Here is a 55,842-nt window from a genome sequence, read left to right as displayed (position 1 = left end):
CCACCGCCTCGGGGAGGTAGCTGGTCGCGGTCGCGACGACGGTGTGGCCCTGCCGGCTCATCCCGCCGAGGCGGTCGAGACGGGGCACCATCTCGCGGACCGTCTCGTCGATCCGCTGGATGCGCGCCGCGACGATGCCGGGAACCCGGCCCTCCGTCCGCGTGCCGACCCTGTCGAGCGCCGCGAGGATGTCGTCGCTCGTCGGGACGCTCGGCAGAGCGGGCGCGGTCTCCTCCGGCGCCGCGGGGGCACCCGTGAACAGTCGGGAGAACCAGCCCATCGGCTAGCGGCCGAGATCGAGCGAGGACGTCGCGTCGATGTCCGAGTTGCTGCGGCGGGCCCGCTCGACGTACTCGCCGGCCTTCGCCGTCTCGGTCTGCAGGACTCCGACGGTCTGGGCCATGCTGTCGAGCGCCTTGATCTTGAAGTCCGAGATCGAGTCCATCGTCTGGTAGATGTTCGCGAACGCGGCCTGCAGCTGCGGCAGCCCGACCGTGGCCGAGGCGGCCTGCGACTGGATCGAGGCCGACTGGTCGGCGAGCATGCGCGAGGTGGCCTCGATCATGTTGGACGTCGTGGTGTTCAGCGCCGTGATCTGATCGAGCACGAGGCGCTGGTTGGCGAGCGCCTGCGCCACGATGACCGCCGTGCGCAGCGCCGAGACGGTCGTGGTCGTCGCGCGGTCGACGCCCTTGATCAGCTCGACGTTGTTCTTGATGACGACGTCGATCGCTAGGTAGCCCTGGATCGACACGGCCAGCTGGGTCAGCAGGTCCTGGTGCTTCTGGCGCGCGTAGAAGAGGACGTCCTCGCGCAGCGCCTTCGCCCGCTCCGGATCGGTCGCGTCGAGCTCGGCGATCTTCGCCGAGAGCTTCACGTCGAGCCGCTCGGCGACGTAGATGTACTCGTTGAGACGGGTCATCGTCTCCCAGAGGTTCTGCTTCTCGAGGTTCAGGGCCGCGTTGTCCTTCCGCAGCTCGTCCTGCCCGTCGTACAGGGCCTGGATGATCGCGTTCAGGTGCGACTGGGCGCTCTCGTAGCGGCGGAAGTAGTCGGTGATCTTGTTGCCGAACGGGATGAAGCCCAGGATCTTCTTCTGCAGGTTGTCCTCGGACGGGTCCAGATCCTCCACCGTGCGGCGCAGCTCGAGCAGTGTCTTGCCGATGGTCGACCCCTCGGAGAGCCCGCCCTCCTGGAGGGCGCGCACCGGCGTGCTCAGCAGCCGGTTCGACGAGTCGGCGGCCGAGCGGATGTCGGCGTCGCCCATCGTGCGGATGTCGTTGGCCCGCGTCGCGAACTCGGGGCTGCGGGACTCCGTCGCCAGGAGCGTGTCGAGGTAGCCGTCGACCTTCGCCTCGAGGCCGGGCAGGGCGGCTTCCGGCACCTTCGGCGCGATCGACGGCGCCGAGGTGGTCGGCACCGCTGCCACCGGCTCCGGAGGCGTGAGCGAGAGGGCGTTCTGGACGGGCGGCTGCAGGGCCTCGGTCATCGGGATCCTCACCGTTCCTGGCGCTCGGCGCCGACTGGGATGAACGTCCGCCCAGCATATCCCGGGCCCTCCCGCGGGTTCTCCGCGAGCCGCCTCGTCCGAGGACTCGACGCGATCGGGCGGCTGTGGAGGAGCATCCGCCGCCGGTCAGACCGCCTTCGGGCGCCTCCGCAGCGTCGCCACCGCGACTCCAGCCAGGGCGAGCGCGCCTCCGAGCAGCGCGGCGAGCGGCGGGGTCTCGCCCAGGACGAGCCAGGACAGCAGCACGACCACCGCGGGCACCGCGTAGGTGGACGCCGCGGTACGACCCGCGCTGGAGCGCGCGAGGACGTACCCCCACGTCGTGAAGGCGACGGCCGTCGGGAAGATCCCGAGGTAGACCACGGCCAGGATCGAGGAGAGCGGAGCGGCGGCGAGCGCCTCGACGAGCTCCGGTGCGAAGGGCAGGCACGCGACCGTGCCGGCGAGGCAGCCGAGCCAGGTCATCGTCGGCGCGTCGATCCCGCCCAGCAGGCGCTTCTGCAGGGTCGCCGCGCTGCCGTAGACGACGGCGGCCACCAGGCCGAGGGCGACGCCGATCACGTCGAACTGCCCGGTGGAGGTGGAGAACGCGATCACCGCGACGCCGGTCAGCGCCACGAGCATCCCGGCGAGGAGACGGCGGGGGAACCCCTCCCCCAGCAGCAGCCCGGCGAGCACGGCGGTGATCATCGGCGCGATGTTCACCAGCAGCGCCGCCGTCCCCGCGTCGACGTGCCGCTCCGCAGCGTTCAACGCCAGGTTGTAGACCCCGAACCAGGCGACCCCCCAGCCCAGCACGAGCAGGAGGAGGCGCCCGCGCGGGACCGCCGTGCGAGGATCCGGAGCCGCCTCCGACTGTCGCCTCCGGGCGGTGAGGACGACGCGGACGACCGTGAGCGCGAGCGATCCGACCACGATGCGGCCGAGGGTCAACGCGCCCGGGCCGAAGTCCTCCGTCGTGGCGCGGATGCCGACGAAGGCCGACGCCCAGAGCAGGACGGTGACCGCGATCGCGCCCCACAGCAGGAGGGCGTCCCTCGTGGAGGGCGGGGCGGAGGAGGAGACGTCGGTCATGAGGCCATCGTGGCGCTGCCGGGGATTCAGCACCAGTTCCGTTCACTGTCGGATCGTTCAGCCGGACTGTACGGTCGTCTCATGCTCGACGTGCACCGGCTCCGCATCCTCCGCTCCGTCGTCGCCTCCGGCTCGATCGCGGGAGCCGCCTCCGGCCTCGGCTACACGTCCTCCGCCGTCAGCCAGCACCTCTCCGCTCTGCAGCGCGAGACCGGACTGACCCTGCTGGAGCGGGTGGGCCGCGGCGTCCGCCCGACCCCAGCCGGACGCGCCCTCGCCGCCCAGGCGGACCGCGTCCTCGAGCGCCTCGCCGAAGCGGAGGCCGTGGTGGAGGAGCTGCGCGAGGGCCGCTCCGGCCGCCTCTCCGTGACGTACTTCGCCTCCGTCGGCAGCGCCTGGATGCCGGAGGTCGCCCGTCGGCTGACCGCCGCGTTCCCCGGCCTCGCCCTCGATCTGCGCCTGGGAGAGGAGCTCGACGACGACCTCGGAGCGCGCCCCGACGTGCAGCTCCTCGTCGCCTCCTCCGAGCCGACCGCCCCCGGATTCACGGCGCACCACCTCCTCGACGACCCCTACCTCGTCGTCCTGCCCGACGATCATCCGCTCGCCTCCCGGAGCGAGATCGACCTCGCCGAGCTCGCGAACGAGCGCTGGGTCGACAACGACCTGCCCACCGGCTGGTGCCGCCGGAACGTCGTGGAGGCCTGCGCCGCCGCCGGGTTCGCGCCGCCCTTCCACGTCCAGGCGAACGACCACATCACCGCCGCCGCGTTCGTCGCCGCGGGCATGGGCGTGACGGTCCTGCCGGAACTCGCGGCCCACCGCCTGCCGGACGGCGTCCGCGCCGTGCCCGTCGTCCGTCCCCGGCCCGTCCGCTCCCTCGAGGCCGTCGTGCGCAACTCCGCCGCCTCCTCCGCACCGGTGGCCCTGGTGCTGGAGACACTGAAGGCACTCGTCGCACGCCGTTGAGCGCGCCTGCACGGGCGAGCTCGCAGCACATCGGAGCACGATGGGCGCGTGAGATCCGTCGAACCCGTCACCCGTTCCGCGCCCGCGCTCGGCGGACCGCGCATCCTGAAGCAGCGCTGGACCGAGGCGACGTTCCTGCACTGGCGGGTCGACCCCGCCCTGGTGGCGCCCCACCTCCCGGCCGGGACGAGGCCCGACGAGCACGACGGTTCTTCCTGGGTGGGCCTGATCCCGTTCCGGCTCTCGCGGACGGCCTTCCTCGGCGGCCCGCGGGTGCCCTGGCTCGGCACCTTCCCCGAGGTGAACGTCCGGCTCTACTCCGTCGACGAGCAGGGACGACGCGGAGTCGTGTTCGTCTCGCTCGACGCCTCCCACCTCCTTCCCGTGCTCACCGCGCAGGCGGTGTTCGGGCTCCCCTACCGCTGGGCCCGGATGAGCATCGAGCACCGCCACGGCGCGGTGATCTACGACACGATCCGGCACTCGGACTCGGCCGCCCGCTCCCGGATCGTCGTCCGCCCGGGCGAGCCGGTCGACGAGGACCCGCTCGCCTCGTTCCTCACCGCACGCTGGGCCTACCACGAGCGCCACCTGGGCTCCACCTGGTACGGCCGCAACCTGCACCGGCCGTGGCCGCTGCGACGCGCGGAGCTGCTCGCGCTCGACGACGGGCTGCTCGACGCCGCGGGCTTCCCCGGGCTGGCGACGCGCGCGCCGGACTCGGTGCTGTACTCGGCGGGAGTGGAGACCGTGTTCACGGTGCCGCGGAAGGTGTGAGGGGGGCGACGCTCCTCCACAGACGGTTCTTCGCGATGCTGTCCGATGAAACGGCGCTCCCGAGGCCCACGGCGAGACTTCGTCCGGTGAGATCAGGGCATGAAGGAATCGGCGACAGTAGACGACGCGCTCACGGAGGCGCTCGCGCTCGCCGGCTCACGGCACGCTGAGCGGTCCGCCGTCGAGGCATCCCGGTACCGGGCAGTCGAGGATGCACGCCGCCTCGCGATGGCGGCACCCGCGGCACTCGTCGGCGAGCACGTCCAGGTGCAGGTGGATCGGGCGGAGGCGGCGCACCGGGCGCTGATCGCGGAGCTCGCGACGGGACTCCGGGTCTCGGAGGCGCACGCCTCTGCACTGGTCGACGAGGCACGCCTGCTGGTGAACGACCTCCCGGCGACGTTGCGCGCACTCGCGGACGGAGCGCTCTCCCCCGAGCACGCGCGACTCGTGGTGCGAGGAGCGCTCGACGTCCCCGCCGAGGTCCGTGGGCGCTTCGACGAGGAGGCCGCGACGATCGCGGTCGCCTGCACGCCGCCCCAGCTGCGACGCGCCCTCCGGTCGCTCCGGGGACGGCTGCACCCGCAGACGCTCGGCGATCGTCATCGAGACTGCGCCCGTCGTCGCGCGCTCTGGGTGGAGGGCCTCGACGACGGGATGGCGATCCTGCACCTCTACACCGCAGCTCCCGATGTGCTCGGCGCGATGGACAGGATCGACCGGGCCGCCCGCTCCCTCGCGGATCTGCCGGACGAGGAGCGGACGCTGGGCCAGCTCCGCGCAGACATCGCCGCTGCGCTGCTGGTCGACGGGGAGACATCGGCCGACGGAGACGGCACGTCGATGCCGGCGGGAGTGCGCGCCGAAGTCGCGGTGACCGTGCCTGCACTGACCCTCCTCGGGCGCTCCGACCAGCCCGCCGTCCTCGACGGATACGGACCCGTCGATCCGGAGACCGCGCGGCGTCTCGCAGCAGGTGCTCCCTCGTTCACGCGGCTGCTCACCCATCCGGAGAGCGGAGCGGTCCTCTCCGTCGGACGCGACTCCTACCGAGTGCCGGCGGACCTGCGTCGCCACCTCCAGCACCGCGACGGGACCTGCCGGTTCCCGGGATGCACCCGCAGCACCCGCCACGCGGACGTCGACCACACGAACGACTGGCAGCACGGAGGCACCACGTCGGCCGACAACCTCGCGCACCTCTGCCGACACCACCACCGGATCCGCCACACCACGGGGTGGACCCACCGGCAGGAGCCGGACGGCACGCTGCGCTGGACGAGCCCGACGGGACGGCAGCATGTCACCCGGCCCGGGGAGCCGGGGAACGGGACGGAGGGCGGACACGATCCGACCGGGACCGGCGGGCCGTGACAAGGGGCAGGTCGGGTGGCGTGGACGGGCAGGTCAAGGGGCGGGCCCGCTTCGGCGCGCCCGCGTAGCGTGGACGGCACGGGCCGATAGGCGCGGAAGCGACAAGAGGGGCAGCGACATGGCAGGAACGAAGGACAGGAAAGACGCGACGACGGGGACCTCCGCGGTGCTCTTCGACATCGACGGGACCCTCGCCGACACCAACTTCCTCCACGTCGAGGCGTGGTCGCGCGCCTTCTGGCAGGCCGACCTCGTCGTGCCCGCCTGGCGCATCCAACGAGCGATCGGCGCAGACTCGTCGGAGCTGCTCGACATGCTCCTCGAGGACGACGTGAAGGAGGAGCAGCGCGCACTGGTGAAGTCGCTGCACACCAAGAACTACACCGAGACGACAGCACGCATCATTCCACTTCCGGGAGCTCGCGAGCTCGTCGCGACGCTCGTCGGTCGAGGCGTCCACGTCGTCCTCGCCACCTCGGCACCGCAGAACGAGCTGGACGTGCTTCTCGACGTCCTCGACTTCGGCGGGTCCGTCCACGCTGTCACCAGCGGCGCCGACGTCTCCACCGCCAAGCCAGCACCCGACCTGATCTCTATCGCGCTCGACCGCGCGGGTGTCTCCGTCGACCGCGCCGTCATGGTCGGCGACGCGACCTGGGACGTCCTGGCCGCCGAGCGCGCGGGCCTGGCAACGGTCGGAGTCCTCTCCGGCGGAACCTCGGAGCACGAACTCCGCGAGGCCGGAGCCGTCGCCGTCTGCGAGGACGCGGCGGCCGTCCTCACCGGTCTCGGTGAAGGGCCCCTCGCGAGCCTCCTGAACTGACCGACCGCCACCCCAGGAGGCTCACGAGCCTCAGTCGCGGGGTCGCCGTCGCAGCACGAGGAGCGTCACTCCGATGGCGGCGGCGACCGCGGCGAGAGCGCCGCCGATCCACAGGACGTCCCCGAGGAGTGCCGGGTCCGATCCGGACGTCGCCTGCGCTTCGTCGGCTGACTCGGCCTGTCCTCCTGAGACCGCGACGGTGCCGTTGCAGTCCGGGACCGAGTCCGACCCGTCGGCGAGCGCGGTCCCGTCGGCCGGCGCCCAGTCGAACGCGTACTGGCCCGACACAGGGTGCCCGTCGGTCGACACGACCTGCCAGGTCACCTCGTACTCCCCCGCCGCGCCGAGCTCGAGCGGCATCGACGCTTCCGGCCCGACGACGCTGACGCAGCCGTCGCCGTAGTAGAGCCCGTCCGGCCCGACGACGCGCAGAGCCGCCGCCGTTCCGTCCGTCCCGAGGACGAGCAGGTCGTCGTTCGTCGTCAGCACCAGCGTTCCCGGCTGCTCCGTCACGGTCGAGTCCGCAGCGGGAGTCGTCGAGACGAGGTAGTTGTGCGCGCTGGCGGGCGCCGCCACCGCGATCGAACCGAGCAGCCCGATCGCGGTAGCGGCGACGAGGGCCTTCCGACGGGTCACGCCGACGCCCGGGGTCCGCGGCGGCGGGAGGCGAGCCCGACGGCCACGCCGACCGCGCCGACGACGAGCCCGCCGACTCCGAGGATGCGGGCGAGCACGTCGTCGCCGCTCGTGGCCGTCGTCGCCGAGGCGGTGGTCGCGACCGCGTCGTCACCGTCGCCGTCGTCGTCGTGTCCGCCCCCGTGGCCGGACCCTGCTTCCGCCGCGGTCACCGCGACGGTGGGAGCGGGCAGCTCGGGCTCGTCCTGGCCGTCGACGGTCGGCTGGTCCCAGGCGGTGCTGCCGGTCTCGCACGTCTGCAGCACGGGGAACTCCAGCGTGGAGCCGGCTGCGTCCTCGGGGAGCTGAAGCTGGAGGGCGACGGTGTCGCGGTAGCCGTCGGCGAGGGGCGTCTTCGCCGTGTAGACCACGTCCGAGACCCGCTTGGTCGCGGTGTTCCCGTGGGAGTCGGTGACCGGGTCGGCGATCGCGACCTCGTTCTTCACGACGTCCCAGTTCGGGTTGATCGTCGGGCTGACCGAGTTGATGCCGTCGGGCATCGTGATCGTGAGTCCCGTCGTCGGCGAGCCCTCGCAGCCGTGGGCCAGCGAGAACGTCACCACCGTGTACGAGCCGGCGGCGGTGCTGCTCGCCGCCGCGGTCACGTGGGCGCTGGCCGCCGTGGGCGCGGCGACAGCGAGCGCGATCGATCCGACGGCGACGAGTGCGCCGCTGCCGACGAGGCGGAGCCGCGAGAAGGAAGAAGAAGAAGAAGAAGAAGAAGAACGGGTCATGACGGTCGTGTCCTCGGGGGAGATCCGGCGCGGGGCCGGGAGTTCTGGACGCAGCGCGGGTTCGCGGTGCGTGCGGGGCGCCGACCGGAGCCGCTCCCGCACGGGAGGGGCGTCAGGCGGCGCGGAGGACCCGCAGCGGCGGCCCGCGGTGCCGGAGGATCGAGAGGACCGCGTCGAGGGATCGAGTCGCCCGCGGCTCGTGGGTACCCGTCATCGAGACGCCGGGGGCCGACGGGAGTGCGACCGCGGACGCGCGGGCGACGATCCGTACGACGACGCGCTGGAGGCCTGCTCCCAGCGTCCAGAAGAGGCGCTCGCCGTACCGGAACGCCGCGATCGTGAAGGCAGCCGCAGCGAGGTGGGCGACGAGCATCAGCGGAGCGTGAGTCGCGTGTCCGCCTCCGCCGGCGATCAGCTCGATGGTCGACCCGTCGTGGAAGTGCGCGCCGGTGCCCGTCGTCCCGACCACGCTCACCTCCCCACCGCTGCCCGTGATGAGGAAGAGGCCGTGGTACGCGATCTGGCTGAGGAGCACGGAGAGCGTCAGCCGGGGAAGGGACAGACGGCGCCCCGAGAGGAGGACGCAGACGACGACGGCGAACGCCGCGGCGAGGGCGAGCACGGCAGGAGTGGGGGTCTCGGCGCCCGCGACCGTGTGGGAGGCGGCGGCCGTGGCGGTCGCGGCGAGAGCGGCGGCGACGCCGCGAGCCACTCGTGCACCTCGGGTCTGCACTCGCCCGTCCTCTCGTCGTCGCGTCGACGCGTGCGCGCGACGTCTCCAGGGTAATCGACGCGGCGGAGCAGCCCCCCGCGTTCCGGATCCTTGCCGTTACGAAGCCGTTACCTAGATCACCGAAAGAAATCCAAACCCCCGCAGGGAGGGCTCCGAACACATGTCAACGGCCGCGAAACGGTCCACACAGAACAGGTCCTCCGCATCACGTGGGGGCCGTCTCACGAAGGAGTAATCCCATGCGATCCACCAAGCGTTCCGCCCTCGCCGCATTCGCCCTGCTGGGCACCGCCGCCCTCGGCCTCACCGCCTGCTCGAGCGGAAGCGGCTCGACCACCGCCGCCAGCGACGCGGCGACCGAGATGTCGACCCCGATGGCCACCTCGTCGGCTTCCGCCTCCTCGACCCCCATGGCGACCATGGACCCGGCCGCTAACCTCGTCGGTCCCGGCTGTGCCGCGTACGCCGAGCAGGTCCCGGACGGCGCCGGCTCGGTCGAGGGCATGTCGCTCGACCCCGTCGCGACCGCCGCGTCGAACAACCCGCTGCTCACCACCCTGACCGCTGCGGTCTCCGGTGGCCTCAACCCCGACGTCAACCTCGTCGACACGCTGAACAGCGGCGAGTTCACCGTCTTCGCCCCGGTCGACGACGCGTTCGCCAAGCTCGACGCCGCGACCGTCGACTCCCTCAAGACCCCCGAGGGCGCCGCGACGCTGTCCTCGATCCTGACCTACCACGTCGTCCCCGGCCAGATCGCCCCTGACGCGATCGCCGGCGACCACGCCACCGTCCAGGGTGGCAACCTCACCGTCACCGGTTCCGGCGACGACCTGAAGGTCAACGACGCGTCCGTCATCTGCGGTGGCGTCCAGACCGCCAACGCGACCGTCTACCTCATCGACACCGTGCTGACCCCCCCGGCCAGCTGATTCCCCTCACCGGCTCCGGCCGGTGAACACGCCGAAGGGCGGGCACCTCGCGGTGTCCGCCCTTCGGCGTTCGTGCGTGCAGAAGCCCTCCGCGAAGCCGGGCACTGCAGAGTCGTCCAGCACAGAGTCGTCCAGCACAGAGTCGCGCAACGCAGCGCCGCCCCACGGGAAGCCGTACAGCGAGGAGCCCTGCGCAGCGCGGAGTCGGAGGGTCACCACGACCCGGCACTCGCCGTCACTCCGCACCACAGCACTCACCACGAACGACACGAGGCGCGGACCCCGATGCAGGGGGTCCGCGCCTCGTGTCGTGCGGTCGGCGGCTACTCGGCCGGGGCGCTGATCTCGCGCAGGACGCGGTCGCCGGGGCGGGCCTCGATCATCTCGGCCTCGATCTCGGCCCGGTCGAGCAGCTCCTCCATGCGGCGGCGGCGGTTGCGCGTGATGAGCGTCACGACCGTGCCCGTCTTGCCCGCGCGGCCGGTGCGGCCGGAGCGGTGGAGGTACGTCTTGTACTCGTCGGGAGCGTCGGCCTGGATCACCAGGTCGATGTCGTCGACGTGGATGCCGCGCGCGGCCACGTCGGTCGCGACCAGCACGTCCACGCGTCCGCTGGTGAGCAGTGCGAGGTTGCGGGTGCGGCGCGACTGGTTGAGGTCGCCGTGGAGGCTCGTCGCGGGGATGTCCGCGTGGTCGAGCTGCTCCGCGAGCTGCTCCGCGAACGCGCGGGTCCGGGCGAAGATCAGCGTCTTGCCCTGGCGGGCGGCGAGCTGCTCGATGATCTCGGCCTTGTCGCGGTGCTCGATCAGGAGCACGCGGTGGTCGATGGTCGAGGACGCCTGGTCCTCGCCGGCGACCTCGTGGACGCTCGGCTCGACCAGGAACTCGTCCACGAGCGTCGCGACGCCCTTGTCGAGCGTGGCCGAGAACAGCAGCCGCTGGCCGCCGTCGGCGGTCTGGCGGAGGATGCGCTGCACGGGCTCGAGGAAGCCGAGGTCGCACATGTGGTCGGCCTCGTCGAGCACCGTGATGGTGATGTTGGAGAGGTCGAGGCGGCCCTGCTCGACGAGGTCCTCGAGGCGGCCCGGCGTCGCGATGACGATGTCGACTCCGCGCTGGAGGGCTCCGACCTGCTTGTACTGGGGGACGCCGCCGTAGATGGTCGTCGTGAACAGGCCGACGGAGCGGGCGATCGGCTGGATCGTCCGGTCGATCTGCATGGCGAGCTCGCGGGTCGGCGCGAGGATGAGCGCCCGCGGAGCGCGGCCCGGCTTGCGGCCCTTCGCTCCGTTGTTCTCCATCAGCCGCTCGACGACGGGGGCGCCGAAGGCGATGGTCTTGCCGGAGCCGGTCTTGCCGCGTCCGAGGACGTCCTTGCCGGCGAGCACCTCGGGGATGGTCGCGGCCTGGATCGGGAACGGCGCGGCCGCTCCGAGCTCGGTCAGCATCCGGACGATGTTCCCGCCCAGGCCGAGGTCGCCGAAGGTGACGCCCTCGACGTCGACGGCGAGAGTGGCCGTCGCCTCGAGGCGCTCGAGCACGACGTCGTCGGCCTGGTGCGGCGCACGGGCGTCGCGGCTGGGGTAGAAGTCCGAGCCGGAGTCGAGGCGCGAGGGCCGGGAGTCGCGGTCGAACGAGCGGGTCGGGCGGTCGCCGCGGTCGTGGCCGCGCGAGGGACGCGCATCCCGGTCGAAGGAGCGGGCCGGGCGGTCGCTGCGGTCGAACGAGCGGGCGGGACGCTCGGTGCGGTCGTAGCCGCGCGAGGGGCGCTCGTCGCGGTCGCCGGTGCGGGCCGGACGCTCGTCGCGCCCGTAGGAGCGGGCCGGACGGTCGTCGCGATCGTTCGAGCGCGCCGGACGCGCGTCACGGTCGAAGGAATGGGCCGGACGGTCGCTCCGGTCGAAGGAACGCGCCGGACGCTCGTCGCGTCCGTAGGAGCGGGCCGGACGATCGTCGCGATCGTTCGAGCGGGCCGGACGCGCGTCACGGTCGAAGGAACGGGCCGGGCGGTCGCTCCGGTCGAAGGAGCGCGCAGGACGCTCATCGCGCCCGTAGGAACGCGCCGGACGATCGTCGCGATCGTTCGAGCGCGCCGGACGCGCATCGCGGTCGAAGGAACGGGCCGGACGGTCGCTCCGGTCGAAGGAACGCACCGGACGCTCGTCGCGATCGTTCGAGCGGGCCGGGCGTGCGTCGCGGTCGTACCCGCGCGCCGGACGCTCGTCACGGTCGTTCGAGCGGGCCGGACGCGCGTCGCGGTCGTAGCCACGCGAGGGCCGCTCGTCGCGGTCGTACCCGCGGGCGGGCCGATCGGCGCGCTCGGTGGCCCGCTCGGCGCGCTCGTCGGCGTTCCAGCGCGCCTTCTTGGGGGCGTTCTCGTCGACGGCGCGGAAGCCGCGGTGGCCCTCGCTGCGCGAGCCCGGCTTGGCGCCGGGGAAGCGCGAGCGGCCGCCGAGCTGGGACTTGCCGCTCGAGGCGCCGAAACGGTTGGGCTCGAAGTTCTTGGCCGGACGTCCGCCGGCGGGCTTCTTGTTCTTGGGCATGGCAGTTCTTCCTGGGTTCAGGTCGTGCGCGAGGAGGCGACGCCGGAGGAGCCCCGTCGTGAGGGGCGTCCGTGCGCTGGACTGCTGCGGGGCAGCAGGGGGAGAACCCGGGCGAGTCATTGACCGGGGCCGATTCACACATGTGATTCGTCTCACGACGACTGTCGGAGACTCGGCCCACTTGACTAACAAACCCATCCGCACGAGAACGCACGGTGTCAAGAGCCGACCGAGTGAGTCTACACGCGGCCCCGGAGCCTGGCTAGGGCGGGGAGACGTGCGGCCAGGAGCCGCTCAGGTCGGGAGCCGCGAAGCCTAGGAGCCGCGAAGCCCGGGAGTCGCGCACCTCCGCAACCGGTCCCCCGCGGAATCGCCCCGCATACAGGCCCCCCGGCCCCGAGCCGCAGCACGATCGACGCGCGCCCGCGCGCAACGACCGCCCGTCCGCTACTGCGACGCCCGCCGAGCCCGGTACGCGGCCACGTTCGCGCGATTGCCGCAGTTGCCCGTGTCGCAGTAGCGCTTCGAGCGGTTGCGGGAGAAGTCCACGAGCACCGCCTCGCAGTCCTCCGCCGCGCAGACGCGGATCCGCTCGCGCTCGTCGCCGCGGATCACGTCGACGAACGCCATGGCGGCCTCGACCAGGATGCGCGTGGCGAGCGGGCTCTCGTCGCGCGTCGCGTGGAGGTGCCAGCCGTAGGGTCCGTGCCGGACCAGCTGCGGGAGCGCGCGGCCGGAGTCGAGCATCCCGTTGACGACGGGGACGAGGTCCTCCTCGGCCCGCGTGAGCCAGAGGGTGCGGAGGGAGGAGCGGATCGCCCGCACGGCCTCCAGCTCCTCGGTCGATCCGTCGCGGCTGCCCGTGTACCGGTTCTCGAGGAGGAAGTCGTCCAGCTGCTCGATCGTCGCCATCTCGTCCTCGCCGGACGGCGACAGCTCGGGGAGCGTGTTGACGAGGGTGGCGGTGGAGGTGAGCGACGCCTCGACGTCATAGGCGAACACCATGTTGACTCCTGACAGTACGGCTCAGTAGTGTGCGATCAGCTCGCTGTCACGAGTGTAATCCTTTTGACTCCTGAAGGAGCCGGCCATGACCGCCGAGAGCACCGCCGCCGTCACCCTCCCCGCCGCGAGCGCGCCCGCGCCGGCACGGCGCCTCGGCTCCGGCCTCGTCGCGGCGCTGGCCGCGTCGGCGGCGTTCGGTCTGGGCGGGCCGTTCGTGAAGCCGCTCCTCGAGGCGGGCTGGACGCCGGCGTCCGCGGTCCTCTGGCGGTCGGGCGGCGCGGCCCTGATCCTCGCGATCCCGGCGATCCTGTCCCTCCGCGGCCGCTGGCCCGTGCTCCGCCGCAACCTCGGCACGATCGCCCTCTACGGAGTCTTCGCCGTGATCGCCGCGCAGCTCTGCTTCTACAGCGCGATCGAGCACATGTCGGTCGGCGTCGCCCTGCTGATCGAGTACCTCGCGCCGGTGTTCCTCGTCCTCTTCGCCTGGGCGCGCACGCGCCGGCACCCCGGCCGCTTCACCCTCGCCGGCTCCGCGCTCGCGCTCGGCGGCCTGGTGCTCGTGCTCGACCTGTCCGGCGAGTCGACGCCCGAGCTGGTCGGCATCGCCTGGGCGCTGACCGCCTCGCTCGGCCTGTGCGTCTACTACGTCATCGCCGGCCGGGTGGATCCGGAGCTGCCGCCGATCGCGCTCACGGCGGGGGCGATGACCGTCGGCGCCGCGATCCTGCTGGCACTCGGGGCGCTCGGCGTCACACCGCTGCGCGCGACCTTCGGAGAGGTGGTGTTCGTCGGAGCGGAGGTCAGCTGGCTCCTCCCCGCGGGCGTGATCCTCGGCATGTCGACGGTGCTGGCGTATCTGCTCGGGATCGAGGGCGGACGCCGTCTCGGCACGCGGATCGCCTCCTTCGTCGGCCTGACGGAGGTGCTGTTCTCGATCGCGGCCGCGTGGCTGATCCTCGGCGAGCTGCCCGCGCCGATCCAGTTCGGCGGCGGCGCGCTCATCCTCGCGGGGGTCGTCCTGGTCCGTCTGCAGCGCGAGCCCGGCACCCCCTGATCGCGGGGGTGCCGCATCCGGGGCGCCGGGCACCCCGTACGCTGATCGCACTCATGCGCGAGCCCACCCGATCCCCGCGACGCGTCGCCGCGGTCCTGGCCGCCCTCGCACTCCTCCTCTCGGGCTGCGCGAGCACCACTCCCGTCTCGGAGCCGGTGGCGCAGGCGCTCGGAGCGGCACCCGCACCCGACTGGTCCGGCGTGAGCGTGACGGCCGACGTCGTCTACGACGCGAGCACTGGGCAGAGCGCCGACGTCTGCTCCTCCCCTGCCCCGTCGGCGGAGCCGCGGCCCGCCGTCCTCGTCGTGCACGGCGGCAGCTGGGCCCGTGGAGGCAAGGCCGACGCGAACTGGCGTCCGATCTGCCAGTGGCTCGGATCGGAGGGGTTCGTCGCCGTCTCGGTCGACTACCGCCTCGCGCCCGCCGCCGTGTTCCCCGCGCAGCTCGACGATGTGACGGCCGCCCTCGACTGGCTGCTCGAGCCGGAGCAGACCGCGCGCTTCGGCATCGATCCGGAGCGGGTGGCGGCCTTCGGCGGCTCGGCCGGCGGCAACCTCGCCTCTCTGCTCGGCACGCTGCCGTCGACCTCGTCGCGCCTGGCCGCCGTGGTCGACCTGAGCGGTCCCTCCGATCTCAGCGCCGCCGGCCTCGCCGACGACGACCCGATGGTCGGAGTCGCGGCCGCCGTGCGCAGCTACCTCGACTGCGCGGACCTCGCCTCCTGCCCCGCTGCGACCGCCGCCTCGCCCCTCGCGCAGGTGGACGGCTCCGAGCCGCCGTTCCTCATCGCGCACGCGGCGCACGAACGGGTCGCGCTCAGCCAGTCGACCCGCTTCGCCGAGGCGCTGCGCGGAGCGGGCTCGAGGGTCGACCTCCTCGTCCTCCCCGGCTCGCTGCACTCGATCGCGCTGCTCGACGACGCTCTGCGCGCTCGGGTCGTCGAGTTCCTCCGCGCCCACCTGGGCTCGTGAGCGGAGTCGTCGTCCGCCTCGAGGACGCAGCCGGAGCGGAGGGCCTCCTCGCCGCGGTCCCGGCCCCGCACGCCCGCGTGCTGATCGCCCGGATCGACGGGGCGGCGGCCGGCGTGCTGGTGCTCGCTCCCGGCCCGGACGACTTCGCCGAGGTGCTGGAGCTCGTGGTCGCCTCCGTCCACCGGCGCACGGGAGTCGCCCGACGGCTCGTCGCGGCGGCGGAGTCGTGGGCGCGGGTGCAGCGGATCCGCACGCTGCGCCTGGCCGCCGCGCCGGAGCTCGCCGCAGCGGCCGAGGCGCTCGGCTTCACGGCGATCGACGGCTTCGGAGCCCACGTCGGCGACGACGCGGTGCTCTGCTTCGCGCGTCCGGTCTGAGCAGCGCCCGCTCCGAGACGAGCCTGGTCCGAGGAGCCCGGCCCGAGGGCCCGTCCGGTCGGAGGCCGACACGGCAGGACGCCCGCTCCGATCCGAGTGCCGCTCCCGAGAGGCGGCCCCGCCCTCGTCCGGCGCCCACCCCCGCCGTCAGTCGATCGAGCAGCCCGGCTCGTCCGACATCGGCGGCAGCGCGTCGGGCGCGAACCAGCCGACCTCGGTCGACTCGTCGTCCGCGACGTGGGCCTCCCCCGAGATCCAGCGGCAGCGCACCACGTGGTCGAGGTACTGCGAGCGGTCCCCGTTGGGATACTGCATCGGCGGCAGGGTGTGCACCTGCACGAGGCGCTCGACCTCGATCTCGACGCCCGCCTCCTCCTGCGCCTCGCGGCGGGCGGTGCCGGCGACGGTCTCGCCCGGGTCGATGATCCCGGTGACGGCCGTCCAGGCGCCGGTGTCGGCGCGCCGGACGAGCAGGACCTCGAGCGCCGGCTCCTCGCGGAGGATCACCGCGGTCACGCCGGTGAGCCAGAGCAGCTCGGTCCCGATCCGGTCGCGCAGCCGCAGCACGAACTCGGGAGTCGCCATCAGTGCGCTTCGGGTCGGAAGTCGAACGCGACGATGCCGGCCGTGTCGACGAACGGCCCGACGAACTCCTTGAACGCGTCGTGCGCCGGATCCCAGTGCGCGGGGTCCTCGACGGCCGGCCGGCCCAGGTAGTAGTGCAGGTCGCCCTCGGAGGAGAAGGTCAGCAGGAACGCGCGGTCGAACCCCTCGCCCGCGCCCTCGATGCTCAGCTGCGGCCCGGTCTCGATCGACTCGATGTAGGGCCGTCCGTCGCGGACGCACTCGTCGGCGAGGGCGAGGAAGCGGCGGGTGACCTCGTCCGCCTCGGCGACCAGCGCCGTCGGGCGGAAGCGGATCAGGACGAGGTGCCGGAGCGTGCCCGGGCGGAAGTCGCGGGCGACGAAGCGCTCCGGACCGATCTCGTCGAGGACCGCGGTGGCGCGCTCCGGGCCGCTGCGCCAGCGCGAGCCGACCGTCTCGGCCGCATCCCTGATGTCCGTCATGCCGACGCCTTCCCGGCGCGGGCGGCACGCCGCCGCTCACGATACCCCTCGACCAGGTTGTAGACGACGGGCAGGACCACGAGGGTCAGCACCGTCGAGGACACCAGGCCGCCGATCACGACGATCGCCAGCGGCTGCGAGATGAAGCCGCCGTGGCCCGTGATCCCCAGCGCCATCGGCAGCAGGGCGAAGATCGTCGCGAGGGCGGTCATCAGGATGGGCCGGAGCCGCCGCTCGGTGCCGTGCAGCAGCGCCTCCCGCACCGGCATCCCGCGGTCGCGGTACTGGTTCACCAGGTCCACGAGCACGATCGCGTTCGTGACGACGATGCCGATCAGCATCAGCACGCCGATCAGGGACGGCACGCCCAGCGGCACGCCGGTGATCACCTGCAGGAGGATCGCGCCGGTCGCCGCGAACGGCACCGACACGAGCAGGAGCAGCGGCTGCAGGAGCGAGCGGAACGTCGCCACCATCACGACGTAGACGATCAGGATCGCGACCAGCAGCGCGATGCCCAGCTGCGAGAACGCGTCGGCCTGGTCGGCGGTCACTCCGCCGAGGGAGGCGTCGACACCGGCCGGAAGCGCCGTCGCGTCGATCGCGTTCTGCACGGCGACGTTGGCCGAGGCGAGGTCGTCGCCCTCCGGGGTGACGGTGATGGTCGCGGTGCGCTGCCCGCGCTCGGTGGTGATGCTCGCCGGACCGTCCGTCTGCTCGACCGCCGCGAGGGTGGAGAGCGCGACGGTGCCGGTGAGGGTCGGCACCTCGAGGTTCCGCAGCTCGTCCACGGTGGCCGGCGGCTGCCCGTCGGCCAGGTAGATCGAGAGGGTGCGGTCGTCGATCACGACGCTGCCGACCTGGCTGGGCTGGAGCGCCTGGCTGACGATCGTGCCCACGGCGACCTCGCTGAGACCCGCCCGGGCCGCGGCGTCGCGGTCGACCCGCACCGCGATGTAGGGCAGCGAGGAGGAGAGGTTGCTCTCGGCCTGGCTGATCCCGTCGGTCCCGCGCAGGGCCTCGAGGAGCTGGTCGCTCGCGCTCTGGAGGTCGCTCTGCGAGGCGGTCGAGAGGTCGACCTCGATGTCCGAGGAGGCGCCGAAGCCGGAGGAGGCGGCGACGCTGATGTCCTCGGCCGAGGCGACGCCCGACAGCGCGTCGCGGACGTCCGCCTGCACGGCCTCCTGGTCGGCCGACTCATCGGTGGTGACGGAGTAGCGGATCGAGGTGCCGCCGCCTCCTCCCCCGCCGAACGCGCTCTGCAGACCGCCGGAGGAGCCGACGGTGAGCTGGACGGTCTCGACGCCGTCGACGCCGAGGATCGCCGTGCTCGCCTGCTGCGCCGTCGCGTCCTGCGCGTCGAGGCTCTGGCCGACGGGGACCGTCTGTGTGACGGTGAAGGTGTCCTGCCCGCTGGAGCCGAGGAAGTTCGTCTTCATCAGCGGGTACAGCGCACCGGTCCCGACGAGCACGAGCAGCGCGAGGAGGACGGTGACGACCGAGTGCTTCAGCGTCCAGTGGATGATCGGGCCGTACACCGACTGCAGCCCGCGCGCCCGCCGGGGAGCGGCGTGGGCGCCGTGGTGCGGGGCCTCCTCGACCGGCGCGGCGGTGTCGGCCGGGACCCCCGAGGCGGGTGCCCCTCCGGCCGCCGCGCGCTCCTCCGCGAGCGCCGCCTGCGCGGCCTGGCGCACCGCCGGCCGCTTCGAGGGGCGGAGGAACCAGTAGGCGAGCACCGGCACGATCGTCAGCGCCACCACGAGGGAGGCGAGCAGGGCGATCGACACGGTCAGCGCGAAGGGCCGGAACAGCTCGCCCGTGGTGCCGCCGACGAACGAGATCGGCAGGAACACCGCGACCGTGGTGATCGTGGAGGCGGTGATCGCGCCGGCGACCTCGCGGACGGCGACCGCGATGGTCCGGGCCCGGTCCTCACCCGCGTCGAGGTGCCGCTTGATGTTCTCGATCACGACGATGGAGTCGTCGACCACACGGCCGATCGCGATGGTGAGCGCGCCGAGGGTCAGGATGTTGAGGGTGTAGCCGGCCGTCTGCAGGCCGATGAAGGTGATCAGCACCGAGGTCGGGATCGAGATGGCCGTGACCAGGGTCGAGCGCACCGACAGCAGGAACAGCAGGATCACCAGCACGGCGAAGACGAGGCCGAGCGCCCCCTCCTGCGCGAGCGACGCGATCGACTCCTGGATGTAGGGCGCCTGGTCGAAGACCGGGGTGAAGGCGGCGTTGTCGCCGATCGACTCCTCGAGGTCCGGGAGCAGCGCGGCCACGCCGGTCGACACATCGACGGTGTTCGCGGCCGGGAGCTTCGTGATCGAGAGGGTCAGGGCGGGCTGGCCGTTGACGCGCGAGATCGAGGTGACGGGGGCGTCGGTGACGGCGACCGTCGCGACGGAGCCGAGGGTGGTGACCGTCGGCTCTGCGGTCACGGCCGCGCCTCCCGCCGCCGCTCCGGCGTCGGAGCCGCCGGCGGAAGCCCCGGCACCCGCGGAGGCACCCGCGCCCGCTGACGCACCGGCGCCGCCCGCACCCGCGGAGGCACCTGCGGACGGCAGCAGCGGCAGCGCCGCGATCGCGTCGGTCGAGTCGAGCTTGACGCCCGACTGCACCGAGAAGGTCGACCCGTCCTGGGTGATCTGTCCGCCCGCGACGAGCACGCCGTTCTGCTGCAGGGCCGAGCGGATGTCGCCGGTCGAGAGGCCGGCCGCGGCGAGCGCCGCGTCGTCCGGAGTGATCGTGACGCGCTGGGCGGTCTCGCCGACGAGCGCCGCCTCGCGCACGCCCTCGACCTTCTCCAGGTCCGGGATGACCGTGGTGCGCAGGCGCTCGGCCAGCGCGTCCGCGTCGCCGTCGCTCGACACGGCGAGCTGCAGCACCGGCAGGTCGTCGAGGGAGCCGGTGACCACCTGCGGGTCGACGCCGTCCGGGAGCGTGCTCTTGATCCGGTTGATCGCCTGCAGGATCTTCTGCTCGGCGGTGGCGAGGTCGGTGCCGTAGGTGAAGGACGCCGAGATGAGGGAGGAGTCCGTGGAGGACGTCGCGCTGGTCGTCTCGAGCCCCGGCACCCCCTGGATGGCGGTCTCGATCGGCGTCGAGACGTCGTCGTTGACCACCTCCGGAGCGGCGCCCGGGTAGGACGTGACGACGGCGAGCTGCGGGAAGGAGATCGACGGCGCGAGCTCCTGCTTGAGCCCGGTCAGGGCGACTCCGCCGAAGACGGCGATGACGACGGTGACGAGCGCGATGAGCGCCCGGTTCTTCATGCTGAGGACCGCGAGGAGATGCACCCTCCGAGTCTTCCATCAGCCGACTGAGTGTTGGGAGGGACGCGGCGTTCCGGGGCGCGCGACGGGGCGACCCGCGCCACCGGCCGGCCCGGACGCCCTCAGCCCAGGCGGACCTCCGCCGTCGACGACCCGACAGGGAGGCTCACTGCAGCGCCCGCCCCCGCGCTCGAGAGCGCGAAGTCCCCGGCGAAGGCCCGGACTCCGACGCGCCCCTCGGCGTCCGTCCGGAGCACCGTCGGCTCGAGCCACCAGTCCCCGCGGATCCGCGAGCGCAGCGCCTCGTAGGCCGGCTTCGGGCTCCCGTCGCGGCGGAGGAACCCGCCCGGCGCTCCGAGCCAGGCTCCGGCGTCGTCGAAGCCCCAGTAGGTGATCGCCTCGACCGCCGGATGCGCGACCAGCGTCTCGTAGTGCCGCACCATCTCGTCCGCCTGCCGTGCCTCCCCCTCCGGAGTGGTCGGCCAGTCCTCGACCACGTGGTCGTTGAGGTCCTCGATCTCGGCGGGCATCAGCTCGCCCGAGACGAGGGTGGTCTCGGTCCAGTGCAGCGGCAGACCGAAGCGCGCGAACCTGTCGCAGATCGCCGCGATCTGCTCCTCCCCGCGGAACCCCTGGTGCATGTGCGACTGCAGGCCGATCGCATCGGGCCGGATCCCGGCCTCGAGCACGTCCTCGATCAGCCGCTCGTACTCGGGCCCGAGGTCGAAGTCGTTCAGCACGAGCACCGGTCCGGTGCCGAGGCTGCGCGCCTCCGAGAAGGCCAGCTCGACCATGCCGACGCGTCCCTTCTCGCGGGCGAGGCGGGTGACGGCGTTCGTCACGCCGTCCGGCTCGTTCGCGAAGCGCGGCATGACGACGACCTCGTTGATCGCGTCCCAGGTGTCGATCAGCCCGGCGAAGGCGCCCACCTCCCGGCGGATGCGCGCGCGGAGGAGCTGCTCGGCCTCGTCCAGCGGCAGCGCGTCGAGCCACTCCGGCTTCACGTAGTGCCAGACGAGCGGGTGCCCCTTCAGGCGGACGCCGTCCGCGGCGAGCACGCGCGCCTCGGCGAGCACCTCCTCCGTCGCGGTGCGGCCGCGCTCCGGCTCGAAGCGTCCCCAGTAGACGGGGAGCGTCGCCGTGTCGAACAGGTCGAGCCAGAGCCGGCGCTCCTCGGCGCGCGCGAGGTCGGTGCTCGGAGGGGTGCAGCCGAAGGCGAAGGCGTGGCGGCGCTGCTCGACCGTCACGTCGGCGTGGGCGAGCGGAGCGCCGTCGGCACCGAGGACGGCGACGAGGGCGTCGGCGAGACGGGGGCTGAAGTCGGTCATGCGGGGCCTCTCAGGCGGGGTGGCGCTCGTCGAGCGCCGTGTACTCGGATCGGGTGAGCGGGAGGACCGCTCCGTGCTTGGTGTCCTCGGGCAGGTCGAACTCCTCCGCGAGCTCCCAGCGGCCCGAGGCCGGGTCGGTGCTCGTGTAGGCGCGGTAGCCGTAGGGGCGGAGGGCGTACTGGTCGACCCAGAGCGACCAGCGCTCCTCGCGGTGGTGCCGGAAGACCAGCGGCCCCTCGATGCTCGGGCCGAGCTCCTGCCCGATCCCCCGCGCGACGGTGGTGAAGTCGTCCGCGAGGAGGGAGGAGCCGACCTGCTGGAACACCTGCATCGTGTCGGGGGCGTCGTCGTGCTGCTTGGCGAAGCGGTGGACGGCCGTGCCCTCGATCAGCAGCGTCATGTCGATCACTCCGCCGGGCAGCCGCAGGTAGGTCTCGGGCTCGGCGAACGTGCGGAAGTCGCGCGTGCGGGACATCATGATGCGGCTGTCGCCCGTCTCGCCGGTGGCGGGGTCGCCGTCCTCGGCCAGGCCGGAGGACCAGTGCACGAGGAAGTCGCCCGAGACCGGGTCGTAGACCGACTCCGGCGCCCAGGCCATGCCCGCGCCCTCGGGAGCGACGGCGACCGCGCGCGGCTCGGACCACTCGAGGAGGTCCGGGGAGTCCCAGACCACGAGGTCGCGGCTCCCCCGGTGCCGGTAGTGGTCCCAGTCCGGGCCCTCGGGCCGCCAGACGCGGAGATCGGTGGCGACGAGGTGGAAGCCCCGCGGCCCGCGGACGATGTGGGGGTCGCGGACGCCGCCCGTGCCGCCGGTCCACTCCAGCACCGGCCCGAGCGCCCGCCAGCGCAGCGGATCGTCGCCCCGGCTGAGCGAGAGGAAGATCTTCTCGCTGTGGCCGGTCCGGTCCTCCACGAAGTGGATCAGCAGGTAGCCGTACCCGTCGCTCATGAGAGAACGATCTCACACGCCCGGCGGGCACTCCACCTCAGACCACGTCGGCGAGGTACCCCGGGTCGGCCGCCGGGTGCCGGGCGACCTGCGCCCACGCCGTCGCGAGCGCCTCCACGGCCCGGTCGGTCGCCTCGGGCGAGTAGCCGATCGGGATGCGGAGGAAGCGCTCGAAGGCGCCGTCGATCCCGAAGCGCGGGCCCGCGGTGATCAGCAGGCCCGCCGTCCGGGCGGCGAGCGCGAGCTGCGAGCTCGCCGGCCGGCCCAGGCCCACCCAGGTGGAGAGGCCGCCCGAGACCCGCGGCACGCTCCACTCCGGGATCGCGCGCGCCAGGGCCGCTTCGAGGTGGTCGCGGCCCGCGCGCAGCTGCGAGCGCCGCAGCTCCAGCACGCCGTCCATCCGGCCGAGCATGTCCGCGACCAGGAGCTGCTCCAGGATCGGCGTGCCGAGGTCGCTCGCCGAGCGCGCCAGCGCCAGCTTGCGGATCACCGCTCGCTCGGCGCGGATCCAGCCGATCCGGATGCCGCCCCACAGCGTCTTGCCGACGGAGCCGATCGAGAGCACCGTCCCCTCGGGCCCGTAGGCGGCGAACGGCAGCGGCGTCATCCGCCGGTCGATGTCGAGCTCGGCCGTCGTCTCGTCGGCGATGATCAGCGTGCCCTGCCGGGCCGCGGCGGCGATCGCCCGCTCCCGCAGCTCGGGGGCCATGGAGCGGCCGGTCGGGTTGTGGAAGTCGGGCATCAGGTAGGCCAGGCTCGGGCTCGTGCCGCGCAGCGCGGCGATCAGGCCCTCTCCGTCCCAGCCGTCCGCCCCGTCGACGTTCACCGGCACGAGCCGCGCGCCGGCCAGCCGGAGGGCCTCGTAGGCGTGCGGGTAGGTCGGGGCCTCGATCAGCGCCCGGTCGCCCCGCGCGAGCAGGGTGCGGGCGACGAGCGCGATCGCGTGCTGCGCGCCGATGGTCACCATGATCTGGCCGGGCTCGGTGCGCAGACCCCGCGCGGTGTAGCGCTCGGCGATCGCGCGGCGCAGCACCGGCAGGCCGACCGTGTCGTAGGAGCCGGAGTCGAAGTGCTCGGGGGCCGCCTGCGCCGCGCGGGTGTACGCCTCGGCCAGCTCGGGGACGGCGGGCAGTGCCGCCTTGGTGAAGTCGAGGAAGTCCGGCGCGAGCGAGGGCACCGCGTGCACGGCCGATCCCGGCAGGCGGGTGACGCTGCCGGAGCCGCGCACGCTGACGAGGTAGCCGCTGTCGCGCAGCTCGCGGTACGCGGCGGCCACGGTCGTGCGGCTGACGCCGAGGCGGGCCGAGAGCTCGCGCTCGGCGGGCAGGCGGCTGCCCGCGGGGATGCGGCCGTCGATCCCGAGGAGGCGGATCCGGTCGGCCAGCGCGAGGTAGGCGGGCCGGGTGCCGCGCTGCTCGCGCCAGTCGCCGAGGAGGGTCTGCAGGGCGCGCGCGCCGAAGTGGACATCAGCCATGCGTCCAAGGTAGCCGGATTGGACCGCGCGAAGAAGGCCAATGTCGCGCTGTGATGAGTCCATGACCCTCACCGCTCCCGTTGCCGCCGCCGCTCCCCCAGCGGGCCAGTGGCGCCTCCGACCCGTGCCGCGCCTGCTGGTGGGCCTGATCCTCTACGGATTCGCCGACGCGATGATGATCCGCGCGGCGATCGGCGTGGACCCGTGGACCGTCTTCGCCCAGGGGGTCGCGCACCAGACCGGGCTCGGGATCGGACTGCTCACGAACGTGATCGGCCTGCTCGTCCTGCTGCTGTGGATCCCCCTCCGACAGCGGCCCGGTCTCGGCACCGTGCTGAACGTGCTCGTGGTCGGCACGATGATCGACGTCGGACTGCGTGTGCTGGCGACGCCGGAGGAGTGGTGGGCCCGCGGCCTGCTCTTCGCCGGAGGCCTCGTGCTTCTGGCGGTCGCGAGCGGGATCTACATCGGCGCCCACCTCGGTCCGGGGCCCCGCGACGGACTGATGCTGGGCCTGCACACCCGCACGGGCCTGCCGATCTGGGTGGCGCGCTCGGGCGTCGAGCTCACGGTGCTGCTCATCGGCTGGGCCCTCGGCGGCGACGCCGGCCTCGGCACCCTCCTCTTCGCGGTGCTGATCGGGCCGCTCTGCTCGGTGACCCTGCCTCTGCTCGGGGTGCGGAGGCACTGACCCGCGTACGACGGAGGCCCCGCCTCCCGGACCGGTTCCGGGAGGCGGGGCCGTCGCGATCGGATCGGCTAGCGCTTGGCCGCGATCTCCGCGCGCATCCGCGACGCCTCGTCGGAGTCCTGGATCGAGGCGATCCCCTCGGTGATCGAGGTGCCCGACGCGGGGGCCTCGTGCTCGTCCGCTCCGAGCGTGGTCTCGTCGAAGGGCGAGCGCCCGCCGAGGACCTCGCGGACCTGCACCATGTCGATCTGCTTGGTCCAGGTGCCCACGAGAAGGGTGGCGACCGCGTTGCCGGTGAAGTTGGTGACCGCGCGGGCCTCGGACATGAAGCGGTCGATGCCGACGATCACGCCGACGCCGTTGACCAGGTCGGGACGGAAGGACTGGAGGCCGCCGGCCAGCGTGGCCAGGCCCGCTCCGGTGACGCCCGCGGCGCCCTTCGAGGCGATCATCATGAAGAGGAGGAGGCCGATCTGCTCCGGGATCGACATCGGCGCTCCGGTGGCCGAGGCGATGAACAGCGACGCCATCGTGAGGTAGATCGCCGTGCCGTCGAGGTTGAAGGAGTAGCCGGTGGGCACGGTGATGCCGACGACGGGCTTGGAGACGCCGAGGTGCTCCATCTTCGCGATCAGGCGGGGCAGCGCCGCCTCCGAGGAGGAGGTGCCGACGATCAGCAGGTACTCGCGGGCCAGGTACTTCATCAGCGAGAAGATGCTGACGCCGGTCACCAGGCGCAGCAGCAGGCCGAGGACGACGACCACGAAGATCGCGCAGGTGATGTAGAAGCCGATCATCAGGGTGGCGAGAGCGACGACCGCTCCCCAGCCGGTCTTGCCGACGACCGCGGCGATGGCGCCGAACGCGCCGATCGGGGCGACCCAGAGCACCATCGAGAGGATGCGGAAGACCAGGATCTGGAGCTGCTTGATCGCTCCGAGGATCGGCTGGCCCTTGGCGCCCATCTTCTGCAGCGCGAAGCCGACGAGCAGCGCGACGAAGAGGGTCTGCAGGATGCTGCCGTCCACGAGCGAGGAGAACAGCGAGACGGGGATGATCCCGAGGACGAAGTCGCTGGTGCTCTCGGCCTTGAGGTCGCTGGTGTCGTAGGTGGCGCTCGAGATGTCGAGGCCCTCGCCCGGGTGCAGGATGTTGCCGACGACGAGGCCGATCGCCAGGGCGAAGGTCGACATCACGATGAAGTAGCCCAGCGCGAGTCCGCCGACCTTGCCGACCGTGGCGGCCTTCGCGATGGAGCCGATGCCGATGACGATGGTGCAGAAGATGATCGGCGCGATCATCATCTTGATCAGTCCGACGAAGGCCTTGCCGACGGGCTCGAGCGTCGCCGCGAAGGCGGGAGCGACGAGTCCGACCACGACGCCGGCGACCACGGCGATGATGACGGCGATGTAGAGCCAGTGGTTCCGGTCGATGCGCCGCCGGGTCTTCGGAGGGGTGACCGCGGGGATCAGCCGGTCGGACGGCGTCTGAGGCGTCTTCGCCATGGGGGTGTCCTTCTCTTCGTCGAGGTGAGGGGGTAGGACGATGGTGGCCCCGCCTCCGGAGCCCGGCACGGTTGCGTTCATACTGTTCACGGCGGGGCGCCCCGAGCGCTCGCTCACGAGGGAGTGGCATGGTCAGGACGCCGAGCGCACGCGGACCGCGCGGCAGCATCGCCGCGCGCCTGTTCGCCGTGCAGCTGCTGAGCATCCTGCTGATCGCCGCAGCGGCCGTCGCGGTGCTGGCCCTCGACGCGCGGAGCCGGGCGGGCGACGAGGCCGCCCAACGGAGCCTCGTCGTGGCGCGGACGGTGGCCGACAATCCGTTCGTCCTCGAGTCGACGGCCGGTGCGGATCCCTCCGCGAGCCTGCAGCCGTACGCCGAGGAGGTCATGCGGGACACCGGCGTCGACTTCCTCACGATCATGGCCCCCGACCGCACCCGGTACACCCACCGCGACCGCGACCGGATCGGCCTGCCGTTCCAGGGCACGATCGAGCCCGCGCTGGAGGGGCGGACCTTCACCGAGACGTACACCGGCACGCTCGGGCCCTCCGTCCGCGCCGTCGCGCCGATCGAGGACGCCGACGGCGCGGTCGTCGCGCTAGTGTCGGCGGGCGTCACGCTCTCGGCCGTGGACGCCTCCTTCGCCGCCCGCGTGCAGGTCGTCGCGTGGGGCGCGCTCGGGGCGGTCGCGCTCGGCGCGCTCGGCTCGTGGCTCCTCGCCCGCTACCTGAGGCGGGTCACGGGCGGGCGGGGCCCGGAGCAGATGAGCCAGGTCTTCGCCTACTACGAGTCCGTCCTGCACTCGGTGCGGGAGGGGCTGCTGCTGGTCGACGACCGCGGCCGACTGGTGCTCGCCAACGACCACGCGCTGGAGCTGCTCGGGCTCGAGGGCGTGCGGACGCCGGTGCCGGTCGCCGAGCTCGACCTCCCCGTCGCCCTGCGCGAGCTGCTGCAGGACGACGAGCCCGTCTCGGACCGCCTGGTCGTGGCCCGCGAGCGGATCCTCGTAGTGAACGAGCGGCCCGCCGCCTCCCCCGGCGCCCGCCCCCTGGGCACGGTCGTCACGCTCCGGGACCGCACCGAGCTGCAGCGGGTGAGCGGCGAGCTGGAGTCGCTGCGCACCCTCTCGGACGCGCTGCGCTCGCAGACCCACGAGTTCTCGAACCGCCTGCACACCATCGCGTCGCTGATCGAGCTCGGCCGGCCCGACGAGGCGCTCGCGTTCGCCGCCGGCGAGCTGAACCTCAGCCAGCGCCTGGCCGACCGGGTCCTCGGCTCCGTGCAGGAGCCGGTGATCGCCGCCCTGCTGCTGGGCAAGGCCGCGCAGGCCCGCGAGCGCGGCGTCGAGCTGCACTTCGAGACGCACCTCGAGCCCGGCACGCAGGGGCTGGAGCCCGGGGACCTCGTGACGGTGCTGGGCAATCTGATCGACAACGCCCTCGACGCGGCCGCCTCCTCCGCTCCGGACCGCGAGCCGTGGGTGGAGGTCTACCTCGGCCTGGCCGAGGGCGAGCTGGTGGTGCAGGTGTCGGACAGCGGCCCCGGAGTCGCCGGCACCGCCGACGTCTTCGCGCGCGGCTACTCGACGAAGGAGTCGGACGGCTTCGGCCGCGGCATCGGCCTGGCGCTGGTGCAGCAGGTGGTGGAGCGGCTCGGCGGCTCGATCGAGGTCTCGCGCCACGTCGGCGCGGTGTTCACGGTGCAGCTGCCGCTGCCCGCGCGGGTGGCGTCGTGATCCGGGTGCTCGTCGTCGAGGACGAGCCGCTGACCGCGAGCGCCCACGCCGACTACGTCCGGCGGGTCGAGGGCTTCGAGGTGGCCGCGGTCGCCGGCAGCGGGGCGGAGGCGATCCGGGCGCTGCGCGCGGACCCGGGCATCGCGCTGATCCTGCTCGACATGAACCTGCCGGACATGGGCGGCCTCGACCTCTGCCGGGCCGTCAGGGCGGCGGGCCTGGACGTCGACGTCATCGCGATCACCGCCGTCCGCGACGCCGCGAACGTGCGCGCCTCCGTCGCCGCCGGCATCGTGCAGTACCTGATCAAGCCGTTCGTCTTCAGCGCGTTCGCCGCCAAGCTCGCCAGCTACCGGTCGTACCGCGAGCGGATGCACGGCGCCGACGTCGCCAGCCAGCACGAGGTGGACGGGGCCTTCGCGGCGCTCCGCACCTCCAACGCCCCGGGTCTGGCCAAGGGGCTCTCGGCCCAGACCCTCGAGGCCGTCACCGCACTGCTGGGCCCCGTCGGCCTCTCGGCGGCCGAGCTCGCCACCCGCCTCGACATCTCGCGGGTGACGGCCCGCCGCTACCTCGAGCACCTCGCCGACTCCGGAGTGGCGGACCGCGCGCCCCGCTACGGCTCCCCCGGCCGCCCGGAGCTGGAGTACCGCCGCCGCTGAGCGCGCGTCAGGCGGCCCGCAGTGCGGCGGCGATCTCCTCCTCGATCAGGTCGTGGTTGATCGCCGCGCCCACGCGCAGCCCGTCGGCGGACGAGGCGACGACCTGCGCCATGGGCTCGACCAGCGAGCCCGCGGCGAAGACCCCGGCGACGCCGGTCCGGCCCATCGGATCGACGGCGAGGTGCCGCGCGACTCCCGACGGGTGGTCGGCGAGCTCGAGGCCGAGCCCCTCGGGGAGCCGCCCCTCGACCCGCGGGCCGACGACGAGCGCGTCGAGCTCGTGCCGCCGACCGTCGATCACCACGCCGACCAGGCGGTCGTCCTCGACGAGGACCTTCTCGACGCGGCCGGGCACCAGAGCGATCCCGCGGGCGGCCAGCGCCGCCGCATCGTCGCCGGCGGGCGCGGGTGCGCCGTGGAGCAGGATCGACGTCCGGTCGCTGAGCTGCCGGAACATCTGCGCCTGGTGCCCGGCGAACGAGCTGCCGAGCACGCCGATCCGCCGGCCGCGCACCTCGAAGCCGTGGCAGTAGGGGCAGTGCAGGACGTCCCGTCCCCAGCGGGCGCCGAGCCCGGGGATCTCCGGCAGCAGGTCGCGGACGCCGGTCGCGAGCAGGAGGCGGCGCGCGCGGAGGACCGTGCCGTCGGCGAGGGTCGCGGTCACGCCCTCGGGTCCCGCGGACGCGCGGACCGCCTCGCCCTCGACCACCCGTGCTCCGTAGCCCTCGGCCTCGGCGCGCGCCAGGCGCACCAGCTCCGTGGGCGGCACGCCGTCGCGGGTCAGCACGTTGTGGGCACCGGGCGAGGGTGCGTTGCGCGGAGGTCCGCCGTCGACGACGAGGACGTCGCGGAGACTGCGGCCGAGGGCGGTGGCGGCGGCGAGGCCGGCGAAGGAGGCGCCGAGGATCAGGACGTCGGCGGGGGCGGGGGCGGACGGGCCGGTGGGGGCGTCGGTGGAGGTCATGGGTCGATGCTCCGCCGCCCCGGGCTGGGCCGCGATGATCCGTGCCGTTCCGGCATGCGGCGCGACCGCCCGTGCCAGGATGGCGTCGTGCCCGAGACCCCGCCCGCCCCCTCCGACGACGAGATCGTCGCCGCCGTCGGACCACGGCTCCGGCGCCTGCGCACCCGCCGCGACCGCACGCTCGCGTCCCTCGCGGCCGAGACCGGCATCTCGGCGAGCACCCTCTCGCGCCTCGAGAGCGGAGGCCGTCGCGCGACGCTGGAGCTGCTCCTCCCGATCGCCCGCGCCCTCGGGGCGCCGCTCGACGAGCTCGTCGGCGCCGCGCCGGAAGATCCCCGCGTGCACGGGCGGCCGGTGCGCCGGAACGGCATGCTCATCCAGCCGCTCAGCCGCGACGCGGGCGCGCTCCAGGCGTTCAAGCACACGCTCCCGGCCGGGCCGGTGACGGAGCCGGCGGAGCAGCGCGCGCACGAGGGCTTCGAGTGGCTCTACGTGCTGAGCGGGCGGCTCCGCCTGCGGCTCGGCGAGCACGATCTGGTGCTGCCGGCCGGCGAGGCCGCCGAGTTCGACACCCGGGTGCCGCACTGGTTCGGCCGCGCCGACGAGCAGCAGGTCGAGTTCCTCAGCCTCTTCGGCCGCCAGGGCGAGCGGATGCACGTGCGCGCGTCCACGCGCCGCTGAGCGCGGTCACGCCTCGCCGAGCACCTCGCGCGCGAAGCCCTCGGTGCGCGCCCGCAGAGTCGCGATCCGCTGCGCCCGCGCCGCCTCGAGGTCGAACCCGATGTAGGCCACCGACGGGCGCCGCCGCACATTCACCGAGCACTCGAAGCGGGAGCAGACGAGCGTGCCGAGCGAGTCCCCCGCCCGCCCGGCCGCTCCGGCCTTCCGCGCCCCGAAGAAGACGACGTCGTTCGGGAGCTGCACGTCGCGGCACCACGAGCACTGCGCCCGCGAGCGCGGCAGGGCGTCGGCCTGGGTGAGCAGGACCCCGACGAGGCGCTCCTCCAGCGGCACGACGACGTAGGCGCGGCGGCCCATCCTCCGGTCGCGCCAGCCGAGATGGTCGATGACCGACCAGTCCAGCGCGTCGAAGCCCTTCGGCAGCGCGAGGTCGGCGACCTCCTTGCGGGAGGCGTTGACGAAGGACTCGCGGATCTCGGTCTCGGTCAGTGGCTGCATAGCGCTTCCGAGCCTAGGCCGGGATCAGCCCAGGTGGGCGACGGCCTCCTTCGGAGCCTGAGCGAGGAACTCCTCCTTCTTCACCCGGATCATCGCGACGGCGACGACGGAGGCCACGACCAGCCCGATCGCGGCCGCGACGAAGACCGCGGAGTAGCCGTCGACGAAGGCGACCGGCGACTGCTGCTCACCCGCGACTCCCGCGTAGAGGGTCGTGAAGATCGACAGCCCGATCGAGCCGCCGATCTGCATGGCGGCGTTGGCGGTCGCTCCGGCGGCACCGGCGTCGTGGGCCGCGACTCCGGTGAGCGCGAGGTTCTGCAGCGGCACGAAGACCATCGCCATGCCGACGCCCAGGAGGATCAGCGCGGGCAGCACCTCGAGGAGGTAGCCGCCGTCGGGGGTGATGCGGCTCAGGTAGAGCAGCCCGGCCGCCGCGATCAGCGGGCCGACGATCATCAGCACGCGCGGGCCGATGCGCGGCAGCAGCTTGGCGGCGACTCCGGCGACGATCATGATCGTCACCGTCATCGGCAGATTGGCCAGGCCCGCCTCGAGCGGCGGCAGGCCCAGGACCAGCTGCAGGTGCAGGGTCAGGTAGAGGGTGGAGCCGATCATCACGCTGCCGACGATCGCCTGGACCAGGAAGGCTCCGCCGCGGACGCGGTCGGCGACGATGCGCAGCGGCAGCGACGGGTGGTCGGAGCGGGCCTGGATCCGCACGAAGAGGGCCAGCAGCAGCACGCCGACGAGGAGGAAGCCGAGGGTGTCGACGCCGAGCCAGCCCTGCTCGGCGAGGGTGAAGCCGTAGACGACGCTCGCGAGCCCGAGCGCGACGGTGATCGTCCCGGCGACGTCGAAGCGATTGCGCCCCTCCGCGCGGCTCTCGGTGACGAGCAGCTGGCCGGCGATCGCGCCGACCACGACGACGGGGACGTTGACGAGGAGGCACCAGCGCCAGTCGGCGAACTCGGTGAGCAGCCCGCCCAGCACGAGGCCGACGGCGGCGCCCGCTCCGGCGACCGCTCCGAAGACGGCGAAGGCCGTGCCCCGCTCGCGGCCGGAGGGGAAGGAGACGGTGAGGAGGGCCAGAGCGGCCGGAGCGAGCAGCGCGGCGAAGGCGCCCTGCAGCCCGCGGGCGGCGATCAGCTCGGTGCCGGAGGTGGCGAGGCCGCCCCAGGCGGAGGCGGCGCCGAAGCCGATCATCCCGATCAGGTAGGTGCGCTTGCGGCCGGTGTAGTCGGCGATGCGGCCGCCCAGGAGCAGGAGCGCGCCGAACGCGAGGGCGTAGGCGGTGACGACCCACTGGCGCTCGACGTCGGTGAGGCCGAGATCGGCCTGCGCGGCGGGGAGGGCGATCGTGACGATGGTGCCGTCGAGCACGACGACGAGCTGCGTGAGCGCGAGGATCACGAGCACCCACCAGCGGCGGGCGGAGGAGGGAGCGGACGGGGAGGGCATGGCGGCCTTTCACACGGAGCGGAGCGGGACCGGCGGGTCCGGATCCGAGCCGCGTCATCGGGGCCGAACCACCCCAACCAGTTGGTTGGGCGAAGAAGAGTGTATCGTTCGAGCGCCCGGAGGTGAACCATGGAGCCGACATCCGATGCGGCGCTGCCCGCGCGCGAGCGGATCCTCCGCGCGGCCTCCGTCGAGTTCGCCGCCCACGGCTTCGCGGGCGCCCGGGTCGACCGTGTGGCCGCGGCCGCGGGTCTGAACAAGGAGCGGCTCTACGCCTACTACGGCGGCAAGCGCGGCCTGTTCGTCGCGACCGTCGTCGAGGCGCTCGGCGCTCTCGACGAGACGCTCCTCGCCGAGGCGGCGGACCTCCCCGACCTCGCGGGCCGCATGTTCGACCACGTGTGGGAGCACCCGGAGTTCCTGCGCCTGCTCACCTGGGCGCGCCTGGAGGGAGCCGGCGTCTGGGAGGAGGCCGGCGAGCAGCTCGGCGGGATCCCCGCCCCCGAGGCCCGGGTCCTCGAGTGGCAGCGCGCCGGCGTCGTCGACGCGAGCTGGTCCGCCGACGACCTCTTCATCGCCCTCCTCGGCCTCTGCGAGATCTGGCACCTCACCCCCTTCGCCTCCCGGGGCGGGGAGGAGACGCGCGACCGCCGCCGCGCCTTCGTCGTGCACGTCGCGCAGCTGGTGGGCGCACCGCGCTGAGGCCGACCCCTCCCCCGGCAACGGAAGCGACGTCGGCATCTCCGATCCGGACGCGGTGGACGGGGCGGCTCATCCCTCCGAGCCGGAACCCGACGGATCGGACTGGAGTGGGAGGTCCCACGGATCCGGCTTCGGGACGACCCCTTCATCACCCGGAAGGACCGCGCCCGCCGCGCGCTGAGCCTCGTCCTCGAGGAGGAGTGATTCGAAATCGCCGGGCGCGCACGGCATCTCCGCCCCGATCATGTACATCTCCTCGACAGCGCCGGTGACGAAGCTCGCCCGCAGCACCGGTCCGCCCTGCCCGTAGACCGTCGGGCGCGGAGTCGAATCGGTCACTCTCACCGTCATCCCCAGCGACTCCCAGTAGTCCGCGACCTTCCGCGCATCCCCCTCGACATCGGTGCCCGCCGGGGCCCACCAGGCGTAGCTGTAGCTCGCACCGCTCACCCGGTCGCCGGGGCCGCACACATCGGGCCTGGCCGCGCCGCTCCGCGGCCACCACCCCTCCACATCGAGCCGCCCCGCGGAGTCCCGCACGAACTCCACCACCCGATCCCGACCCTCCCGAGGACTCATCGTGCTCACCGGTCTCGCCTCCTTCTCCGTTGCACAAGCGGTCATCGACATCACGAGCAGAGCGGCGACGGTCAGCGCGACGCCCGTCCGCTGAGGAGAGCCTCTACCCGCCATGGGAGGCTCCCACGACCGCCTTCTGGAAGGCGGTCGGTCCGAGCGGCCGGTTCTCGGTCAGCAGGTCGAGTCGCCGGGAGACGGCCCACGCCGCGTTCTGCAGGGACTCGGTGTTCGTGTCGAGGTACCCCGCGAGATCGCCGTCGTCGCTCTTCAGCGCAGCGTGATCCGTCACGATCCTCCCGGCGTCGCCTCCGGTCTCCACACCGAAGACGCGCGCGCCGAAGTCCTCGTCAGCGGGATCCGTATGGTGGTTCCAGCTGAAGGCGCGGCCCATCCACGCGGCCTCGTCGCCGCTCTCGGTCTCGCCGAGGTACTTGTCCCGCGCCTGCCCCGCGAAGACGGATTCCGCGTGTAGGTCGCTCGCCTCGTCGACGCTGTCCGGGAGGCCGGCCGAGCCCAGCGTCACGACGACCCCGAGCTCGACGTCCGAGCGCGAGGCGGCGACGGCCATGACGGTGCTGCCGTAGGAGTGGGCGACGACGTTCGGCTTCGGCAGGTCGTCGCCCCGGACCGCGGAGAGCCCCTGGACAGCCGAGGCGAGTGCGGCGCCGCCGGCGACGGCTTGGTTCGAGGTGAGGACGTCCATGCCGTTCCCGCCGAGCCGCGCCATCGGCGGGGTCTCGTAGCCGATCCAGGAGACGACGGCGCTGCCGGGCGGGAGGAGCGACTGCAGATTCTGCGACGCCTTCGCCCATCGGGTCATGCTCTCCGTCGTCTGCCCCATCCCGGGGACGGCGTAGGTGACGTTCGTGGCGGTGTCGGGATCGCCGATCGAGACAGCGGCCAGCGGAGGCTCGTCGGCGGTCAGGGAGACGAGGAAGCGCGAGTCCTGACCGAGACCGCGCCGCAGCGATGCCCGCACGTCCCTCAGCGCCACCAGCTGCGACTCCACCGCCGCGAGTCGCTCCCCGTCGCCTGCCTTCCCGCGCAGGCCCGCCGCCTCGCTCCTCAGCGCCGCGATCCGCGCCCTCAGCGCCCTCTCGTTCGCCCTCGCCCGGGCGCGGTAGGGCACCCCCTCCAGATTCCCGATCACCCCGGGCAGACCGGCGACCAGCGCCTCCTGCTGCGGCGAGAAGCGCGCGCCGTCCGTGGAGTCGAGGCTCCGCCACCAGTCGTTCACGAGGGTCGGAGCCAGTCGCCCGAGGCGCGCCGCGAGGTCGGGCGACCCCGCCAGGAGTGTCGCGAGATCGTCGGACGAGAGCGCCGCGAGGGAGTCGAGCAGGCTCCGGCCGCCCCGGGGCCGCACCAGGGTGCCGACGGCGTCGAGGACCGGAACGGAGAGCGCCGCTCCCCCCGCGGCGGTGAAGGCCAGGGAGATCTGCTCGACCCAGGTCGCGTCGGCCGCACCGATCGACAGCAGCTCGCGGAAGCCCCGGAGCACCGAGAAGGACTCGACCGGCGCCCACGAGCAGCGGTTGCCGAAGGCTCCCCAGGCGGCCATCAGATCCTGGAGCCGGGAGCGCATCGCCTCGTCCGCCTGCCGGGTCTGCGAGACGAAGACGTCGAGGCGCTCGGGGTCGGCGGAGGTCGTGCCTCCCGCGGCGGGGCCGCCCGGGGACGTGCGGGGCACCGACCGGGGGGAGAACAGCGCACGGATCGGCGGAGGCACGACCGGCCGATCGGACGGCGGCCGGTCGACGACCTCCTCGACTCCCGCCGCGAGGGCCGCGACCGGATCGAGGCGGCGCTGCCGCTCGCGCTCGTCCGCCCGCCGCTCCCAGGCCGCGTACTCCTCCCGGCGCCGACGCTCCTCCTCGGCCTTCCTCGCCACGAGCCGCACCGTGTCGGCGAGCTCGTGCAGCTCGGCGCTCAGCCGACCGCGGTTCTCCCTGTCGCAGAGGCGGACCCGGCGGAACAGCTCGGCGTACGCGCCGCGGAACTCGCCCAGTGCGTACTCGGCAGCGACGGACCTCAGCAGCTCCTGGGAGGCGAGCGCCTCCGCCGCCTCGTCCGAGGTGCGGACCAGCTCCGCCGCTGCTGCATGATCGAAAGAGAACAGGGTCATCGCCTCCTGAGTGAGAACATCTCAGGAAATGTAGAACGACCACGACGGCGTCGGCCCCGGGTGGCGCGAGACGGCGCGCGGTCAGCGCGCCCGCGCCGCGTCCGGCGGCACGCAGAAGTGGCGCGGACCGCATCGGTCCGCGCCACTCGTTCAGATCACGCGGCTCACTCCGCCGCGGTCAGCCGCTCCAGGTACCCCGCGAACGCGCGCAGGTCCTCCTCGGGCCATGCGCTCAGCGCCTCCTGCATCCGCTGCCGCTGACGGCCGCCGAGGTCGCGCATCCGCTCGCATCCGGCCGCGCTGAGCGAGAGGAACCGCGCTCGGCCGTCGGCGGGATCGGAGGTCATCTCGACCAGGCCCAGCTCGGCGAGCTGGCGGGCCTGGCGGCTGATCGCGCTGCGGTCGACCCCGAGCCGCTCCGCCGCGGCACCGGAGTGGACCGGACCGCAGCGCTCGAGGATCCGCAGCAGCCGCAGTCCGAAGGGCGGCAGCGCCGGGTCGATCGACGCCGCCGCGTCCCGGACGGCGAGGCGCACCTGGACGGCGAGCACGGTGATCTGCTCCTCGACCTCGTGCAGCGCCTCGGCCGAGGGCGCGGCGGCGGGCATCAGGAGCGCTCGATCACGTCGACGGAGCCGGTGGGAGCAGCGTGCCGGGCGTGCCCGACCGGCTCCTCCTGCCGCTCCTCGTCGGCGTGGCGGCCGTGTCCGACGGGAGTGGCCTCGCGACCCTCCCGGGCGTGCGTCGCGTCGTCCGTCCGCCGGGCCTGGCCGACGGGGCGGAGCGCCGCCTGGCCGTCCGAGGCGGCGATGAGGGCGTCCTCCGCGGCCTGCAACGGAGTGGTCGGCTCCGCCTTGAGCTGCACCGCGTTCTTCGAGCCGAGGCTCACGTTGGGCAGGAGGACGACGGCGATCAGCGTGACCACGGCGAGCGGGATGCTGTAGAGGAACACGTCGCCGACGCCGATCCCGTAGGCGCTCTCGACCACGACGCGCACGGCGTCGGGCAGGGTCGCCGGCTGCGGGATCGTGCCGCTGCCCAGCGCCTGCGCGGCGAGAGCCTGGTCGGCGGGAGCGAGCCCCGCGATGCCGGTCTTGATGCGGTCGGCGATCACGGTGCCGAGCATCGAGCCCAGGACCGAGACTCCGACGGTGCCGCCGAGGCTGCGGAAGAACGTGACCGCGCTGGTCGCGACGCCGAGGTTCTTCACCTCGATCGAGTTCTGCACCACCAGGACGAGGTTCTGCATCAGCATGCCCAGGCCGGCGCCGAGGACGGCCATGTAGATCCCGACGAGGACCAGGTCCGTGTCGTAGCGGAGGGTGCTGAGGAGGGAGGTTCCGATCACGGCGAGCACGCCGCCGCTGATCATGATCGCCTTCCACTTGCCGGTGCGGGAGATGATCCCGCCGAAGATCGTCGAGGCGATCAGCAGGCCGGCCATCATCGGGATGGTGAGCAGGCCCGACTGGGTCGGCGTGGCTCCGCGGGCCAGCTGCATGTACTGCGCGAGGAAGACGGCGACGCCGAACATCGAGACGCCGACCGAGATGCTCGCCACGACGGCGAGGCTGAAGGTGCGGTTCTTGAACATCCCCATCGGGATGATCGGCTCGGCCACGGTGAGCTCGGTGATCACGGCGGCGATGAGCAGCACGACGGCGCCGCCGACCATGACCGCGGTCTCCCACGAGGCCCAGTCGAAGTTCTTGCCGGCGAGGGAGACCCAGATCAGCAGGAGCGAGACTCCGCCCGCGATGAGCACGGCGCCGAGGTAGTCGATCCGCACCTTGCGCTTCGGGTGCGCGGGGAGGCGGAGGGTCATCTGGAGGAGGACGATCGCGACGATCGCGACGGGCATCGCGATGAAGAAGTTCCAGCGCCAGCCGAACGCGTCGGTCACGACGCCGCCCAGGAGCGGGCCGCCGACGGTGCCGATCGCCATCACGCCGCCGAAGAGGCCGGCGTACTTGCCGCGCTCACGGGGGCTGATGATGTCGGCCATGATGATCTGGCTCAGCGCGGCGAGTCCGCCGGCGCCCAGGCCCTGGAACACGCGGAAGACGATCAGCATGTTCGTGTCCTGCGAGAAGCCGGCCAGAGCGGAGCCGATGACGAACAGCCCGAGGGCGAGCTGGATCAGCAGCTTGCGGTTGAACAGGTCGGCGAACTTGCCCCAGAGCGGGGTGGAGACCGTGGTCGCGAGCAGGGTCGCGGTGACGACCCAGGTGTAGGCGTTCTGGTCGCCCTTGAGGTCGGAGATGATCCGGGGCAGCGAGGTCGACACGACCGTGCCCGCGAGGATCGAGACGAACATGCCCAGCAGCAGGCCGCTGAGCGATTCGAGCACCTGGCGGTGCGACATGGCGCCGTCCGGCCCGGCGGGGGCGTGCGGCGCGGTGGTTCCGCGCGATGCGGCGCGGTGTTCGGGGTGTGACATGGGCTCCTCTTCAGCACGGCGGCGGTTCTAGTTGACCGCGATCAACTATTGACCGAGAGCAACTATATAGCCGGGCGTCACGAATCTCCAGTGGCACTCTGCTGCCGTCCAGGCGCCGCTCCGGCCGCGCCTATCCTCGGAGCATGGACAACATCGATCGGAAGATCCTCGATCTGCTGCGCCAGAACTCCCGCGCGGGCTACGGCGACATCGGCGGCGTGGTCGGGCTCTCCGCCTCCGCGGTGAAGCGCCGCGTCGACCGCCTCGTGGCCGACGGCGTGATCCGCGGCTTCACGATCAAGGTCGACCCCGCGGTCGACGGCATGGCCACCGAGGCCTACGTCGAGCTCTTCTGCCGCGGCACCGTCGCTCCGGACGAGCTCCGCCGCATCCTCTCCGCGGTCCCCGAGGTCGTCGACGCGGGCACGGTCACCGGCTCCGCCGACGCGATCGTCCACATCCGCTCGCGCGACATCCCCAGCCTCGAGCTCGCCCTCGAGAAGGTCCGCATCGCGCCCAACGTCGACCACACGCGCTCCGCGATCGTCCTCTCCCGCCTCATCCAGCGCAGCGAGGCCTGACGGATCGCGCCACCTCCTCGACGCGCGTCGCGACCGCCTGGTACTCCATACCTGTATGGTTAATCCAGGAGGGCGAGCGTGAGCGACAGGGAACAGGCCGGTACGGCGGCACGACGGAGACGGCGCATCTGGCTGATGCTGCCGGCACTGTTCGTCGGCGTCCTGGCCGGGCACCTCGTCGCGACCGCGGTGGGCGCCGAGGATCCGTGGGACGTCGTGGTCACCGCCGCCGTCGCGGCAGCGGTGGCGTCCGTCGTCCTCGCCCTCGTCGACCGGCGGCGCTGAGCCCTCCCTCCTGGATCGGAATCCGAGGGAGGGAACGACGATGGAACGACAGAGGAAGAGCACGGCACTGGTCGCGGCGGCGGCCGCTCTGCTGGCGGTGCCGCTGTTCACAGCGCAGGCCGCGCACGCCGAGCCGGCGAGGCAGGAGACGAGCAGCCGGGTGCACCTCGAGGCACGGGGCGGATCGGCGTCGACGGTGACCTTCGACGTCACCGACGACACGCGGATCGTCGAGCTGGCGGGCGGCGGGGTCGGCTTCACGGACGGCGCCGAGACGTCCGACGCACTCCCGGAGAGGATCGACGTCGGACGCGGCCGCACCGTGTCGGGCCACTGGTCGATCGACGACTCCGACACGCTCACCTTCCACTTCGCCCCGGACTCGGCGTCCCGCTCGGCGGCGGGCGGCCTGCACCTGAACAGCGACTGGAGCTCGCCCGAGTGGGGCCACTGCGTCGCCGGGAGCGGCGTCAGCGGTGCCGCGACCGGCGGGGTGATCGGCGCGATCTCCGGTCCCGGCGCGATCGCCTCCGCGACCGGCGGGCTGCTCGCGGGGATCATCGGCGGAGCGATCACCTGCTGAGCGCCGCCTCCTGAACGACCCGGATCAGGCGGGCGCGTCCGCTGCGGTGTGGACGCGCTCGCCGCCGATCCAGGTGCCCAGCACCCGGGTGTCCCCGATCGCGCGGGGGTCGCCGGCGAAGGGGTCCCGGTCCAGCAGGGCGAAGTCCGCCGCGAGTCCCACCCCGATCGAGCCCGACTCGCCCTCCAGGCCGTTCACCCACGCCGAGCCGGCCGTGGAGGCGGAGAGGGCGGTGGCGAGGTCGAGGCGCTGCTCCGGGAGGAACACCTCCTCGCTCCACCCCGGCTCGCGCTCGGACGGCGCCGAGAGCCGGTTCACCGCGACGTGGATCGCGGCGAGCGGGTCGGGCGTCGACACCGGCCAGTCGCTCCCCGCGGCGAGCACCGCGCCCGAGCGGAGCAGGTCGCCGAAGGGGTACTGCCACGAGCCGCGCCGCTCACCGAGGAACGGCAGCGTCAGCTCCACCATCTGCGGCTCCAGCGAGGCCCACAGCATCTGCAGGTTGGCCGTGACGTCGAGCGCACGGAAGCGCGGCAGGTCGTCCGGATGCACGACCTGCAGGTGGGCGAGGTGGTGGCGGTTGCCGCGGCGCCCGTTCGCCTCGATCGCCCGCTCGACGGCGCCCAGGCACTCGCGCACGGCGCGATCGCCGATCGCGTGGAAGTGCACCTGGAACCCGGCCGCGTCCAGGAGCGGCACGGCCTCGTTCAGGAGGCGCGGGTCGACCATCGAGAGGCCGTCGCCGTGACCGTGGCCGCCGTGCCCGTCGAGGTAGGGCTCGAGCATCGCCGCCGTGAAGTTCTCGGCGACCCCGTCCTGCATGATCTTGACGGTCGTCGGCGCGAAGCCGTCGGCGGCGAGCGCCGCGCGCCGCTCGACGAGCTCCGGGATCTGCTCGACGCCGCGGCCCCGATCCCACCACAGCGCACCGCGGACGCGCCCGGTCAGCTCGCCGCTCAGCGCCGCGCGGCGGTACACCGGACCGGGATCTCCCACATCGCCGTAGGAGCCGATGATCGCGTCCTGCCACGCCGTCACTCCGAACGAGTGCAGGGTCTCCTGCCCGAGGAGCAGCGCGCGGTGGAGCTCGTCCGCGCTCGCGGGCGGGAGGTGGCGGCGGACCGCGTCCATCGCCCCCTCGTGCAGGGTGCCGGAGGGGGTGCCGTCGGCCAGGCGCTCGATGCGGCCGTCGGCGGGGTCCGGCGTCGTGCGGTCGATCCCCGCGAGGCGCAGTGCGGCGGAGTTGACCCAGGCACCGTGCCCGTCGGCGTTGGTGAGGAAGGCGGGCCGGTCAGGGACGACCGTGTCGAGCTCGCGGGCGGTCGGAGTGCCTCCGGGGAAGCCGGGCAGGTTCCAGCCGCCGCCGAGGATCCACTCCGCTCCGCTCTCCCGAGCCGCGTACTCGGCGACCGTCGCCAGGTGCTCGGCGGGCGACCCTCCCGCTCCGAGCCAGCAGCGCAGCAGCGCGGCACCGCCCCAGACCGGGTGCACGTGGGCGTCCTGGAAGCCGGGGACGAGCATCCGGTCCTCGAGGTCGACCACCTCGGTGCGCGGCCCGATCAGGTCGGAGGCGTCGGCGCCGACCGCGACGATCCGCCCTCCGACGACAGCGACGCCGTGCGCTCGGGAGCGCACGGCGTCGGCGGTGAAGACGGCGCCGCCGGTCAGGACGAGATCGGCGGCGCGCACGGGTTCAGAAGCCCGCGGGAGCGAAGGCCTGCGTCATCTGGGAGAAGAGCGACACCGTCCAGCCGATCGCGATGAGGAACGACACGACCACGACGCCGAGGAAGACCCAGAGCGGGAGGAGTCCGCCGCCGGTCACGCGCTTCACGACCACGCTGCGGCCGATCACGTAGACGTAGGGAGCGGCGAGGAAGGCCCACGCCCAGTGGAACGGACTCTGCAGGCCGGCTCGCTTCAGCTGGCGCCCGTCGAGGAAGGCGAAGACGACCTCCGCCGCGTAGATCAGGAAGCCGACGACCTGGAGCACGCCGAGGCCGACGAGGTAGGCGGTCGACATCCCCATCGAGGAGCTCGGCCCGTAGGTCGAGGCCATCGACGAGTCGACGATCGCGCTCGGCGGGAGGAGGAAGATCGACAGCGCCGAGAGCAGCGGCAGGAGAACCACCACCCAGATCCACGGGGTGGACGTGACGATGCTCGTGTCGCGCTGCTGCACGGGTGCTCCCGGAGCCGCGGCATAGGCCGGGTACTGCGGCTGCTGCTGGCCGTAGGGCTGCTGCGGCTGCTGCGGCTGCTGCGGCTGCTGCGGCTGCTGGCCGTACTGCTGGGGAGCCTGCTGGCCGTAGCCCTGCTGCGGCTGCTGCGGCTGCTGCTGGCCGGCGCCCTGCTGGCCGTAGCCCTGCCCGTAGCCCTGCTGCCCGTAGCCCTGCTGGCCGTAGCTCTGCTGCGGGTCGGCGGACGACGGCTGCTGCGGATACCGACCCGAGGCCGACTGTCCGTAGCTCGTCGCCGCTCCGCTCGACGTCTCCCCGTAGGCGGGACGCTCGGCGGGTGGCGCGGGCGGAGTCGGTGCGGTCGGCGGAACGGGAGTCGCGGCGGCCTGCGCCGACCCGCTCTCGGCCGGGGCGGTGGGAGTGGCCGCCGGCGCGTCGCGGAGCGACTCCGTCCAGCCGGTCCCGTCCCACCAGCGCTGACGGGACGAGCCCGCCGGGTCCGGGTACCACCCGGCGCGGGGTCCGGAGGCCTCGCCGCCCGTGCTCGCGCCCTGGTCCGTGCCGGTTCCGTTGTCGTCCGTCATGGCGTCCTCCACTCCCCTCCGGGCGTCTGCCCGCGATCTCGGACCACCGTAGCGCCGCGACACGATGCATGGCCTGAGGGCGGGCTGATCGCGCGCTGTCCGAGCGCTGTCCGCTCCGGCAGACGCCGGAGGCCGCCGACCGCCAGGATGGACGCATGCCCCACCTCCTCCGAGCCCGCGCCACCCTCTTCGACATGGACGGGACGCTCGTCGACTCGACGGCCGTCGTCGAGACCATCTGGGGCGCCTTCGCCGAGCGCTTCGGTCTCGACCACGACGCGGTGCTCGGCGCCGTTCACGGTGTCCGCGCCGCCGACAGCGTCCGCCGCTTCGCTCCGGCCGGCAGCGACGTCGACGCGATCGTCGCGGAGCTCGACGAGTACGAGCTCGAGCACACCGAGGGCACCGTCGAGATCCCCGGCGCGACGGCGTTCCTCGCCTCACTCCCCCGCGAGCGCGTCGCCCTGGTCACGTCCGCGAGCCCGGCACTGGCGGCCGCCCGTCTGGCCGCGGCGGGCGTCCCCTCCCCCGACACCGTCGTCACCGCGCACGACGTCGCGAACGGCAAGCCTGCTCCCGACGGCTACCTCGCCGCCGCGGCCCTGCTCGGCGTCTCCCCCGAGGACGCGCTGGTGTTCGAGGACGCCGAGGCCGGCATCCGGGCGGGTCTGGACGCCGGCATGCGCGTCATCGTCGTCGGGAGCCACGAGAGTGCGAGCACCCGGGGGCTGCCCCGGATCGCGCACTACTCCGACGCGCACGCCGCGCTCGAGGGCGACGAGCTCGTCGTCACCCTCGGCGGGCCTCAGTAGCGGATCGCGTCGATCACCTTCACCCGCACGGCGACGATCGCCGGCACCAGGCCCGCGAGCGCGCCGACGAGGGTCGCCGCCCCGAGCCCGAGCAGCGCCGCCTCGGCCGGGAAAGGCGGGATGTCGGCGATCCCGTTGTCCTGCACGAAGGCCACCGTCCACGGGTTGGTGACGAGGATGACCGCGATCGTCACGCCGACCACTCCGGCGACCACGGTCGCCACGACGCTCTCCATCATGATCGAGAAGAAGATGCGGCCGGAGGAGGCGCCGAAGCTGCGCCGGATGCCGATCTCGCGGATCCGCTGCCGGACGGTGACCAGGGCGATGTTGAGCAGTCCGAGCGCGCCGAGCGCCAGCACCAGGCCCGCCACGCCGCCGATCACCCAGGTCAGCACGCCGAAGGGGTCGGAGTCGTAGACCAGGTAGTCCTGCCGGTCGACCGACACCTCGAAGTCGGATCCCAGGGCGCCGGCCACGTCGCGCTCCACCGCCGCGGCGAGGGGCTCGGCCAGGTCGAGCGGCACCCACATCTCGTAGTTCGGCACGCCCTGCCCGCCGTACTGCGGGTCGGCGTCGCGGGCGACCGCCGGGTAGGCGTCCGCGAGCATCATCATCGACGGGTCCGTCTCGAACTGCGAGGAGGGAGTCACGCCGACCACCACGCCCGTGACGTCGCGCTCGGAGCCGAGCAGGGTGACCACCGGGTGGGTGCGCAGATCCGGGCTCCCGATCCGCTCCCAGAAGCGCTCGTTGACGACGAGGGCGGGAGCGAGGCGCTGGGAGTCGCGGGCGGTGAACCAGGAGCCGTCCACGATCTTCAGCCGGTGCATCTCGGCGAAGGGCTGGTCGACCGCCTGCACCGCGACGTCGACGGCGCCGTCGGCGAACTGGACGCGCGCGCTGCCGTAGGTCGAGCGGCTCGCGTAGGTGATGGAGTAGCGCTCCAGCGCACCGGTCCACGCGGCCTGGAGTGCGTCGGCATCCACCTCGGCGGTGCCGGTACCGGAGGGGTAGGCGGAGAGGAAGAGGCTCGCCGGGCGCCCGCTGGAGCGCTCGGCCTGCTCGATGCTGGCCTGGCGGGCGATGCCGCCGGCGGCGACGACCGCGGTCAGGGCGGCGACGGCCACCGCGACTCCGACCAGCGAGAGCAGCACGCGGCCGCGGTGGATCCGCAGCTCGGTCCACGCCTCGACGATCGCGCCGGCGATCCCGACGAGCGCGCGCATCAGAGGACCCCCGCCTCGGCGACGGGGCCCGCATCCGCGGTCGAGCCCAGGCGGCCGTGGTCGAGCCGGTAGTGGCGCTCGGCCCGCGCCGCGATGGCCGGGTCGTGGGTGATGGTGACCAGCGCCGAGCCGGACTCGCGGGCGATCTCGTCGAGCAGGCCCATCACGCTCTCGCCGGTGTCGGTGTCGAGGGCGCCCGTCGGCTCGTCGGCGAGGATCAGCCGCGGTCGGCGCACCAGGGCGCGGGCGATCGCGATCCGCTGCTGCTCGCCGCCCGACATGCGCCCGGGCATCGAGTCCACGCGGTGCCCGAGGCCGACCCGCTCCAGCATCTCGGCCGCGAGGTCGCGGCGGCGCCAGAACTCCGATCCGGTCGCGTAGAGCAGCGGCGTCATCACGTTCTCGCGGGCGGTCCGCCCCTCCAGCAGGTTGAACTGCTGGAAGATGAAGCCGATGCTGCCGCCGCGGATGCGCGCGCGGGCCCGCGAGGACAGGGTCTCGGTGGGAGCACCCTCGAGCAGCATCCGCCCCTCGGTCGGCTCGTCGATGAGTCCGAGGATGTTGAGCAGCGTCGACTTGCCGGAGCCGCTGCGCCCCACGACCGAGACGTGGTCGCCCTCGCCCACCTCGAGATCGACGCCGTCGAGGATCGTCAGCGGCGGTGCATCGGGCAGCGGGACGACCTTGCGGATCCCCTCGAGCCGGAGGATCGTCACGAGCAGAAGACCGAGCCGTCGGGCTGCGCGATGCAGTCGCCGCCCAGCTGGACGTCGGGAGCAGCCTCCTCCGCGCCCGGCACGAACTGCAGGAGCTCGGCGCCCTCCTCCACTCCGCCGGTGATCTCGACGGAGCTGCCGTCGGTGAGTCCCAGCGTCACCGGGACCTCCTCGGTGCTGCCGTCGTCCGCCCGGCGGAACACGACGCCGGACTGGGCGGTGCCCTCGACCGCGGTGGTCGGCACGACGAGGACGTCCTCCGCCTTGCCTCCCGCGAGCGTCACCGAGGCGGCGAGCCCGGGGAACACGGTGACCTCCGTCGGCACCTGGCAGGTGAAGCTCGTGCCGGAGCCGCCGGTGGAGGTTCCACCGCCGCCGCCGTCCGTCGCTCCGCCGGTCGTGCCGCCCTCGCCGGCTCCGGCGAGAGGGGTGCTGATGGTGAGGTCGGTGCAGGTGAAGCCGGCGGGCCCGCCCGTGATCGCGACCTGCGCCTCCGTCGGCCGGTTCTGGATGCGGTAGAGCTGCTGCGCGTCGATCGTGCCGGTGACGGCGTAGCTCGGCGGCGCGACCTGTCCGGTCACCTCGCCGACCGTGACGGCCTGGTCGTGGATGACGCCGAGCGCGCTGAGGGTGCCGCCGGTCGCGGCGTAGACCCGCTCGAAGCGCACGGAGGGCTCCTGCTGGGTGAGGGTGACGGCGCCGTCCGGGCCGGTCGTCTCGACCGGGTCGCGCGGAGTCTCGACGCGGATGTCGTAGATGAGATCGCCCGACGCGACGGCCGCGCCCTGCTGCACGTAGACGTCGTCGACCGTTCCAGCCGCCGTCGCCTTCAGCGGCACGGCGGGGTCGGCGGCGACGGTGCCCTGGAGGGTGAGGTCGTTGGTGACCGTGCCGCGGGCGACCGTGACGGTCGGCTCGGTGATCTCACCGGTCGGCTGCGTCGGATCGGCCTCGGCCGCGCCGTCCGGGAAGAACGCGATCTTCACCAGGGCGATGCTCGCCGCTCCGATGATGACCATCCACACGATCGGGAACACCCAACGCCGAACCGCACCCATCAAGTCCCCCGACTCCGCTTCCAGAGCGCTCCGCCGTGGGGCGCCGGAGGCAGCCTATCCGGCGACGAGGTGGCGTCCCGGACCGTGGCGCGCCCGTCAGCCGACGAGCGCCGCGACGATCGAGGCGACGCGGCGCGCCCTCGTCTCGGCGGCCTTCGCGCCCTCGACCGACGTGACGTGGGCCTTCCGCGCGCTGGGCGAGAGCGCGGCGAAGCGCTCCGCAGCGCCCGCCGAGGCCAGCGCGGACGCCAGGTCCTCCGGCACGACGACCTCGCGCGGCACGGTGTCGAGCTCGATCACGACGTCGATCGCGTCACCGCCGGCGAGCTGCGTCTCGCGGCGCTTCTCGGCCGAGAACGGGATGAGCGCGCGTCCGCCCATCGCTCCGACCGTGCTGGTGAAGCGGTAGCCGTTCACCGTCACCGCGACGGCGGGACGCTTGCCGCCGCCGAGTGCCTCGAGGACCTCGGGCGGCACCTCGATGCCGGTGTTGTTGCCGATCTGGAAGAGCGTCGTGGTGAACTGCACGAGGCGATGATGGCACCGATTCCCGCGTGTCGCGCGGCCGATCGCTGTACTGACGCGGAGGGCCGTCGACTCGATCCTCGTCGACCTCCCGTTCACGGATCCGGAGCGCTCGAGGGCGTTCTCCACGGCGCTCGGCCGGACCCTGGATCCCCTTTTCAGCCCTGAATCCTCTGTTCAGCGACGACGCCGCCTGCTCCGTCGCCTCCGAGCACGTGTCCGCGATGCTCCTCCCGCACCCCTCCTTCTCGACCTCCAGGTCGAAGGAGATCATCGACGCGCGCTCCCAGGTGCAGGCCCTCTTCGCGGTGAGCGTCGGCAGCCGGAGGAGGTCGGCGAGGTGCTCGGGAACGGGCCGGCCTCCGGCGGCGCCGAGCCGGTCGCGGTGCAGGACCTCGGCTCCATGCGGGCGCGGCCTCGAGGACCCTGACTGGCACGTCCGGGAGTCCCTGTACACGGATCCGGCCGCGGCCGGTCCGCCCCGGGAGTGAGGGGTCGGCGCGCTCAGCAGGAGCGGGTGTCGGGGTCTCCGAGCGAGGAGCGCACGGCGTCGACCGTCATCCTGCCCTCGGGGTCGAGCCGGGCGAGCATGCGCGACATGATGTCGGCCAGCTGCGGGATCTGCTCGGCGTCGAGCGGATCGATGACGTCGGCCAGCACGGTCGCGACGTGACCGGGCGCCGTGTCGACGATCTTCTGGAGGCCGGCGTCGGTGAGCACCGCGTTCGTGGCGCGGCCGTCGGAGGCGCAGGGGCGGCGCTCGAGGTAGCCGCGGGCGACGAGGCGGGTCACCACGTGCGAGAGCCGGGGCAGGGTCGCGTTGGTGCGGGCGGCGAGCGTGGTCATCCGGAGGGCGCGGTCGGGCGCCTCGGACAGCATCGCCAGCGTCAGGTACTCGAAGTGCGTGAGCCCCGCGTCGCGCTGCAGCTGCGTGTCGAGGGCGCCAGGCAGCAGTTCCACGACCGCGATGAAGCGCAGCCAGGCGTCGAGCTGATCGGGCGTCAGCCAGCGTGTCTCGGGCGCACTCATCCCCCCACCCTATCCACTACTTGCCGCGACAAGTAAGTCCCCCCGTCGCCCCTCGTCGAGCCGCGTCCCGAGGCTCCGTCGGGACGCCGACCCGCGCCCGCCTGATCCACACCATCCCCGCAAGCACCGCCCCCGAGGCGAACCAGCGATCCGCGTACCAGCGGATCGCTGTAGCCGAACGCCCCCCGCTCCTCAGAACGCACCCCGTCGCCAAGCCGACCGCGCCACGCCCGTCAGGGACGGGCGTGGAATCGACTACAGCACGTCGTCGCTCAGATCGATCGGGTTGCCGAAGCGGTGGTTCGTGATCGAGATCGCCTGCTCGCGGAGGAAGGGCAGCAGTTCGACGCGGCCGGCGGGGGTGACCGGGTCGGCGTAGACGGCGGTGTCGAGGGCGCCGCCGAGGGCTTCGGCGAGGGCGGTCGCGAGGGGGACGCGGGATCCGTCGGCGCGGGTGAGCGGGACCGGAGTGCCCGTGCTGCCGCGGGTCATGCCGGCGACGACGTCGGTGAAGGAGCCGGTCGAGTCGGACGATCGGCGGACGACGGCCTGCTGTCCGTGCGTCGGGCTGCCGGGGGCCTGCGGGCCCGCGTAGCCGTCGACGCGGTCGGAGACGATGTCGCCGATGATGCGGATGCGCGGGGCCGTGATGCGGCCGGCCGCGGCGCGCTCGAGCCACTGGGCGTCGGTCTCGACGACGATGCGCGGGACGAGGCCCGCCATCTCGGCGAGCTCGTCGCCGCCGAGCATCTCCTGGACCCGCGGCGGGAGCGGGAGGGACGTGGAGATGTCCATCCGGGAGCGGGTCAGCAGGCCGGCGGCGATGACGCGGAGGAGCTCTCCGAGGTCGCCGCCGTCGGCCAGGCGCAGCGCGATCGGCACGCGGAGGTAGCGGAACAGGTTGCGCTCGACGCCGACCTTCGAGATGTCGGTGACGACTCCGAACTCGGTCGCCCAGGCGAGCTGGTCGGAGAGTGCGGAGCGGCGGAGCAGGTCGAACTGCTCGAACCGGAGCGAGGACTGGGCCGCCTCGATGAACTGGCGCGCGCGGTCGTCGAGGCCGCGCAGGTGCAGCGTCGAGGAGGAGCGCGCGGGTGAGGGCTTCCAGGAGCCGAGGCCGATGAGGTGGTTGGGTCCGCCCGCCTTCGCGCCGCCGCCGACGGACGAGCGCTTCCAGCCGCCGAAGGGCTGGCGCCGGACGATCGCTCCGGTGATGCCCCGGTTGACGTAGAGGTTGCCCGCCTCGACCGAGTCGATCCAGAGGGCGAGCTCGTCGGCGTGCAGGGAGTGGAGCCCGGCCGTGAGCCCGTACTCGGTGCCGTTCTGCATCCGGACGGCGTCCTCGAGGGTCGCCGCGTGCATGATCCCGAGCACCGGGCCGAAGAACTCGGTGAGGTGGACGTAGCTGTCCTCGGTGACGCCCTCGCGGATCCCCGGCGACCAGAGCGTGCCGCTCTCGTCGAGGCGCTGCGGCTCGACGAGCCACGACTCGCCTCCGCCCAGCGTGGTGAGCGCGTGCAGGAGCTTGCCGGTGGGCTCCTCGATGAGCGGCCCCATCACCGCCGACGGGTCATCGGGCCGGCCGACGCGGAGCGACGTGACGGCGTCGACCAGCTGGGCGCGGAAGCGCTTGGAGCGGGCGACCGAGCCGACCAGGATCACCAGGGAGGCGGCGGAGCACTTCTGGCCGGCGTGCCCGAAGGCGCTGCGGACGATGTCGGCGACGGCGAGGTCGTAGTCGGCGTGGGGAGTGACGATGATCGCGTTCTTGCCGCTGGTCTCGGCCTGCAGCGCGAGGCCGGGCCGCCAGGAGCGGAAGAGGCGGGCGGTCTCGTAGGAGCCGGTGAGCAGCACGCGGTCCACGAGGGGGTCGGTGATCAGCGCCCGTCCCAGCTCCTCCTCGTCGAGGTCGACCAGGGCGAGGAGCTCCTGCGGGACGCCCGCGTCCCAGAGCGCCTCGACGAGCACAGCCGCCGAGCGGCGGGCCTGGGGCGCCGGCTTCACCACGACTCCGGAGCCGGCGGCGAGCGCCGCGAGGATCGATCCGGCCGGGATGGCGACCGGGAAGTTCCACGGCGGAGCGACGACGGTGACCCGCGCGGGGACGAAGGTGGCCCCGGTGACGGCGTCGAGCTCGCGGGCGCGGGTGGCGTAGTAGTGGGCGAAGTCGATGGCCTCGGAGACCTCGGGGTCGGCCTCGGCGATCGTCTTGCCGGTCTCGGAGGCCATCACCTCGATCAGGCGGTCGCGGTTCGCGGCGAGGACGAGGCCGGCGCGGTCGAGCACGGCCGCTCGGTCGTAGCCCAGGCGCTCGCCCCAGCGCTCCGCGCGGCGGGACACCGTGCGCAGCACCTCCTGGAGCTCCGCCTCGGTGCTCACGCGTGCGGCGTCGGCCGTGCCCGCTCCGATGGTCGACCCGGCGATGCGCTCGGTGATCAGGCGCGCCCAGCGTCGGTTGCCGGGGAGGGCGGGGTCGGTGTCGGGCTCGTTGTGGAAGCCCGCGGTCGCGGCGGCCGCACCGGAGCCGCGGCTGAGGCCGAGGACGGCCTGCGTCAGGCCCGCGGCGGCCGGGTCCTGCGCCCGCTCGCCGGCGCGGGCGTGCTCCTGCACGAGGCGGCGGCCGGAGCCGGAGGACCACTCCCGCAGGCGGTCCTGCGTGCGGTTCGGCGGCGGGACGGAGTCGTCGAGGGCCTCGAGCGAGGCGCGGAAGCGGCCGAGCTCCCGCTGCAGCACCTCCTCGTCGTCGAGGCGGAACGCGGCCGAGAGGAAGTTCTCGGGGCTGCTGTTCTCCTCGAGCCGGCGGATGAGGTACGAGATGGCCACGTCGAACTCGTGCGGGTGCACGACGGGCGTGTAGAGGAGGAGTCGTCCCACGTCCTCGCGGACGGCGCGCGCCTGCCCGGTCGCCATCCCGAGCAGCATCTCGATCTCGACCGCGCCGGTCACCCCGCGCTCGGTCGCCGTGAGCCACGCCCAGGCGAGGTCGAAGAGGTTGTGCCCGGCGACGCCCACGCGCACCGCGTCGACGCGCTCCGGCCGCAGCGCCCGGTCGAGCAGGCGCTTGTAGTTCGTGTCGGCCTCCACCTTGCTGCCGACGGTCGCGAGCGGCCAGTCGTGCAGGGCCGCGTCGACCCGCTCCATCGCGAGGTTCGCGCCCTTCACGACGCGCACCTTGATCGGGGCTCCGCCGCGGGCCCGGCGCTCCTGCGCCCACTCGGTCAGCTCGTCGAGCACGCGGACGGAGTCGGGCAGGTAGGCCTGCAGGACGATGCCCGCCTCGAGGTCGAGCATGCCCGGCTGCTCGAGGAGGCGCCGGAACACGGCGACCGTCAGGTCGAGGTCGCGGTACTCCTCCATGTCGAGGTTGATGAAGGTGGGGTCGGCTCCGGACGCGGCGGCCTGGTAGAGCGGGGTGAGACGCTCCACGACGCGGTCGACCTCCTCCTCGAAGGCCCACATCGACAGCTGGCTGACGACGCTCGAGACCTTGACGCTGACGTAGTCGACGTCCGGCCGCTCGAGCAGGCGGAGGGTCCCCTCGAGGCGGCGGCGGGCCTCGCGCTCGCCGAGCACGGCCTCGCCGAGGAGGTTGAGGTTGAGCCGGTCGCCGCCCTCGCGCAGCGCGGCGACGGCCGCACCGAGACGCGCGTCCGAGGCGTCGACCACGAGGTGCCCGACGAGGCGGCGGAGGACCCGGCGGGCCGCGGGCACGACCACCCAGGGCAGCACGGGGCCGACGGCGCCGCCGGTGCTGATCGCGGCGCGCAGGTAGGAGGGGAGGAAGGCGGGCGTCTTCGCGGTGAGCGCCGCGAGGTTCTCGGCCGCGACCGAGAGGTCCTCGGGCCGGGCGACGCCGTCGACGAACCCGACGGTGAAGTCGAGTCCGTTCGGGTCCTGGAGCACGCCCGCGAGCCGCTGGGCGGCGGGCCCGACCGGGAACTCGCCGCTGCGCGCGATCCAGCGGCGGACCAGGGACTCGACGCGCTCGATCATCGGGCGGTCGTCGACCTCGGGCTCGGCGGCAGCGGGCGCCGCGTGCTCCGACTCCGACGCGGCGTCGGGCCCGCGCTGGACCTCGTCCTCAGCGTCGCGCACGACCTCGTCCTCCTCCTGAACACCGGGCTCGCGCAGGTCCTCGTCCTCAGCGTCGGACTCCTGCTCGTCCTGAGGCTCGGCCACGTCCTCGGACGCGGACTCCGGCGCCGGCACGACCTCGGCCCCGCTCACGGAGTCGCGCGCCTCACCGGCCTCGACCTCGTCGTCCGACCCCGTGCCGCCCTCCGGCGTCCGACCACCGATCGTCGCGTCGACCCCGCTCCGCACGGCCGCGTCGTCGGGCTCGCGCTCCGGGTCGCTGCCGGGCACACCTGGGGTCGTCGACTGCTGCATCCTCCGAGGCTAAGCCCGACCCGCCGCCCGGACGCGGCGTGACGCGGTGGTCGCGCCGACTCGCCCGCGAGCCGCCCCTGTGGAGGAGCGGATCAGTGCCGGCGGTGGTCCTGGATGGTCATCCGCGGGCCGTGCCGCGGCTTCCTCGCTCCGCTGCAGCCGATCAGCCGGATGACCCGCTGCCGGTGCCCGCGCCACGGCTCGAGGAGCTCGAGCATGCCGTCGTCGTCGACCCCGAGCCGGCCCGTGAGCGCGAAGCCGACGGCCGCGGCCAGGTGGTAGTCGCCCACGCTGACCGCGTCCGGATCTCCGTGGGCGCGCATCATCACCTCGGACGCCGTCCACGGCCCGATCCCCGGCACCGACTGCAGCCGGCGGGCGACCTCGTCGCCGCCCCGCCCGAGCGCGAGGGTTCGCTCGAGGCCGGAGGCGACGAGCGCGGCGGTGAGGACGGTCCGCGAGCGCCGCGGATCCACTCCCGCGCGGTGCCAGTCCCACGAGGGCACGCGCCGCCACTGCTGCGCGCTCGGAGCCACGTGCAGAGCGACCGGCCCCGGGGCGGGCTCCCCGTGGAGGCGCACCAGCACCCGGTAGGCGCGCCACGCCTCCGTGCTCGTGACCTTCTGCTCGAGGACCGACGGCGCGAGCATCTCGAACACCAGGTTCGCGCGCGTGAGGCGCAGGCCCGACGAGCGGCGGAGCACCTCGGCGAGCGGCGCGTGGGCCGACAGGTCGAGCCCGCTCCAGTCGTCGCCGTGGCCGAGGAGCTCGGGGACCGCGTCGATCAGCCACTCCGCTCCCCCGCCCCAGGCGCGCGCGTGGACCGCGCCGTCCGCCGCCTGCCGCAGGTGCAGCGTGCCCGGGCCGAGCGGCGTGCGGAACGCCCGCCAGAAGCCGGACGCGTCGAGGAGCATGGTCGGGTCGCCCGAGCCCCGCAGCAGCGTGCGGAGGGTGAGCGCGAGGCTCACGGGCTCCGACGGCGCGTAGACCGTCGCCCAGGATGGCTCGGGAGCAGGGGCGGGGATCGACACGCAGTGATGGTAACCGGCGGCTCCGACACCGGATCGGACGCTCCTCCGCAGAACCCCCATCCACGACGTGTTCGGAGCGACACACCCGGCGGATTGGTTCAGACGGCGTGAACACATGCGCGGATCCGATCGCCCGTTTCCACTGGTCAGCAGGTCGGTCCCGGGCGTAGCTTCGCGCTGTCGCGGCGGCGCTCCAGCCGCCCGGCACCCGCCTATCACTGGAGATGCGCACATGTTCGACACGACCTTCATCCGCAACGCGATCGTCAAGAGCTCTGAGACCGCTCTCGACCGTCGCCGCTTCTTCGAGGCCACCGGCGTCGCCGGCCTCGGCATCGGAGCCGCGGCCCTCGCCGCGCCCACCGCCTCCGCCGAGGAGGTCGCTGCCAGCGGCCCCAGCGACGCCTCGATCCTCAACTTCGCCCTCAACCTCGAGTACCTCGAGGCCGAGTTCTACCTCCGCGCCGTCTACGGCACCGGCCTCGGCGGCTCGGACGTGACCGGCAAGGGCACGCCCGGCGGCGTCATCGGCGGCCGCCCCGTCGACTTCAAGACCCCGTGGCTGAAGAGCTTCGCCACCGAGGTCGCGAACGACGAGAAGGCCCACGTGCAGTTCCTGCGGGCCGCGCTGGGCACCGCGAAGGTGGCCCGCCCGGCGATCAACCTGAAGGACAGCTTCAACTCCGCCGCCGTTGCGGCGGGGCTGATCAAGGCCGGTCAGTCATTCGACCCGTTCGCGAGCGAGTCGAACTTCCTGCTCGGCGCCTTCGTCTTCGAGGACGTGGGAGTGACCGCCTACAAGGGCGCCGCCCCGCTCATCCAGTCGAAGACCTACCTCGACGCGGCCGCCGGCATCCTCGCGGTGGAGGCGTACCACGCGGGCGCGATCCGCTCGGCGATCTACGCCGCCGACCTGTCCGACTCGGCGAACAAGCTCTCCGACGCGCGCGACAGCCTCGACGGCAAGACCGACCTCGACCAGGGCGTCAAGGTCAACGGCCAGGCGAACATCGTCCCGACCGACGGCAGCTCCATCGCGTTCAGCCGCACCCCGGGCCAGGTCCTCAACATCGTGTACCTGAACCCCGCGGCCGGGACGCGCACCGGCGGATTCTTCCCCCGCGGCGTCAACGGCGAGCTCGTCACGACCTAGTCCCACCAGCACCGAGCACGACGACGGGCCCTTCCTCGAGGCGGCGAGGAGGGGCCCGTCGTCGTCCGCGTGCACATCCGTTCACCGGGTCCTCTAACCTGAGCGGGTGAAGATCGGGATCCTGACCTCCGGTGGCGACTGCCCCGGCCTCAACGCCGTCATCCGCGGTGCCGTCTACAAGGGCATCAAGGTCTACGACCAGGAGTTCGTGGGCTTCCGGAACGGCTGGCGCGGAGTGGTCGACGGCGACCTCCTGCCCCTGGGCCGCCCCGAGATCCAGGGCATCGCCAAGCAGGGCGGCACGATCATCGGCACCAGCCGGACGAACCCCTTCGAGGGCGAGAACGGCGGCCCCGAGAAGATCGCCGAGATGATGGACCGCAACGGCATCGACTCGATCATCGCGATCGGCGGCGAGGGCACCCTGGCGGCGGCCAAGCGCCTCACGGACGCGGGCCTCAAGATCGTCGGCGTCCCCAAGACCATCGACAACGACCTCGGCGCCACCGACTACACCTTCGGCTTCGACACCGCCGTCGGCATCGCGACCGACGCGATGGACCGCCTCCGCACCACCGGCGACTCGCACGGCCGCTGCATGGTCGCCGAGGTCATGGGCCGCCACGTCGGCTGGATCGCCCTGCACTCCGGCATGGCCGCGGGCGCCCACGTCATCCTCATCCCGGAGAAGCGCACCTCCCTAAACCAGATCGTCGAGTGGGTGCAGAGCGCGCAGGACCGCGGGCGCGCACCGCTCGTCGTGGTCGCCGAGGGCTTCTCGCTCGACACGATGGACGACGCCCACTCCGAGCGCGGCCTCGACGCCTTCGGCCGGCCCCGCCTCGGCGGCATCGGCGAGCTGCTGGCCCCGCTCATCGAGGAGCGCACCGGCATCGAGACCCGCGCCACGACGCTCGGCCACATCCAGCGCGGAGGCACGCCCACCGCGTTCGACCGCGTCCTCGCGACCCGCCTGGGCATGGCCGCCATCGACTCCGTCGTCGCCGAGCACTGGGGCCGCATGGTCGCCCTGCGCGGCACCGACATCTACCACGTGGACTTCGCCGAGGCGCTCGGCACCCTCAAGACGGTCCCGGACGCCCGCTACGAGGAGGCGCGCACCCTCTTCGGGTAGCGCGCGCTCCCCGCGGAGCGGGTCAGCCCTTCGCGCCGTCCGGCGTCGCCGTGGCGACGATCTGCGCCCGCGCGAGGGTGTGGAAGTGCGCGTTGAAGCCGAGGATCGCCGGCGTCGACTCCGGATCGAGGTCGAGCGACTCGACGTCGAGGGCGTGCACCACGAAGAAGTAGCGGTGCTCGCGGTCCGGCGGCGCCGCTCCGACGAACTGGCGCAGCCGCATCTCGTTGGGCAGCGTCTGCGCGCCCGACGGGAGCAGCTCGAAGCCGGCGGCTCCGGCTCCCGTGGGGAGCTCCGTGGTGTCGGCCGGGAGGTTGTAGACGGCCCAGTGCCAGAAGCCGGAGCCGGTGGGCGCGTCGGGGTCGAACACCGTCACGGCGAAGCTCTTCGTCTCGGCGGGGGCTCCCGACCAGCGCAGGTGCGGCGAGACGTCCTCCCCGCCGGAGCCCTCGCCGTAGTGGCGGGCGGACAGGGGCGCACCGTCGGCGATGTCGTCGCTCTCGAGCGCGAAGGTCGGCACCTCGCCGAGGCGGGCGTAGGGGTCGTAGGTCCAGTCGGACATCCGGTTTCTCCGTTCGGGAAGGGCGGGCGGGGGCCCGCGCCCTCAGCCTAGGAACCCGGCGGTTTGCGCCGAAGGGCTTGCGGAGGGGGTCAGGACCCGAGATAGCGCCCGGGCCGGTGGTTGAACGCCAGAACCAGGTTGAGCACCACCACTCCCGCCGCCGAGATCAGCACGTTCAGCGGAGGCACCACCAGCAGCGCGGCCGCGACCACGCACGCGTCGAGCGCCATCATCACGTAGCCCGCCCGCCAGCCGAGCCGCTCCTGCGCGATCAGGGCGACGATGCTGAATCCGCC

General features: G+C 73.1%; 52 protein-coding genes (2 of these 52 only partly in view). 19 read left to right on the top strand and 33 right to left on the bottom strand.

Annotation, left to right across the window (positions count from 1 at the left end):
* The 3 genes from C5D36_RS04605 to C5D36_RS04595 form a co-directional block, all read right to left on the bottom strand.
* Nucleotides 1–280: the start of a hypothetical protein gene (locus C5D36_RS04605; RefSeq protein WP_104267137.1), read on the bottom strand. The gene continues 284 nt to the left of window position 1, outside the view; the window shows 280 of its 564 coding nt (coding positions 1–280); the start codon lies at nt 278–280; its stop codon lies off the left edge, out of view.
* Nucleotides 281–283: 3 nt separating this feature from the next.
* Nucleotides 284–1,489, bottom strand: coding sequence for a toxic anion resistance protein (locus C5D36_RS04600; protein ID WP_104223833.1), 1,206 nt, complete (start codon nt 1,487–1,489; stop codon nt 284–286).
* 147 nt (nt 1,490–1,636) lie between these two features.
* Nucleotides 1,637–2,584 (bottom strand): DMT family transporter, encoded by a 948-nt coding sequence (locus C5D36_RS04595; RefSeq protein WP_104295286.1) that lies wholly within the window; start codon nt 2,582–2,584, stop codon nt 1,637–1,639.
* 81 nt (nt 2,585–2,665) lie between these two features.
* Between C5D36_RS04595 and C5D36_RS04590 the strand changes: the two genes are divergently transcribed.
* The 4 genes from C5D36_RS04590 to C5D36_RS04575 all read left to right on the top strand — a co-directional run bounded on the left by C5D36_RS04590 (nt 2,666) and on the right by C5D36_RS04575 (nt 6,527).
* Nucleotides 2,666–3,553 (top strand): LysR family transcriptional regulator, encoded by an 888-nt coding sequence (locus tag C5D36_RS04590; protein WP_104295285.1) that lies wholly within the window; start codon nt 2,666–2,668, stop codon nt 3,551–3,553.
* A 48-nt stretch (nt 3,554–3,601) separates the two neighbouring features.
* On the top strand, nt 3,602–4,330 hold the full coding sequence (locus C5D36_RS04585) for a YqjF family protein (RefSeq protein ID WP_104295284.1): 729 nt from the start codon (nt 3,602–3,604) through the stop codon (nt 4,328–4,330).
* A 99-nt stretch (nt 4,331–4,429) separates the two neighbouring features.
* Complete coding sequence (locus tag C5D36_RS04580; RefSeq protein ID WP_104295283.1) at nt 4,430–5,704, top strand: HNH endonuclease signature motif containing protein; 1,275 nt, start codon at nt 4,430–4,432, stop codon at nt 5,702–5,704.
* A gap of 118 nt (nt 5,705–5,822) precedes the next feature.
* A complete protein-coding gene (locus C5D36_RS04575) occupies nt 5,823–6,527 on the top strand; it encodes an HAD family hydrolase (RefSeq protein ID WP_104295282.1) in 705 nt (234 codons plus the stop codon).
* A gap of 30 nt (nt 6,528–6,557) precedes the next feature.
* On the opposite strand, the gene C5D36_RS04570 is transcribed toward C5D36_RS04575, so the two are convergent.
* The 3 genes from C5D36_RS04570 to C5D36_RS04560 form a co-directional block, all read right to left on the bottom strand.
* The gene (locus C5D36_RS04570; protein ID WP_104295281.1) at nt 6,558–7,163 is read right to left on the bottom strand and encodes a copper resistance CopC family protein; all 606 of its coding nucleotides are present in this window, start codon (nt 7,161–7,163) and stop codon (nt 6,558–6,560) included.
* The gene (locus C5D36_RS04565) at nt 7,160–7,936 is read right to left on the bottom strand and encodes a YcnI family protein (protein WP_104295280.1); all 777 of its coding nucleotides are present in this window, start codon (nt 7,934–7,936) and stop codon (nt 7,160–7,162) included. Before C5D36_RS04565 ends, C5D36_RS04570 begins: the two co-directional genes overlap by 4 nt.
* A 112-nt stretch (nt 7,937–8,048) precedes the next feature.
* Nucleotides 8,049–8,648 carry a hypothetical protein gene (locus C5D36_RS04560; RefSeq protein ID WP_104292235.1) on the bottom strand — a complete coding sequence of 200 codons (600 nt, stop codon included), beginning with the start codon at nt 8,646–8,648 and terminating at the stop codon, nt 8,049–8,051.
* Nucleotides 8,649–8,908: 260 nt separating this feature from the next.
* Between C5D36_RS04560 and C5D36_RS04555 the strand changes: the two genes are divergently transcribed.
* Entirely contained in the window at nt 8,909–9,601 is a 693-nt protein-coding gene (locus C5D36_RS04555) for a fasciclin domain-containing protein (RefSeq protein ID WP_104223824.1), read from the top strand.
* 323 nt (nt 9,602–9,924) lie between these two features.
* Here the strand turns inward: C5D36_RS04555 and C5D36_RS04545 are convergent, their stop codons facing one another.
* A complete protein-coding gene (locus C5D36_RS04545; RefSeq protein WP_104295279.1) occupies nt 9,925–12,144 on the bottom strand; it encodes a DEAD/DEAH box helicase in 2,220 nt (739 codons plus the stop codon).
* Nucleotides 12,145–12,591: 447 nt separating this feature from the next.
* Nucleotides 12,592–13,149, bottom strand: coding sequence for a CGNR zinc finger domain-containing protein (locus C5D36_RS04540; RefSeq protein ID WP_104262740.1), 558 nt, complete (start codon nt 13,147–13,149; stop codon nt 12,592–12,594).
* An 85-nt stretch (nt 13,150–13,234) separates the two neighbouring features.
* On the opposite strand from C5D36_RS04540, the gene C5D36_RS04535 reads away from it, so the two are divergent.
* The 3 genes from C5D36_RS04535 to C5D36_RS04525 are packed head-to-tail and all read left to right on the top strand — an operon-like array spanning nt 13,235 to nt 15,551.
* Nucleotides 13,235–14,203, top strand: coding sequence for a DMT family transporter (locus tag C5D36_RS04535; RefSeq protein ID WP_104295278.1), 969 nt, complete (start codon nt 13,235–13,237; stop codon nt 14,201–14,203).
* Between the two features lie 53 nt (nt 14,204–14,256).
* Nucleotides 14,257–15,174, top strand: a complete 918-nt coding sequence (locus C5D36_RS04530) for an alpha/beta hydrolase (protein ID WP_104295277.1) — start codon at nt 14,257–14,259, stop codon at nt 15,172–15,174.
* Entirely contained in the window at nt 15,171–15,551 is a 381-nt protein-coding gene (locus tag C5D36_RS04525; RefSeq protein ID WP_104292230.1) for a GNAT family N-acetyltransferase, read from the top strand. Before C5D36_RS04530 ends, C5D36_RS04525 begins: the two co-directional genes overlap by 4 nt.
* A 147-nt stretch (nt 15,552–15,698) precedes the next feature.
* Here the strand turns inward: C5D36_RS04525 and C5D36_RS04520 are convergent, their stop codons facing one another.
* The 6 genes from C5D36_RS04520 to C5D36_RS04495 all read right to left on the bottom strand — a co-directional run bounded on the left by C5D36_RS04520 (nt 15,699) and on the right by C5D36_RS04495 (nt 23,650).
* Entirely contained in the window at nt 15,699–16,136 is a 438-nt protein-coding gene (locus C5D36_RS04520; protein ID WP_104295276.1) for an NUDIX domain-containing protein, read from the bottom strand.
* Nucleotides 16,136–16,618 (bottom strand): Dabb family protein, encoded by a 483-nt coding sequence (locus C5D36_RS04515; protein WP_104223816.1) that lies wholly within the window; start codon nt 16,616–16,618, stop codon nt 16,136–16,138. The genes C5D36_RS04520 and C5D36_RS04515 overlap by 1 nt, the downstream gene beginning before the upstream one ends.
* Nucleotides 16,615–19,923, bottom strand: coding sequence for an efflux RND transporter permease subunit (locus C5D36_RS04510; protein ID WP_104260392.1), 3,309 nt, complete (start codon nt 19,921–19,923; stop codon nt 16,615–16,617). Before C5D36_RS04510 ends, C5D36_RS04515 begins: the two co-directional genes overlap by 4 nt.
* Before the next feature lie 98 nt (nt 19,924–20,021).
* Complete coding sequence (locus C5D36_RS04505) at nt 20,022–21,227, bottom strand: endo-1,4-beta-xylanase (protein ID WP_104295275.1); 1,206 nt, start codon at nt 21,225–21,227, stop codon at nt 20,022–20,024.
* A gap of 10 nt (nt 21,228–21,237) precedes the next feature.
* A complete protein-coding gene (locus C5D36_RS04500; protein ID WP_104292228.1) occupies nt 21,238–22,176 on the bottom strand; it encodes a glycoside hydrolase family 43 protein in 939 nt (312 codons plus the stop codon).
* A gap of 37 nt (nt 22,177–22,213) precedes the next feature.
* Nucleotides 22,214–23,650: a PLP-dependent aminotransferase family protein gene (locus tag C5D36_RS04495; protein ID WP_104223812.1), complete on the bottom strand. Its 1,437-nt coding sequence runs from the start codon at nt 23,648–23,650 to the stop codon at nt 22,214–22,216.
* Nucleotides 23,651–23,711: 61 nt separating this feature from the next.
* Here C5D36_RS04495 and C5D36_RS04490 point away from each other — a divergent pair, with 61 nt between their 5' ends.
* Nucleotides 23,712–24,341, top strand: a complete 630-nt coding sequence (locus C5D36_RS04490) for a YitT family protein (protein ID WP_374953113.1) — start codon at nt 23,712–23,714, stop codon at nt 24,339–24,341.
* A gap of 68 nt (nt 24,342–24,409) precedes the next feature.
* On the opposite strand, the gene C5D36_RS04485 is transcribed toward C5D36_RS04490, so the two are convergent.
* Entirely contained in the window at nt 24,410–25,849 is a 1,440-nt protein-coding gene (locus tag C5D36_RS04485; RefSeq protein WP_104295274.1) for a cation:dicarboxylate symporter family transporter, read from the bottom strand.
* A gap of 128 nt (nt 25,850–25,977) precedes the next feature.
* Between C5D36_RS04485 and C5D36_RS04480 the strand changes: the two genes are divergently transcribed.
* Together C5D36_RS04480 and C5D36_RS04475 are read left to right on the top strand one after the other, a co-directional pair.
* A complete protein-coding gene (locus tag C5D36_RS04480) occupies nt 25,978–27,585 on the top strand; it encodes a sensor histidine kinase (protein ID WP_104233114.1) in 1,608 nt (535 codons plus the stop codon).
* Nucleotides 27,582–28,247, top strand: coding sequence for a response regulator (locus tag C5D36_RS04475; RefSeq protein WP_104226166.1), 666 nt, complete (start codon nt 27,582–27,584; stop codon nt 28,245–28,247). Before C5D36_RS04480 ends, C5D36_RS04475 begins: the two co-directional genes overlap by 4 nt.
* A 7-nt stretch (nt 28,248–28,254) precedes the next feature.
* Here the strand turns inward: C5D36_RS04475 and C5D36_RS04470 are convergent, their stop codons facing one another.
* Nucleotides 28,255–29,211: an NAD(P)/FAD-dependent oxidoreductase gene (locus C5D36_RS04470; protein ID WP_104295273.1), complete on the bottom strand. Its 957-nt coding sequence runs from the start codon at nt 29,209–29,211 to the stop codon at nt 28,255–28,257.
* Nucleotides 29,212–29,298: 87 nt separating this feature from the next.
* Here C5D36_RS04470 and C5D36_RS04465 point away from each other — a divergent pair, with 87 nt between their 5' ends.
* The gene (locus C5D36_RS04465) at nt 29,299–29,892 is read left to right on the top strand and encodes a helix-turn-helix domain-containing protein (protein ID WP_104283164.1); all 594 of its coding nucleotides are present in this window, start codon (nt 29,299–29,301) and stop codon (nt 29,890–29,892) included.
* 6 nt (nt 29,893–29,898) lie between these two features.
* Here the strand turns inward: C5D36_RS04465 and C5D36_RS04460 are convergent, their stop codons facing one another.
* Together C5D36_RS04460 and C5D36_RS04455 are read right to left on the bottom strand one after the other, a co-directional pair.
* Nucleotides 29,899–30,390 (bottom strand): FBP domain-containing protein, encoded by a 492-nt coding sequence (locus tag C5D36_RS04460; RefSeq protein WP_104295272.1) that lies wholly within the window; start codon nt 30,388–30,390, stop codon nt 29,899–29,901.
* Between the two features lie 24 nt (nt 30,391–30,414).
* Complete coding sequence (locus C5D36_RS04455) at nt 30,415–31,851, bottom strand: MFS transporter (RefSeq protein ID WP_104295271.1); 1,437 nt, start codon at nt 31,849–31,851, stop codon at nt 30,415–30,417.
* A 129-nt stretch (nt 31,852–31,980) separates the two neighbouring features.
* Between C5D36_RS04455 and C5D36_RS04450 the strand changes: the two genes are divergently transcribed.
* Nucleotides 31,981–32,553: a TetR family transcriptional regulator gene (locus C5D36_RS04450; protein ID WP_104295270.1), complete on the top strand. Its 573-nt coding sequence runs from the start codon at nt 31,981–31,983 to the stop codon at nt 32,551–32,553.
* A gap of 69 nt (nt 32,554–32,622) precedes the next feature.
* Here the strand turns inward: C5D36_RS04450 and C5D36_RS04445 are convergent, their stop codons facing one another.
* From C5D36_RS04445 to C5D36_RS04430, 4 genes are all read right to left on the bottom strand, one after another.
* Nucleotides 32,623–33,003, bottom strand: a complete 381-nt coding sequence (locus tag C5D36_RS04445; RefSeq protein WP_146079695.1) for a hypothetical protein — start codon at nt 33,001–33,003, stop codon at nt 32,623–32,625.
* Between the two features lie 232 nt (nt 33,004–33,235).
* Nucleotides 33,236–35,254 (bottom strand): alpha/beta hydrolase, encoded by a 2,019-nt coding sequence (locus C5D36_RS04440; protein WP_104295268.1) that lies wholly within the window; start codon nt 35,252–35,254, stop codon nt 33,236–33,238.
* A gap of 164 nt (nt 35,255–35,418) precedes the next feature.
* The gene (locus tag C5D36_RS04435; RefSeq protein ID WP_104222853.1) at nt 35,419–35,862 is read right to left on the bottom strand and encodes a MarR family winged helix-turn-helix transcriptional regulator; all 444 of its coding nucleotides are present in this window, start codon (nt 35,860–35,862) and stop codon (nt 35,419–35,421) included.
* Nucleotides 35,862–37,619, bottom strand: a complete 1,758-nt coding sequence (locus C5D36_RS04430; protein WP_104273714.1) for an MDR family MFS transporter — start codon at nt 37,617–37,619, stop codon at nt 35,862–35,864. Before C5D36_RS04430 ends, C5D36_RS04435 begins: the two co-directional genes overlap by 1 nt.
* Nucleotides 37,620–37,837: 218 nt before the next feature.
* Here C5D36_RS04430 and C5D36_RS04425 point away from each other — a divergent pair, with 218 nt between their 5' ends.
* The 3 genes from C5D36_RS04425 (at nt 37,838) to C5D36_RS04420 (ending at nt 39,143) form a co-directional block, all read left to right on the top strand.
* Complete coding sequence (locus tag C5D36_RS04425) at nt 37,838–38,275, top strand: Lrp/AsnC family transcriptional regulator (protein WP_104222855.1); 438 nt, start codon at nt 37,838–37,840, stop codon at nt 38,273–38,275.
* 78 nt (nt 38,276–38,353) lie between these two features.
* A complete protein-coding gene (locus C5D36_RS16510) occupies nt 38,354–38,560 on the top strand; it encodes a hypothetical protein (protein ID WP_146076614.1) in 207 nt (68 codons plus the stop codon).
* 40 nt (nt 38,561–38,600) lie between these two features.
* On the top strand, nt 38,601–39,143 hold the full coding sequence (locus tag C5D36_RS04420) for a hypothetical protein (RefSeq protein ID WP_104295267.1): 543 nt from the start codon (nt 38,601–38,603) through the stop codon (nt 39,141–39,143).
* Nucleotides 39,144–39,167: 24 nt separating this feature from the next.
* On the opposite strand, the gene C5D36_RS04415 is transcribed toward C5D36_RS04420, so the two are convergent.
* Both C5D36_RS04415 and C5D36_RS04410 read right to left on the bottom strand, forming a co-directional pair.
* Nucleotides 39,168–40,832: an amidohydrolase gene (locus C5D36_RS04415; protein ID WP_104295266.1), complete on the bottom strand. Its 1,665-nt coding sequence runs from the start codon at nt 40,830–40,832 to the stop codon at nt 39,168–39,170.
* 4 nt (nt 40,833–40,836) lie between these two features.
* Nucleotides 40,837–41,907 carry a DUF2510 domain-containing protein gene (locus tag C5D36_RS04410; RefSeq protein ID WP_146083691.1) on the bottom strand — a complete coding sequence of 357 codons (1,071 nt, stop codon included), beginning with the start codon at nt 41,905–41,907 and terminating at the stop codon, nt 40,837–40,839.
* A 155-nt stretch (nt 41,908–42,062) separates the two neighbouring features.
* Here C5D36_RS04410 and C5D36_RS04405 point away from each other — a divergent pair, with 155 nt between their 5' ends.
* On the top strand, nt 42,063–42,719 hold the full coding sequence (locus tag C5D36_RS04405) for an HAD-IA family hydrolase (protein ID WP_104295264.1): 657 nt from the start codon (nt 42,063–42,065) through the stop codon (nt 42,717–42,719).
* Here C5D36_RS04405 and C5D36_RS04400 read toward each other — a convergent pair.
* The 7 genes from C5D36_RS04400 to C5D36_RS04365 form a co-directional block, all read right to left on the bottom strand.
* Nucleotides 42,713–43,948 (bottom strand): ABC transporter permease, encoded by a 1,236-nt coding sequence (locus tag C5D36_RS04400; protein WP_104295263.1) that lies wholly within the window; start codon nt 43,946–43,948, stop codon nt 42,713–42,715. The two genes, C5D36_RS04405 and C5D36_RS04400, sit on opposite strands and share 7 nt — an antisense overlap.
* Nucleotides 43,948–44,664 carry an ABC transporter ATP-binding protein gene (locus tag C5D36_RS04395; RefSeq protein WP_104246911.1) on the bottom strand — a complete coding sequence of 239 codons (717 nt, stop codon included), beginning with the start codon at nt 44,662–44,664 and terminating at the stop codon, nt 43,948–43,950. The genes C5D36_RS04400 and C5D36_RS04395 overlap by 1 nt, the downstream gene beginning before the upstream one ends.
* A complete protein-coding gene (locus C5D36_RS04390) occupies nt 44,661–45,683 on the bottom strand; it encodes an efflux RND transporter periplasmic adaptor subunit (RefSeq protein ID WP_104246912.1) in 1,023 nt (340 codons plus the stop codon). The genes C5D36_RS04395 and C5D36_RS04390 overlap by 4 nt, the downstream gene beginning before the upstream one ends.
* Before the next feature lie 135 nt (nt 45,684–45,818).
* Nucleotides 45,819–46,250, bottom strand: coding sequence for a YdeI/OmpD-associated family protein (locus C5D36_RS04385; RefSeq protein ID WP_104295303.1), 432 nt, complete (start codon nt 46,248–46,250; stop codon nt 45,819–45,821).
* Between the two features lie 501 nt (nt 46,251–46,751).
* Complete coding sequence (locus C5D36_RS04375; RefSeq protein ID WP_104233099.1) at nt 46,752–47,276, bottom strand: MarR family winged helix-turn-helix transcriptional regulator; 525 nt, start codon at nt 47,274–47,276, stop codon at nt 46,752–46,754.
* A 255-nt stretch (nt 47,277–47,531) separates the two neighbouring features.
* Nucleotides 47,532–51,269, bottom strand: a complete 3,738-nt coding sequence (locus C5D36_RS04370; protein ID WP_104295302.1) for a proline dehydrogenase family protein — start codon at nt 51,267–51,269, stop codon at nt 47,532–47,534.
* Nucleotides 51,270–51,757: 488 nt separating this feature from the next.
* Complete coding sequence (locus tag C5D36_RS04365; protein ID WP_258062865.1) at nt 51,758–52,696, bottom strand: DNA-3-methyladenine glycosylase; 939 nt, start codon at nt 52,694–52,696, stop codon at nt 51,758–51,760.
* 232 nt (nt 52,697–52,928) lie between these two features.
* Between C5D36_RS04365 and C5D36_RS04360 the strand changes: the two genes are divergently transcribed.
* A complete protein-coding gene (locus tag C5D36_RS04360; RefSeq protein ID WP_104222865.1) occupies nt 52,929–53,849 on the top strand; it encodes a ferritin-like domain-containing protein in 921 nt (306 codons plus the stop codon).
* A gap of 106 nt (nt 53,850–53,955) precedes the next feature.
* Entirely contained in the window at nt 53,956–54,984 is a 1,029-nt protein-coding gene (locus C5D36_RS04355) for a 6-phosphofructokinase (protein ID WP_104226151.1), read from the top strand.
* Nucleotides 54,985–55,006: 22 nt separating this feature from the next.
* Here C5D36_RS04355 and C5D36_RS04350 read toward each other — a convergent pair whose 3' ends face one another.
* Both C5D36_RS04350 and C5D36_RS04345 read right to left on the bottom strand, forming a co-directional pair.
* The gene (locus C5D36_RS04350) at nt 55,007–55,546 is read right to left on the bottom strand and encodes a YbhB/YbcL family Raf kinase inhibitor-like protein (protein WP_104295261.1); all 540 of its coding nucleotides are present in this window, start codon (nt 55,544–55,546) and stop codon (nt 55,007–55,009) included.
* Nucleotides 55,547–55,635: 89 nt separating this feature from the next.
* A protein-coding gene (locus C5D36_RS04345) for a YitT family protein (RefSeq protein WP_244230588.1) crosses the window boundary here: on the bottom strand, nt 55,636–55,842 show its 3' end. 405 nt of this gene lie beyond the right edge of the window; the window shows 207 of its 612 coding nt (coding positions 406–612); its start codon lies off the right edge, out of view; its stop codon occupies nt 55,636–55,638.

This window comes from Rathayibacter sp. AY1C6 (assembly GCF_002931535.1).
Classification (GTDB): domain Bacteria; phylum Actinomycetota; class Actinomycetes; order Actinomycetales; family Microbacteriaceae; genus Rathayibacter.
This window is presented reverse-complemented; position numbering and strand designations above follow the sequence as displayed.

What these genes read in the sequence shown, in the direction of transcription:
- C5D36_RS04450 (WP_104295270.1), top strand. Translation starts at nt 31,981, where the DNA reads ATGGAGCCGACATCCGATGCGGCGCTGCCCGCGCGCGAGCGGATCCTC.
- C5D36_RS04400 (WP_104295263.1), bottom strand. Translation starts at nt 43,948, where the DNA reads ATGCGCGCGCTCGTCGGGATCGCCGGCGCGATCGTCGAGGCGTGGACC.
- C5D36_RS04460 (WP_104295272.1), bottom strand. Translation starts at nt 30,390, where the DNA reads ATGCAGCCACTGACCGAGACCGAGATCCGCGAGTCCTTCGTCAACGCC.
- C5D36_RS04545 (WP_104295279.1), bottom strand. Translation starts at nt 12,144, where the DNA reads ATGCCCAAGAACAAGAAGCCCGCCGGCGGACGTCCGGCCAAGAACTTC.
- C5D36_RS04555 (WP_104223824.1), top strand. Translation starts at nt 8,909, where the DNA reads ATGCGATCCACCAAGCGTTCCGCCCTCGCCGCATTCGCCCTGCTGGGC.
- C5D36_RS04520 (WP_104295276.1), bottom strand. Translation starts at nt 16,136, where the DNA reads ATGGCGACTCCCGAGTTCGTGCTGCGGCTGCGCGACCGGATCGGGACC.
- C5D36_RS04505 (WP_104295275.1), bottom strand. Translation starts at nt 21,227, where the DNA reads ATGACCGACTTCAGCCCCCGTCTCGCCGACGCCCTCGTCGCCGTCCTC.
- C5D36_RS04600 (WP_104223833.1), bottom strand. Translation starts at nt 1,489, where the DNA reads ATGACCGAGGCCCTGCAGCCGCCCGTCCAGAACGCCCTCTCGCTCACG.
- C5D36_RS04540 (WP_104262740.1), bottom strand. Translation starts at nt 13,149, where the DNA reads ATGGTGTTCGCCTATGACGTCGAGGCGTCGCTCACCTCCACCGCCACC.
- C5D36_RS04470 (WP_104295273.1), bottom strand. Translation starts at nt 29,211, where the DNA reads ATGACCTCCACCGACGCCCCCACCGGCCCGTCCGCCCCCGCCCCCGCC.
- C5D36_RS04420 (WP_104295267.1), top strand. Translation starts at nt 38,601, where the DNA reads ATGGAACGACAGAGGAAGAGCACGGCACTGGTCGCGGCGGCGGCCGCT.
- C5D36_RS04435 (WP_104222853.1), bottom strand. Translation starts at nt 35,862, where the DNA reads ATGCCCGCCGCCGCGCCCTCGGCCGAGGCGCTGCACGAGGTCGAGGAG.
- C5D36_RS04480 (WP_104233114.1), top strand. Translation starts at nt 25,978, where the DNA reads ATGGTCAGGACGCCGAGCGCACGCGGACCGCGCGGCAGCATCGCCGCG.
- C5D36_RS04485 (WP_104295274.1), bottom strand. Translation starts at nt 25,849, where the DNA reads ATGGCGAAGACGCCTCAGACGCCGTCCGACCGGCTGATCCCCGCGGTC.
- C5D36_RS04440 (WP_104295268.1), bottom strand. Translation starts at nt 35,254, where the DNA reads ATGACCCTGTTCTCTTTCGATCATGCAGCAGCGGCGGAGCTGGTCCGC.
- C5D36_RS04370 (WP_104295302.1), bottom strand. Translation starts at nt 51,269, where the DNA reads ATGATCGAGCGCGTCGAGTCCCTGGTCCGCCGCTGGATCGCGCGCAGC.
- C5D36_RS04495 (WP_104223812.1), bottom strand. Translation starts at nt 23,650, where the DNA reads ATGGCTGATGTCCACTTCGGCGCGCGCGCCCTGCAGACCCTCCTCGGC.
- C5D36_RS04455 (WP_104295271.1), bottom strand. Translation starts at nt 31,851, where the DNA reads ATGCCCTCCCCGTCCGCTCCCTCCTCCGCCCGCCGCTGGTGGGTGCTC.
- C5D36_RS04375 (WP_104233099.1), bottom strand. Translation starts at nt 47,276, where the DNA reads ATGAGTGCGCCCGAGACACGCTGGCTGACGCCCGATCAGCTCGACGCC.
- C5D36_RS04490 (WP_374953113.1), top strand. Translation starts at nt 23,712, where the DNA reads ATGACCCTCACCGCTCCCGTTGCCGCCGCCGCTCCCCCAGCGGGCCAG.
- C5D36_RS04425 (WP_104222855.1), top strand. Translation starts at nt 37,838, where the DNA reads ATGGACAACATCGATCGGAAGATCCTCGATCTGCTGCGCCAGAACTCC.
- C5D36_RS04350 (WP_104295261.1), bottom strand. Translation starts at nt 55,546, where the DNA reads ATGTCCGACTGGACCTACGACCCCTACGCCCGCCTCGGCGAGGTGCCG.
- C5D36_RS04530 (WP_104295277.1), top strand. Translation starts at nt 14,257, where the DNA reads ATGCGCGAGCCCACCCGATCCCCGCGACGCGTCGCCGCGGTCCTGGCC.
- C5D36_RS04430 (WP_104273714.1), bottom strand. Translation starts at nt 37,619, where the DNA reads ATGTCGCACCGCCAGGTGCTCGAATCGCTCAGCGGCCTGCTGCTGGGC.
- C5D36_RS04515 (WP_104223816.1), bottom strand. Translation starts at nt 16,618, where the DNA reads ATGACGGACATCAGGGATGCGGCCGAGACGGTCGGCTCGCGCTGGCGC.
- C5D36_RS04575 (WP_104295282.1), top strand. Translation starts at nt 5,823, where the DNA reads ATGGCAGGAACGAAGGACAGGAAAGACGCGACGACGGGGACCTCCGCG.
- C5D36_RS04565 (WP_104295280.1), bottom strand. Translation starts at nt 7,936, where the DNA reads ATGACCCGTTCTTCTTCTTCTTCTTCTTCTTCTTCCTTCTCGCGGCTC.
- C5D36_RS04500 (WP_104292228.1), bottom strand. Translation starts at nt 22,176, where the DNA reads ATGAGCGACGGGTACGGCTACCTGCTGATCCACTTCGTGGAGGACCGG.
- C5D36_RS04580 (WP_104295283.1), top strand. Translation starts at nt 4,430, where the DNA reads ATGAAGGAATCGGCGACAGTAGACGACGCGCTCACGGAGGCGCTCGCG.
- C5D36_RS04590 (WP_104295285.1), top strand. Translation starts at nt 2,666, where the DNA reads ATGCTCGACGTGCACCGGCTCCGCATCCTCCGCTCCGTCGTCGCCTCC.
- C5D36_RS04535 (WP_104295278.1), top strand. Translation starts at nt 13,235, where the DNA reads ATGACCGCCGAGAGCACCGCCGCCGTCACCCTCCCCGCCGCGAGCGCG.
- C5D36_RS04410 (WP_146083691.1), bottom strand. Translation starts at nt 41,907, where the DNA reads ATGACGGACGACAACGGAACCGGCACGGACCAGGGCGCGAGCACGGGC.
- C5D36_RS04360 (WP_104222865.1), top strand. Translation starts at nt 52,929, where the DNA reads ATGTTCGACACGACCTTCATCCGCAACGCGATCGTCAAGAGCTCTGAG.
- C5D36_RS04390 (WP_104246912.1), bottom strand. Translation starts at nt 45,683, where the DNA reads ATGGTCATCATCGGAGCGGCGAGCATCGCCCTGGTGAAGATCGCGTTC.
- C5D36_RS04595 (WP_104295286.1), bottom strand. Translation starts at nt 2,584, where the DNA reads ATGACCGACGTCTCCTCCTCCGCCCCGCCCTCCACGAGGGACGCCCTC.
- C5D36_RS04405 (WP_104295264.1), top strand. Translation starts at nt 42,063, where the DNA reads ATGCCCCACCTCCTCCGAGCCCGCGCCACCCTCTTCGACATGGACGGG.